Source organism: Paenibacillus sp. FSL R5-0527, from assembly GCF_038008055.1.
GTDB classification, from domain to species: domain Bacteria; phylum Bacillota; class Bacilli; order Paenibacillales; family Paenibacillaceae; genus Fontibacillus; species Fontibacillus macerans.
This window is the reverse complement of the sequence record NZ_JBBOYI010000001.1, coordinates 7,110,756-7,168,426: the sequence shown is the minus strand read 5'-3', so window position 1 is coordinate 7,168,426 and position 57,671 is coordinate 7,110,756. Positions and strand designations below refer to the sequence as shown.

Below are 57,671 nucleotides of genomic sequence, written 5' to 3'. Positions count from 1 at the left end.
GTTGAGCTCAAGCGCAAACAGAAGAACGGCGAGGTCTATCAGCCGCTCAAAGGCAAAACCGTGGGGCTGATTTTCGAAAAATCGTCGACGCGGACGCGGGTGTCTTTTGAAGTGGGCATTTATCAATTGGGCGGGCATGCGTTGTTTTTGAGCAAAAACGACATCCAACTCGGGCGCGGCGAGACGATCGCCGATACGGCCGGGGTGATGTCCCGCTATTTGGACGGCATCATGATTCGTACGTTTGGCCACGACAGAGTGGTCGAGTTGGCCCGCCACGCCGCCGTGCCGGTGATTAACGGCCTCAGTGATGCGGCTCATCCGTGCCAGGTGCTGGCCGACTACCAGACGCTTTACGAGCACAAAGGGAAGCTCCAAGGGCTCAAGCTGGCCTACATCGGCGACGGCAACAACATGGCCCATTCGCTGATGATCGGCGGGGCGAAGCTTGGGGTGCACGTGTCGGTGGCAAGCCCTGAGGGCTACGAGCCGGACCCGCAAATCGTGGCGGACGCGAAGGAAATCGCCAAAGCGACGGGGGCGCGGATTGAAGTGGTCCGCGAGCCGAAAGAGGCTGTGCGGGACGCCGACGCCATTTATACGGACGTGTGGGCCAGCATGGGCTTTGAAGAGGAGCAGAAAATCCGGGAGATCGCTTTTAAGGATTATCAGGTCAACGAAGAGCTGGCGAAATACGCCAAACCGGACTACGTCTTTCTGCACTGTTTGCCGGCGCATCGCGGCGAAGAGGTCAGCGAAGGCGTCATCGACGGCCCGCATTCGATTATTTTTGACGAGGCCGAGAACCGGCTGCATGCCCAAAAAGCGCTGCTGGCGGCTTTGCTCGGATAATTTGGGGGATGCCCGGGGTAGACACGGCCAGCGTCGAATATCTGAGCCGGAGCCCGGGCTTCGCTTTGACAATCAACGAGGAGGATATCAGGATCATGGCAAAAGAAAAAATCGTGCTGGCCTATTCCGGGGGACTGGATACGTCGGTTATTCTGAAATGGTTAAAAGAAACTTATGACGCGGAGATCATTGCGTTCACCGCCGACATCGGCCAGAAGGAAGAGTTGGATGGGCTGGAAGCGAAGGCACTGGCCACCGGCGCTTCGAAGGTATATATCGACGACCTGCGCGAGGAGTTCGCCAAAGACTTTATTTTCCCGATGTTCCAGGCGGGGGCTTTGTATGAAGGACAGTACTTGCTGGGCACCAGCATCGCCCGCCCGCTGATCGCGAAGCGGATGGTGGAAATCGCCCGCGCCGAAGGCGCAACGGCAATTGCTCACGGCGCCACCGGCAAAGGCAACGACCAGGTACGCTTCGAGCTGGCCGCCGCGGCGCTGGCGCCGGAGATCAAGGTGATTGCCCCGTGGCGGCTGAGCGAGTTCCGCGACCGTTTCCCGGGCCGCGCGCAAATGATCGCCTACGCCGAAGCGAACGGCATCCCGGTGACGGCCTCCGCGGCCAAGCCGTATTCGATGGACCGCAATCTGCTGCACATCAGCTACGAGAGCGGCGTGCTGGAGGATCCGTGGTTTGACGCGGCCGCGCCGGAGAACAAGGATATGTACCTGCTCAGCGTGTCGCCGGAGGATGCGCCTGACCAGCCGGAATACTTGGAGCTGGAATTCGAGCAGGGCAACTGCGTGGCGCTGAACGGCGAACGTTTGAACCCGCTGGCCGTGATGGAGAAGCTGAATGAGCTTGGCGGCAAACATGGCATCGGCCGCGTCGACATGGTGGAAAACCGCTTCGTCGGCATGAAAAGCCGCGGGGTGTACGAAACGCCGGGCGGCACGATCCTGTTTACGGCCCACCGCAAAATGGAGTCGCTGACGATGGACCGCGAAGTGATGAACCTGCGCGACAGCCTGATCACGCGCTACAGCACGCTTGTGTACAACGGCTTCTGGTTTGCCCCGGAGCGCTTGGCGCTGCAGGCGCTGGTGACCGAAAGCCAGAAGAACGTGACGGGCACGGTGCGCGTGAAGCTGTACAAAGGCAACATTATCGCCGCCGGCGTTAAGAGCCCGGTCAGCCTGTACAATCCGGACATCGCCACCATGGAGGAGGATCCGACCCAGGCTTACGATCAGGGGGACGCAACGGGCTTTATTCATCTGAACGCGCTGCGGCTTAAAGTAAGCTCCGGCGTGGAACAGAACAAAAGCAAGTAAGCCGTTGAACGAGCTTTATAAGTAAGTTCAAGTTTAAAAAGTCGGCTAAAAGATGACTTTTTAAACTACCTCTATAGCAGATAAGGGAGTGGATCAGGTGAGCAAACTGTGGGGAGGCCGCTTCACGAAGCAGACCAACCGTTTAGTCGAGGAATATACCGCCTCCATCGGGTTTGACAAAGCGCTGGCCGAGGAGGATGTGCAGGGGAGCCTGGCGCATGTGACGATGCTGGGCAAATGCGGAATTTTGTCCGAGGAGGACGTGGACAAGATCAAGGAAGGCCTGCATGCCGTCTTGCACAAAATTCGGCGCGGCGAGCTGGAGTATTCCGTGTCGGATGAAGACATTCATATGAATATCGAAAAACAGCTGATCGAAGAGGTCGGCGGGGTCGGCGGGAAGCTGCATACCGGACGGAGCCGGAACGATCAGGTGGCGACGGACATGCATTTGTACCTGCGCAAACGGGTCGTTGAATTCGTCGCTCTGCTGCAGGATTTGCAGGAGGCGCTGCTGGGGCAAGCCAAAGCGAACCAGGATACGATCGTTCCCGGGTATACCCATCTGCAGCGGGCGCAGCCGATTTTGTTCGCCCATCATTTGCTGGCGTACGTATCGATGTTCCAGCGCGATATCGAACGCCTGCAGGACAGTTACAAGCGCATCAACGTGCTGCCGCTGGGAGCGGGGGCGCTGGCGGGAACGACGTTTCCGATCGACCGCCATTTCGTGGCCGAGCAGCTGCATTTTGACGGCGTTTATGAAAACAGCCTTGACGCAGTCAGCGACCGCGATTTTATACTCGAATTTTTGGCGGACGCTTCGATATTGATGATGCATCTCTCGCGCCTCAGTGAAGAACTGGTGCTGTGGAGCAGCACCGAATTCCGCTTCATTGAGCTGGACGATGCGTTTTGCACGGGCAGCAGCATTATGCCGCAGAAGAAAAACCCGGACGTGCCGGAGCTGGTCCGCGGCAAAACGGGCCGCGTATATGGGAACCTGATGGGCCTGCTCACGGTGCTGAAGTCGCTGCCCTTGGCCTACAACAAAGACATGCAGGAGGACAAGGAAGGCATGTTCGATACGGTCGCTACGCTGCAGGGAGCGCTGCAGCTGTTCGCTCCGATGATCGCCACGATGAAGGTGAACAAGGAGCGGATGCGCGAAGCGGTGAACCAGGACTTTTCCAACGCGACCGACATCGCCGACTTCCTGGCCAACAAAGGCCTGCCGTTCCGCCAGGCGCATGAGGTCATCGGCAAAACGGTGCTGTACTGCATTCAAAACGGCAAATATTTGCTCGACCTTACGCTGGAGGAATTCAAGCAGTTTTCGCCGCTATTTGACGACAGCATCTATCAGGTGCTGCAGCCGGAGAGCGTCGTGAACGCGCGCAACGTATACGGAGGTACGGCTTCGCAGCAGGTAGCCGCGGCGATCGAACGCGCGGAGCGGAAGCTGGAGAGCGGCCGGACATGGGTGCAGGAGTACGCGGAAAAAAGTAAATAAATAGCCGGCCCATCCGGGATGATCCGGTAAAATCACAAGCAGCCATCGTCATTGACGAGCGGCTGCTTTTTTTGTGAGCGAGCGGGGCTCCTAAACCATCCCATTTTTATGTGAAAAAATGAAAGTTAATTATAATATTTTTCATTGAAATTTCAAAAATACTCTATAAAAACTGACATAAATTGTCGAAATATAGATTATGCCGCTTTATGTGAATGATCTTTTACCCCCTCCTCAATCAAATGTCATCCCTATCAACCCAGTTACTTTTAAATTTTACACATACCGCAAAGGAGAGAATTTAATGAAAGCCTTTTGGAACCGTCTGCTTAGTTTAGTGGAAGTCAGGACATTGCGTAACCGGATGCTCCTTATTTTTGCCGTCTTGCTGATCATCCCGAACCTGGTCGTCGCTTATTCCAGCTATACCAGCGCCAGCGGGCAGCTGCGCTCTAAAATGGAAGAAAGCGTCAAATCGAACGTAAACCTCTTGGATGAGACGCTGAATCAAATCATCGAAGCGGAGAGCCGCAACGTCGAACAACTGGTGATGCAAATCAATTCGGCGCAAATCGACGCGAAGTCGACCGAAGTCCAGGAGCTGATGGAATTATTTATGGAGAAACATCCCGAGCTGGAGGTCCTGACCGTCGGGAACCAAAACGGGGCGTGGATGAAAGCGCCGGATCCCGGCAAGCAGGACTATGATCCGCGGGAAAGAGACTGGTACAAAGCCGCGTTGAAGGCTCCGAAAGAAACGGTCATCATCGATCGTCAACAACGGGCCACTACAATTTGTTCATCAGCCGCGCGTTGGCGGATGGACAGGGGGCGATCACGGTTTCCCTTGACCTGGCCCAGCTGAACGAAATGGTGAAAGCGATCCGTTTGGGCAAAAACGGGTACATTTATATCATGGACCGGAACAGCAAGTTTGTGTCGCATCCGACAAACGCCATTGGCGAAGAAGCGGCCGGGAACCAAATCGCCAAAATTCAGGGGACGGAATCGGGATTTATGGAGTATGTCAACCCGAAGACAGATTTGTCGCAGAGCGTATTTTTCACCACGAACAAGCTTACGGGATTCAAGATCGTCGGCGTATTGGAACTACAGGAATTTAGCGAAGCCTCCATGCCGATTTTTTGGACATCCATGATCGTTTTAGCGATTTCACTGGTGGTTGCCGGCATCGTGCTGTTTTTCGTCATCCGCCTTATTACCCGTCCGATCGAACAGTTGAACCATTCGGCACGGCGGGTCAGCGAAGGGTACTTAAACGAGGATGTCGTTGTGAAGCGAAAAGATGAAATCGGACAACTGGCGGAGAACTATAACGGCATGTTGGCTTCTTTGCGCACGATGGTCCAGGAAATGTCGGAAACCGCCAGCCAGCTCGCCGCTTCGAGCGAAGAACTGACGGCCGGAACGGAGCAAAACGCGAAAGCGGTCGAGCATGTCGTCGAGCTGGTGCAAGAGGCTTCGGGTGATGCGGAGAGCCAGGCTGCGTCTTCGGCCGAAAGCGCCAAAACGATGGAAGAAATGTCGATGGGCATCCGCAAAATTGCCGAAGCTTCGTCCACCATTGTCCAGTCGTCTTCGCAAACGGTATCCGACGTGCAGAACGGCAGCGAGAAGGTTGCCCAGGTCGGGCTGCAAATGGAAGAAATTCGCCGCTCTACCCGCGAATCGGCGGAGCTGATGCAGCAGATGAGCGAGCTAAGCGCATTTGTCGCCGAGATGAGCGGCTCGATTTCGGACATCGCCGGGCAGACGAATCTGCTGGCGCTGAACGCGGCGATCGAGGCGGCCCGGGCCGGCGAAGAAGGACGCGGCTTTGCGGTCGTGGCGGGCGAGGTGCGCAAGCTGGCCGAGCAGTCGCGCGTTACGGCGGACCGCATTCAGCAGCATATCGGAGAGATGAACGAGCTTACCGGCAAGGCGTACCAAATGATCAAGCAGGACGTCAACGCGAATGTGGACCGGGGCATGTCCGTGACCGAAGAAGCCCAGCAGGCGTTCCGCGAAATCGAGCGCTCGACGCAGCGCATTTCGGAGCAAATCCATGAAGTGTCGGCCATTACCGAGCAGATGTCGGCCAGCGCGGACGAGATCGCAAATTCGGTGGAACAGATCGCGGCCACCTCGGCGAAAAGCCTGGAAAGCTTCCAAGGCGTAACCGCCGCAACCGAGGAGCAGCTCGCTTCGATGGAGGAAATCTCCTCGGCTTCCGAAGGTTTGGCGCGGATGGCGGCCGATGTCAATGCACAGATCGAACGGTTTAAACTTTAATTAACCTCCTTATAACCTCATACTCTATCGCTGCGTGCGGCCCTGTTCCTGCAAAAGGAAAAGGGCCGCGCGTTTTTTAATCAGCTTCGTTCCAAATTTTTTTAGGTCCGGATGATTTACAACGAAAAAATCACAGTACGGTTAAAAACGGGTGCCGGGCGGCTGCTTGGTCCCGCCCGTGCCGCGGAAATCGTAGGCGCCCGGATCAGCGTCGCCCCGCAAATTTCCTGGGGACTGATGCCCTGGCTGAAGTCGTGGGGAACGCCGGAGCTGCAGGCCAACGTAATCGAAGGCGATGTGATCCGGTTGGAGAATACGGTCTGTGATGTCGTGCGCGGAGGCGATGTAACGATTGGTCCCGGCTGCCGGATCGGGCTCGTGGAATATACGAAACAGTATCATCAGGATCCGGACTCAGAGGTTAAAGAATGCCTGAAAGGCGGAGGCAACGATCATGTGTGATGGAAATAGCCGGCTTGGGTTCGTGGTGGCGGGTTTGCTGCTCGGCATCCTGATGGCGGCGATGGTCAACACGATCGTATCCACCGCCATGGCCACCATTGTAGCCGAACTGGGCGGGTTGGATAGTACGTTTGGGTCACCTCGGCCTATGTGGTTGCGGAAATGGCGGCGATGCCGATTTTCGGCAAGCTGTCCGACATGTATGGGCGCAAACGGTTTTTCGTGTTTGGCATCGCGATCTTTTTGCTCGGTTCGGTGCTGTGCGGCCTGACGGACAATATCGTGCAGCTCAGCATATACCGCGCAATCCAGGGGATCGGCGGCGGAGCGCTGATGCCGATCGCTTTTGCCCTCATGTTCGACGTGTTTCCGATTGAAAAACGCGGGGCGATGGGCGGTTTGTTTGGCGCTGTGTTCGGCATCTCCAGCTTGGCTGGCCCCCTGCTCGGCGCGTTTATTACCGACCACTTGAATTGGCGCTGGAATTTTTACATTAATTTGCCCCTGGGTGTGCTTGCGCTGTTGTTTATCGTCGTTTTTTATCGGGAGTCTCCCGGTTCATGCCAAGCAAAAAATCGACTGGTGGGGTGCTTTAACCTTGATTGGAGCCATCGTTGCGCTGATGTTCGCGCTGGAGCTCGGCGGCCAGCTGTATGCCTGGGACTCCGTAGTGATCCTCGGTTTGTTCGCGGCGTTTGCGCTGCTGTTTATCGTGTTTTTGCTGGCGGAGCGCAGGGCGGGGGAGCCGATCATTTCCTTCGGCATGTTCCGGAAACGGCTGTTTGCCAGCAGCAACGCGGACGATCGGGATCACCCGTATTCGGCATTTTGCAGCGCAACTTTTTCGCCAGCCGCTTAGCGGAATCGCTGGCCGGGACAGAAGGCGCGGCTGGGCTGCCTTCGCTGGACGATCCCCGGACCTTGCTGGCCTCGAAGGCGCGAAAAGCGATCTCCGCCCCGGTGCTGGAGCGGATCGTCAACGATTTGTCTGCCTCGATCACCGATATGTTCCGATGGACGATCGTTCCCGCGGCGCTTGCGCTGATCGCGGTGCTGTTTATGGGGAACGCCAAAATGCTAAGCCACTCCCGCGCCCGTGGAGCCGCCCCCAGCTCCGGACGGGAACCCCGGCCGGCAGCCGACAAGGAATAAGCCGCTCGTGGCAGCACAACAAAAAACTGTCCTGATCAGATCCTGGATCTGGGGACAGTTTTTTAGTACATGAATTAACCGAAACGCGCGCAGTCTGACGAACGATCCCGAACGCTTGTTTGTTCAGCGCGTATCGACAAAACCCTTGCGTCCGGCGGCATACCCGAACAGGGCAGTCAGCACCGAAAACGCGATGATCGCGGCCAGCGGCGCGTTCCACCCTCCGCTGACGTCATGAATATAACCGAACAATGCCGGCCCAAACGCCGCTACCAGATATCCGACCGATTGGGCCATGCCGGACAGTTGTCCGGCTTGCTCCGCCGTACGCGACCGCAGCGAAAAAAAGACGATCACCAGGCTGAACGTGGTACCGCTGGCGATACCGAGCAACACAATGAACAGCGGGGCGAGCGCCGCCGGACCAAGCCAGATTCCCCCGAATCCGATGAAAAACAGGGCCGACGAAGCTGCGGTTAACAACTTTTGGTTATCCGTCCGCGCGGCGATGAGCGGCATCAGGAAGGAGCCGCCCATGCTGACGATCTGCATCAGCGAAAGCATCCAGCCGGCTTTTTCGGGACTCATCCCTTTTACCTGCAAAATATCCGGCAGCCATGAAACGCTCACATAAAACATAATCGACTGTGAGCCCATAAAAATGGTGACGAGCCAGGCTGTTTTGGAACGCCAAATTCCGCCTCGCCGTGCGGGAGCGCTTGCCGCCGCCGGGGAAAGCTGTGCCTTGGCCTCGCCAGAGGCAACGGGACGGCGGCGAAGCAGCGGAACCCACACCAAAGCCGACACCGCCGCCAGCAAGGCCCAGATGCCAAGCGCTCCCCGCCATCCCAGAGCGGTAGCGGCGAGCGGAACGCTAATGCCGGAGGAGATCGCCGCCCAGAGATTGAGGGACGAGGTGTACAGGCTGGTCATCAGCCCTACGCGCTGCTGAAAACTCCGCTTGATCAGCGCCGGAAGCAGCACGTTGCACACGGCGATCCCCACCCCGATCAGCGCGGTTCCCGCAAACAGCGCGGCAACAGAGGGCAGCGAGCGGATGATCACGCCGGCAGTCATGAGCATCATACTATAAAAAAGCGTTCTCTCCATGCCCCACCAAACGGACAATTTGGGGGCGGCGAGCGCAAAAACGGCGAAAGCGATCAGCGGCAGCGTCGTCAGCATCCCCGACAGCGCATGGGACAAGCCGGTGGCAGCCTCGATTTGGCCGATCATGGCGCCGACCCCGGTGATCGGCGAACGCAGCGTGGCGGCGGTTAGCAGCACGGCGGCGACAAGCAGCCCGGCCGAGGCGCTGCGCGCGCCGGCGGCTTGCCCTTCGGCGCTTATGTCTCCGGTGCTTGTGTTTCCGGCAGTTGTGCCTCCGGCGGTCTGGCCCCCAGCGGCTTGTCCTCCGACGCTCTGGCCTCCCGCAGCGCGGCCCCCAGCAGTTTGCCCCCCGGAAACGGTCGTTGTTTTGTGCATTGATGTTGTACCCTCCTTGGAAGAAAAACGAATCATGAAGTCATTTAAGCCGCTAATTGTAGTTTGGATTCTATGCCGTACCTTTGATGCGGTTTTTGTCACATAGACACGCTTACTCCAGTATACTAAAATTAACACACCATGATAAACTTTAAATTAATGGCCCGCCTTAAAGCTCCAGCGAACAACATAAGGGCCAAAAATGCCGTTATTCCGGTGATGTCCGCCCATTTGAGAGAAATAGAGGCAAATTATGTCGCTATTTCCCCTCGTCGCCAGGAAATGCCCATGTTCTGGTGCATTCACAAGAAAATAGGGACAAAAAATGTCACTAATGGGATGAACACGCTGGGGCCCCGGATAATAAGTACATAAAGTGCTGCTATTTTAGAAGGCCGGAGGTTCGCTTCATCGTTTCTGTAGCCGACTGTCAAGCGCCGATTTCCGGGTTGAACCGTAAAAAAAACTGGCGATCCCGCGTTTTCGGTAATCTACTGTTGCGCTTTTTCCGTAATATGGTAAAATACTAATCAAGTTAAATATCCAATTGTTGCTATTATCTAACCCGGATCAGGGACCAGCCGGCAGCAAGCTAGGCCGTGAAGCGCACGCCTTTTGTTTACGAACATTGTCGTAGACGAAAGGCGTTTTATTTTTTTATGGAGGTGTGATCAATGGCATTTGAGGAGCAGTACTCGGAATGGATCGCAAGACACTTGGCGTCGCGTCAAGGCGAGCGGGCAAGAAGGCTTGAGGAGGGGCATGGACATGCGGAAAGTCTGTTTGTGGAAAAAGTATGGTGGCCGTCATTCTGGAGTTTGGATCATCTGCACCCGGAATATGAAGTCAACGATTTTAAGGACGGGTATCGTTATCTCGACTTTGCTTATATTCGTTCCGGTCTGCTGCTGGCTGTGGAGATTGACGGGTATGGACCGCACTTGCGCAACATCAGCCGGCTGCAGTTTTCGGATCACTGCCGTCGGCAGAACGACCTGATCTTGGACGGCTGGATGGTGCTGCGTTTTACCTATGACGATGTGAAGGAGAGTCCGCGTTACTGCCAACAAACGCTGCAGCAGTTTATGGGGAGGTGGCTTGGCGAAGGGAAGCTAGTTCAGGAGATCGACTATGTCGAAAAGGAAATCATCCGCTTGTTTCTGCGGACGGGACGCCCGCTCACCCCAGGGGATATTTGCCGGCATATGAGGGTGGAAAACAAAACGGCAAGAAAGTGGCTCCGCCAAATGGCGGACAAAAATTGGCTTGAGCCAGCCAGAGGCAGCGAGCGGATTCGGTCCTATCAGCTTAGCATGGAGGGGAAGCGATTTGTGATCTAGTCAGGTGTGCCAGGTGTGCCAGGTGTGTCAGGTGTGCGATGTGGCTGAGATGGGAAGAGGGGCTGGTGGCGAGGGACGAGTGGAGTGGAGTGGGACAAGCAAAGGGGAAAAGGCGGAGTGGGACAAGCAGTTGGCTGGTTCCACTGATAAATAGCGCCCTTTTATGTCCCTATTTGACCGAAGGAGACAATTTCCGGGGAAATAACGGTATAAAATGTCTCTATTTTATGGAAACGGGCTATGCAGATGCCTTTTTATGCAGGGAGTAGCAAAATAACGCCATTTATTTCCGCTATTTTTGCTCCAGGGGATGAATTTTTCAAATAACGCCATAAAATTCCGCTATTTTACGGGAATGTCGTGATTGGCCGGAAAGAGGGAGACGGCGCGGCCGACAAGCAGGTATCTATCGGAAATTCGGTCCTTGCACGCCGTCCTCCAGAATTTGCTTGGGTGCGGATTTGTCGGAATTCCCCGCCCCGCCTTTGCTTCCGGACGAGTTATCGGTTCCACCGACGGCAATCACCGCCGGCTGCGCCGGGTAAATGTCTTCGGAGATACGAATCCGCTCTACCGCGCGGCCGTCGACTTTTTTAATCCGGTACGTTTCGACGACATAACCCTGCTTTCCTGGCAAGACCAGTTGCTTGCTTCCCGCAGGGAGCGCACTGTTGACAACGTGTTTTTTCGGCGCGGGAATCTCTTCCGTTGTGCGGGATTCAACGGCGTAGGTGACGTTTTCGGGGATATCGCCAAACAGCTTGACGGTCAGCCGCTTATTTTCGATCTTCGCGCGGATGAGAAGGTGGCGGCCAGACGTATTTTTGAAGCGGAAATTGATGTGGCCTTGGGCAAATGTTGCATCCTGCCCTTTGGGCAAATAGCTGACCGGCACGGAATGGTTGCGGCGCTCCACGATATCGAGCCCGGCGCGCACCGCCGCATTGTAAAGCGTACTGGATACCTGGCAGATGCCGCCTCCCACCCCCGGCACAAGCTTGCCCGCAAAAATGACCGGCGCTTCGCGGAAACCGTACGTTTTCTCGGCGTATTCCACCGCTTTGCCATAATCGAAAATTTCGCCCGGCGCCAGCACCTTGCCGTCAATGCTTCGCGCGGCCGCATCGACATTATGGATTCTTCCCGCGCCGCTGGTCAGCAGCCCGGTGGAAAATTGCACGATTTTGCGGCGGATGCCTTCTTTTTTCAAGATTTCGACCGTAACCTTCGGCTGAACCGTACGCAGCGGGACGCTGAGGCGGATTGGAGCATAAGCGCCGGGAGATCGCCCGGTCGGATTATTTTTGCCGGGGGCATACTCGCCATGGCCTTTCTCACCGGGGACATTTCCGTCTTCCGGACCGGCCCCATCTCCGGACTTTGGCTTCCCCCGTTCAACGAGCCGCCGGTTCCATTCCGTTTCGGCCGCTTTTACCAGGGCTGGCGCTAGCCGCTCCCAATCGACACGCAGCGCCGTTTTTTCCGGCAGGTAGCGGATTTGATCGTCAGGCGTAATCGTTCGGACCGCGTTCACCGGATCGCCGAATTGCGCTTTTTCCCATGAAGGCGGAAAGACCGTCTGCAGCTTTTTTTCATCTAAAGCGATCTTTAGATCCCACTGCTTCGGGAAATTCCTCCGGGCTTGCACCCGTTCCCATAGCGTACCGGCCTCCAACTGCCGGACCGCGGCATGAAAGGAGTGGGTCTCGAAGGAGATTCCGGTTTCCCGCCAGGCCAGCGTTTTTTCGCTTTCGCCCGCCGACAAAATTACTTTTTTCTTCAATACCTGGGCAATCTCTTCATCCAGCAGCCTGAGCGCATCAGCGCTTTGGCGGCCGCCCAGCGGTAGACCGGCGACGATCGTTCCCCGGGGAATCGAGCCCTGCACCGCATATAAATACAGTCCGCCGAGCAACAGCAGGCCGGTAAATATAACCACTCCGATGGAGATCATTGCCAAACGAATTTTTCTCATAATCTGCTCCTTCAATGGTTGATCTTTTTTTGCGCCTGGAAAAATCCTTGTACAACCATATATATGATGGAAAGCAGGAAACTTTCGGGTACTCAAAAAGTAACATCTTTGTTACAATATAAATCGGACTAAAATGAAATTACTCGGGTTTTAAAGGATTTGGCAAGAACATGTCGAATGTAAAATAGGGCTGTCTAAGATATAGAAATCAAGTTTTGGAATCAAGGTTTAGGACGTGATGAAGTGATAGAGATGCAGGATGTCTGGAAGACGTATCCGAACGGAACCCATGCCCTGAAAGGGGTATCGGTCAAAATAGACCGCAATGAATTCGTTTATCTGGTCGGGCCCTCGGGTGCAGGGAAATCGACCTTTATGAAGCTTATATACCGGGAAGAGGTGCCCACCAAAGGGCAAATTTCCGTCAATGGATTTAACATCGGCAAGCTCAAGCCCCGCAAAATTCCGTATGTCCGCCGAAATATCGGCGTCATTTTCCAAGATTTTCGCCTGCTGCCAAAGCTCACGGCTTATGAAAACGTCGCATTTGCTCTGGAGGTTATCGAAGCTCCCAAAAAAGTAATCAAAAAGCGTGTGATGGAAGTGCTCGAATTGGTTGGGCTGAAAAATAAAGCAAACCGCGATCCATCCCAGCTCTCCGGCGGTGAACAACAGCGCGTCGCCATCGCGAGAGCGATCGTCAACAGTCCGTCCGTCATCATTGCGGACGAGCCTACCGGCAACCTGGATCCCGAGACGTCATGGGGGATCATGCAGCTGCTCGATGAGATCAATTTCCGCGGCACGACGATCGTCATGGCCACCCATAACAAAGAAATCGTTAACACCATGCGCAAGCGCGTGATTGCCATCGAACACGGCAACATCGTGCGAGACCAGCTGAGAGGGGAATACGGTTATGACTATTAGCACCTTCTTCCGGCATTTGCGGGAAGGCGCGAAAAACGTGTTCCGCAACGGCTGGATGTCGGTGGCGTCGATCACTTCAATTATCGTTTCGCTGCTGATTCTCGGCGTGTTTATCCTGCTCGTGCTGAATGTCAATTCGTTTGCCGACGAAGCGGACAGCCAGGTCCAGATCAAGGCGTACCTCAATTCCAACGTTACCGAAGCCGTCCGCAATCAGCTTTCCAACGATATCGGTTCGATGCCCGAAGTCAGCCGGGTTACGCTGATCCCCAAAGCGCAAGGGTTGAAGGATTTCAAGGAAAAGCTGGGGGAACAAGGCAAGGAATTGCTGGAGGGCTACGACGAAAAGACGAACCCGATTCCCGATACGTTCCAGGTGGAAGTTGTCGAACCAACGACGATCCCCTATGTGGCGAGCAAGATTCAGGCGCTTAACGACAAATATGACGGAGACCCGGTCTATAAGGTCAATTACGGACAGGGCACGGTCGAAAAATTGTTCAAAATCACGCGTTTAATACGCAACATCGGCTTTGCGTTTGTAGCGGGCCTCGCCTTGATGGCGATGTTTCTCATCTCGAACACGATTCGCGTGACCATTTTGGCCCGCCGCCGCGAGATTGGCATCATGAAGCTGGTCGGCGCGACGAACCGGTTTATCCGCTGGCCGTTTTTCGTGGAGGGCGCGTTGATTGGCCTGATCGGCTCGCTCATTACGGTAGCGATTCTTTACATCAGTTACGATCAACTGGTTCAGTCCGTGAAAGCGGACATTACACTGGCGTTCCGGCTGGTACCGGTCAGTGAAATCGGTCTGGAGCTCGGCGGACTGCTTGTCGGCCTGGGCCTGCTGATCGGCATTTGGGGCAGCACGATGTCGATCCGCAAGTTTTTGAAGGTGTAGTGCGGGAAAACTTCGCGATAAGAAGTTGAAGTTGAATTATAATCCGAGTCAAAAATTCGACTTTTCAGCGCCGAGAAGGTTGGATGAAGCCGGGAGTGAGTAGCGGAGCGTAGGGTAGCCTACGTGAGCAACGGAGCGACCGGCTGAATTCAAGATTCGATGTCGGTCTCACTCCCAGAGTTACTTCGCGATCAAAAGTTGAATTTTTGACAACATCTATAAGAAGGATGGGGAAACGAAGTTGAAGAAATGGGTAACCACGATCGCCGTAGTGTCCTTAGCCGCTTTGATCTTCCAGCCTGCGGAAGGCTCTGCCAAAACGATCAGCCAGATCGACAAAGAACTGAAACAGCTGCAGCGGCAGGCCGCCGAAGCCAAAAAAATGCAGGAAAAAGCCGCCGGGCAAAAGCAGGAAGCGAAGCATTACGTTAACAAAAACAGGAATTACCTCAAACAGCTGCTGGCGCAAATTGAGTCGGTCAGCAACCAGTTGACGAAAATCGCCGTCGAAATTGATCAAACCGAGGAAAACCTGCATGAGACCGCTCAGAAGCTGGAGACAACCAAAGCGCGGATCAAAGAGCGTTCGCATTTGCTCGATACCCGGGTCCGGCTGATGTATACCGATGGAGCCGTTTCCTATTTGGATGTTTTGCTGTCCTCGACGAGCTTTACCGATTTTTTAGAACGCGCCGATTCGCTGCAGGCGATCATCAATCAGGATCATGTTCTGCTGGAAGAGCATAAACGGGACAAGGAACTGATTACGGAGCAGAAGGCGCAGCTTGAGAAGGATTATGCAAAGGTCAAAAAGCTGTATGCCGAAGCCGAAGACCGCAAAAGCCAACTCAAGACCAAAGAAGAAGAGAAGCAGCAATTGATCGCCAAATACAGCGCGGAAATCGAAGAATCCGACGATATCAGCGAAGAGCAGGAACAGCTGCTGGTTGAACTTGCAACCAAGCGGGCTGCGCTCGAAAAGGAGAAAAACAAGCTGAAGGCGGCCCAGGTCTACACTTATAGAAGAAGCTCCTCGGGGTCCGGCGGTTTTAAAGGGAACGGCGGCGCGTTTGGGCTTCCGGTCAACGGTGCCCGGATTTCTTCGGGGTACGGAACGCGAATCCATCCGATTACCGGGGTGAGGAAGAAACATACCGGGGTGGATTTTGCGGCTCCGCAAGGGACGGATATCCATGCCGCCGAAGGCGGCGTTGTCATCGTTGCCGAGTGGTGGAGCGGTTACGGGAACGCGGTGATCATCGACCATGGCGACAACGTGTGGACGCTATATGGACATATTCGCAATGGCGGCATCATGGTTGAAAAAGGGCAGCAGGTCAAAAAAGGCGAAAAAATCGCCGAAGTCGGCAGCACCGGCAATTCGACGGGGCCTCACTGCCACTTTGAGGTGCGGATTAACGGAACACCTGTAGACCCTATGCCGTATTTGTAATAAAATAGCGTTATGATGCGATAGAAAAAACGGATACCGCCCGCTCGGGACGGATTATCCGTTTTTCCGTTGTTCATGCGGGATTGGTAAATATTTATTATGGACAGAACATATACTATGGGACGTTCCATTTTTGGACTTGCTGGGCCTTACCTTGTCGTATGGCCGATCAATCGGAGGCGGTGAATTTATTTATGTTTAAAGGACGTACCGTTACATTGCTGGTCGTGGTGTCCATGCTGGTCAGCTGCTTGCTGACGTTGACTTTGACGGGCGAATGGAGTTTCGCCGGTTCGGCGCCGCTGCGCAGCGGGCTGTTTGCCGACAGCAGCGGGCAGAGCAGCAAAGCCGGCATCGAGAAAATCGAAAAGGCGCTGGCTTTGGTGGAAAAAAATTATGTCGAAGACGTCGACCAGAAGAAGCTAGTGGACGGAGCGATCGACGGTATGATGGGCGCGTTGGGGGACCCATTCTCGTCCTATATGGCGCCGGACACGGCGCAGCAGTTCTCGGAGCAAATCGAAGGCTCTTTTACCGGCATCGGGGCGGAAGTGTCGATGGAAAACGGAAACGTCGTGGTCGTTTCTCCGATCAAAGGCTCTCCGGCCGAAAAAGCCGGGATCCAGCCGAAGGATATTTTGCTGTCGGTTAATGGCGAATCGTTCGAGGGGCTCAGCCTGAATGAAGCGGTCGCCAAAATCCGCGGCCCGAAAGGGACGGAGGCCAAAATCAAAGTGAAGCGGGCCGGCTCGGACACGACGCTGGAGTTTACGATCGTCCGTGACGATATCGCCCTGGAAACGGTATATTCCCGCATGGAGGACGGTGGCGTGGGCGTAATCGAGGTCACCGAGTTTTCGATGAACACGGCGGAACGCTTCAAGGAGGAGTTGGCTTCTCTGGAGAAGAAGGGGATGAAAGGGCTGGTCATCGACGTGCGCAACAACCCGGGAGGCGTGCTGACCGTCGTCGAGGATATGTCCGAACAATTCGTGCCGAAAGGCAAGGTTATCGTGCAGGTTGAAGATAAAAACAAGCGCCGCCAGCAAACCTTATCGGACGGCAGCGGCAAAAAATATCCGATCGTGGTCGTCACGAACAAGGGCAGCGCCAGCGCTTCGGAAATTTTGGCCGGGGCGCTGCAGGAATCGGCCGGAGCGAAGCTGGTCGGCGAGGCGACGTACGGCAAAGGCACGGTTCAATCGAGCTACACGCAGGAAATGGGCGACGGCAGCATGCTTAAGATCACAATCGCCAAGTGGCTGACGCCGAACGGCGAGTGGATTCACAAAAAAGGCATCCAGCCGGACATCGCCGTGTCGCAGCCGGATTATTTTTCGGTAGCGCCGATCAATAAAGAAAAAACGTTCAAATACGATATGCTGGGCGACGACATCAAGAGCGCGCAAACGATGCTGGACGGCTTGGGGCTGGCCCCCGGACGCAAGGACGGATACTTCGACAAGCAGACGGAGAACGCCTTGAAGGAATTCCAAACGGGCCAAAAGATGGAGCCGACCGGCGTGCTGGACGCCAAAACGGCGGAAGCGCTGGAGAGCAGCGTCATCAAGCAAATCCGCGATCCGAAAAACGACCTGCAGTTAAAGCGGGCGGTCGAGGAAATCCGGAAGGAAATCGCTTCGTAAGCGTCGAATCCATAAGAAGGCTGAAACTTGGCCTTCTTTTTTCTTTGTTTGCATGTTGAAAGCAGAAACAAATACACCTAGAAAAGACGCTTCGGAAAACGGTCCGAAGTTGTCCGCTTGTTGCGAAAAGGAGCGTGAACATCCCTTGGATCTCATTCTTGAAGGATTGTGGAGTTTGGCGGAAGCGGCAGCGCAGTTGTTTTTGCAGCCTTTTTATTATATTTCCATCATCATGATCGCGCTGCTTTATCGCCGGCAGGTGCTGCTGGAGCGCAAGCTGTTTCATGCACGTCTGCATAGCTGGGGCGCCCAAACGTGGCGTACCGTGATCGCCGGCCTGCTGGCGGGCATTACGGTATCCGTCCTATTTGCCTTCCTCGGAATGGATCTGACGCTGGAAGGCATCGTCTGCATTTGGGCCGTCACGATTGTGCTGCTGTTGTTTCGCGTGCGGTATCTATGCCTAGCCTACTCGGTCGGGTTGCTGGGGGTCGCACAGTTTGGCCTAAATCTGTTTCCGGGCTTTGCAGGGACGGGATGGGGCGGCGAAATCGTGCGCATTGTAAGGGAGCTTGATATTCCGGCGCTGCTGTGCCTGGTCGGGCTGCTGCATATTGCGGAAGGGCTGCTTGTCCGCTGGCAGGGGGCATCGTTTGCCGGTCCGCTGTTTTATGAAGGCAAGCGGGGCAAGCTGGTCGGCGGCTACCAAATGCAAAGCCTATGGGCGGTGCCGCTGTTTTTGCTGGTCCCGATGGAGACGACGGGAAATGTGCTGCCGTGGACGCCGTTTTTTGGCGGTGACGCCTGGCAGGGCGGTTTCGGCATGATCGGGCTGCCGATCATCATCGGGTTTTCGGAAATGACCATGGGCTTATTGCCGAAGGACAAGGCGCGCGTGTCGTCCAGGCGCTTGCTGGCGTATGGTGCGGCGGTACTGGTGCTGGCGCTGGCCGCGGCGTGGTGGAGTCCGCTGCTGCTGCTGGCGGCGCTGGCGGCGTTCCTGCTGCACGAAGGGCTGGTCTGGTACAGCCGCTACGAGGAGCAGCAGCGCAGCCCGCTGTACGTGAACCCGCAGGGCGGGGTGAGGGTGCTTGCGGTGCTGCCGGGGAGCCCGGCGGACGAGCTTGGCATCCGGGCCGGCGAGACAATCGTCAAAGTGAACGGCGTGCCGGTGCCGACCAAGGAAGATCTGCATGCGGCGCTGCGGATCAACCCGGCTTATTGCAAGCTGGAGGTGCGGAATCTCGCGGGCGAGAGCAAGTTCCTCCAGCGGGCGATTTACGCCGGCGATCATCACCAGCTCGGCGCGATTTTGGCGCCGGACGAGCTGGCGCCGGCGGCGGTACGGCTGCAGCCGTTGTCGCTGCTGCAGCTTGTGCGCCCGCGGCGGAGCGCCCGTGCGGTGCAGGGCGCTCGCGCGAGCGGCGGCGGTGGCGCCGCCGCGGGAGGCACGGGCCCCGCAGGAGCGGGCGGGCCCGGCGCGGGAGCCGCTGCGCCGGCTTCGCGGGCGGCGCAGCGGCAGGGCGGCTCGGCGGCGGACGGCCCGGCCGCCGAGGTGTAGCGCCCGGCGCGGTGCGGGGCGCTCGCGCGAGCGGCGGCGGAGGCGCCGCCGCAGAAGGCGCGTGCCCGGCGGGAGCAGGCGTGTCCGGCGCGGGAGCCGCAGGGCCGGCTTAGCGGGCGGCACAGCACGGGGCTGCTCGACAGCACGCTCGGGCCGCCCCGGCCGCCCCGTTCCCCGAGGTATCGCACTCGCGGCATTGCCGTTGCTGCAGATACAGCGTGCTTTTTTCCTAACACGCGCTATTCTCTGCACGCTTCATAAAAAAAACTCCTGGATAACGTTCCTCCAGGAGGTTTTTTGGGATGCGCTAACGGACTCAGTTGCACTTACTTCACTCAAACTAATGTAAAATCACGTATTTGGCGCCCAATAAGGTCTAACTTTGCGGGATTTGTACAACTATATAGGCTCAACCTAATAATCAGCGCTCGATAAGGAGGGCCGGTAACCGGTCGTGGCAAGAAATATCGGCAGATCAATATCCGCTGTCCGGACGCTTTGCACGATTATCCCATTTGATCCGGAAGCAGAGAGGAAGATAAATTCAGGAGAAGAAAATAGGTTTGGGAGAAGCAGACATGTTCGAGATCGTTAGACAGGTTTGTGGGAAGGCGGTTTAGGAGAAGTGAAGCAGACTTAACGGGAGCAACGGGGCAAGACACCGGGAAAAATGAACGGACCGGAGTAGCCTCTACCCTCCACCCCCTGAACAAGAGGGATAATCGTGCAAAGCAGCCTGCAGGGATACCAAGCCACGAACGCTAAATACAGCCGCCTCAGAGCCAAAGTCATTCTCGGCCAGTTCCAACAAAATGCGTCTGGCTTGACGAACCGGTATTCGCAGATGTTCCGACAACTCGTTGGGCGTGAAGGGCCGCAGCAAACGGCGGGAGAAACGAACCGCTTCCGCCTCCAACCAGGTTAGGTCCGATTGCACGTCGACAGCAACAAATTTTCCGATAAACGAGAGTACCAACTGCTGGCATGCTTGGGTTCGTTCATAATCGACAATTTACGCAATCGAAAAAAATCCAGCCATCAAGTGCCAACGGGCTATGGCGCCAGCATAAGTCCTTAAAGCGTCTTACATCGAGATCCCTTGCATGGGGGCCGTATCCTTGGATATCAATGCCTCTTTTTGCTGTGTCTGGCATATATGCCAGGTAATGTTATTTTCATGTATAGGCAACAGGTGGAGGTAATCCGCTAAAATTGAATTCTAACGAACCACGTGGCTTTGTACCAAAGGGTTTTGGAAACAAATGTATAATACTAATGGTGGGCTATAGTTTAATTCTATCGAGGACGTGCCAGCAAAATGACATCAAAACTATTTAAGTTAACCGAGACCAACGTTTCTGACTATCTGCCTGTGATTTTTCAGTGGGCTGCGGACGAAACCGAAAAAGAGTACCACACTTGCCGTCCGATTCAAGAAATGGATAGTTACGAGGCTTTTAGAAAGAAGGTGACTGCCGGTCTAACCCATGGACATTGCCAATACGTGTTGATCGATGTAGAGGAGAATGAGGTTGTCGGGAAAATAAGTCTTTTTGACTATAATCCGAGGAATCGCAGTGGGGAATTTGGTTATTATGTTCCGCCTTTGCATCGGGGGAAGGGAGTAGGAGGCCGTTTGATTCAGCTATTCCTGGAAGAAGTGTTCCATGATCAACATTTAAATTTACATAAAGTCTATGCCACGACTGCAGCTAACAATAAACCTTCGATCAAGCTATTGGAGCGTTTCAACTTCAAATTCGAGGGCGCTTACAGAGAGCATTACTGGTTTAGCGACGGTTCTGTTTGCGATCAATACCATTATTCTTTATTAAAAAAAGAATTAAGCGTGTAGAGAAACGCGGGGTTGATCGTGGCTGCCGCGCCGAACCTAAACAAAGAGTGAAGGGGTTAATTTCCCGATCACTCCTTGTTTGCGTACATCTATAAACGTTTATTGCTTCCCGCCGTTTCTGGGCACATAAACTCTGCCGTGAAGGGCTTCCTCGGCCCATTTGGCCGATTCGGTTCCCGCTACCGGGCCTTTTAAAATCGGATCGTCCGTGGACGTCATCCAATTTTCCACTTTGCGGCGCAGTTCTTCGGCAACCTCCGCGTAGCCGGGATCATGGATCAGATTCGTATATTCCAGCGGGTCCTTTTCCAGATCGTAAAGCTCCTCCGGTTCGTTGGCGACATAAAACTGCTCCCGCACGTCCGGACCGGAAATACTGCGATGGATGTCCACAGGCATGTAAATTTTCGGACCGTCAATAAAATTTTTGACGTATTTGTACCGGGCCGTACGGATGCCGCGCATCGGGTGATACTTGTCATGCCAGGTCAGCTCGCAGAAAAATTCCTCGCGGACCGGCGCATCATCGCCTCGCAGCAGGGAGGCGAAACTGATGCCGTCGATATCTTCGGGAATTGGCGCTCCCGCCAGCTCGAGCAGCGTCGGCAGCATGTCGATATTGCACAGAAGTTCATCGATAACCCGGCCGTTTCCTTGAATCCACTTGGGCCCGTACATAATCAGGGCCGTTTCCAGTCCGGCGTCCTTCATCGTTCCTTTCGCCCGCGGAAAAGCGATGCCATGATCCGTGGTGTAAATAATCAGCGTATTCTCTAACAGCCCCGTCTCCTTCAGCGCGGCCTTAATCCGGCCTACGGCTTCGTCAAGCACTTTAACGGAACCGTGAAATTGGGCAAAGTCCAAACGGATATTTTCGGTGTCCGGCAAATAAGCAGGTACCTGCACGTTGTCTACGTCGTCTTTGATATCGTCGTATTCATCGAAAGAGCGGTGCGTCTCCCAAAAGCCGATGTTGGCGAAGAACGGCCGGCCTTCCTCGACCGCTGCGGCCTTTTCCCGTAAATATTCGATCGCCGTGTCCGCCACGCCGGGGGCTCTGGAGCCTTCGACTCCCATATACCTGTCATACCCCAGCTTGTAGGTTGAACTGTAGGTCCCCTTTGCGGTTTCGCCGATCGTTTCGTGGCTGAAGCCGATCAGCGCGGTTTCATAACCGGCTTTTTTCAATTCCATTGGTATAGTAGACTCGTCCTCATTGATATGAAAATTTAAGTGGGCCAGCCCGATCAAACCGTTATTGTGCGGATATTTGCCGGTTAAGATGCTGCCCCGGCTGGGGCTGCATTGGGGGGCCGGACAGTAATACTGATCGAAGCGAATCCCCTTTTCGGCCAACTCGTCAAGCTCCGGGGTCGGCACTCGATGGCCGTAACAGCTAAGGTATCGTCCCGTGTCGTGCGAGATCATGAAGATAATGTTTGGTTGGTTCATTGCGGTGACAGCTCCTTTATCATTGGATCATTTCCTCCAGCTCCGTTTTAATCAGGGCGACATGCGGGCCGTAAATAATCTGCACCCCTTTGCCTTTTACAATGACGCCTTTGGAACCGGTCTTTTGCAGCTCTTCTTTGGATACTTGGGTTTCATCCCGGACCGTAACGCGAAGCCGTGTTGCGCAGCAGTCCAAATCTTCAATATTGGTTTTGCCCCCCAGCGCCGACAGGATCGCCGCGGTCTGTTGATCGGCATTTCCGGAACCACCGTCTGCGGCGGACGCCGTGTCGGAAGTGTCTTCATCTTCTCTGCCCGGGGTTTTCAGATTGAGCTTCGTGATCAAAATACGGAACGTGAAATAATAAACGATGAAAAAGCCAATTCCCACCAGCGGCACCAGCATCCAATTCGTTTTGTCGTTGCCCTGCAGGATGCCGAACAGCGTAAAGTCGATCAACCCGGCGGAGAACGTCATGCCGACGGTGATGTTAAGGATGTGAGCCAGCATATAGGCGACTCCCCATAGCGCGGCGTGAATCACAAAAAGCAAAGGCGCCACGAACAAAAAGGCGAATTCCAGCGGCTCGGTGATTCCCGTCAGGAAGGAAGTGATGGCCCCGGTAAGCAGCAGGCCCAACACTTTTTTCTTGTTTTCCGGTTTGGCGGTATGATACATGGCTAGTGCTGCTCCAAGCAGACCGAACATCATCGGGAAATATTTTCCGCTCATAAAGCGGGAGACGCCGACAAAGTACTGCTGGGTGTTATGATCCGCAAGCTGGGCGAAAAATATATTTTGCGCTCCCTGCACCTCAACCCCGTTCACGACCATGCTTCCGCCGAGCGCCGTTTGCCAGAACGGGAGATAGAAAATATGGTGAAGTCCGAGCGGTCCCAGCAATTTTACAATGAATCCGAACATAAAGGAGCCGAAATATCCCGTGCGGTCGACGATGCCGCCCATGCTGGCAATCCCGGATTGCACCGGCGGCCAGACGACAAACATGACCATCCCCAGCAGTACGGCCGAGAAGGAACAAATGATCGGAATAAAGCGGGAGCCGCTGAAAAATCCGAGCCATTGCGGCAGTTTGACTTTGCCGAACTTTTTATGCAGATAGTAGGTCAACAGGCCGACGATGACCCCGCCGAACACGCCCGTTTGCAGCGTTTGAATGCCCAGAATCATCCCTTGGCCTACGTCGGCCAGCTTTTCTTTGGCCAGCTTCCCGGTAACGACCAGAAGCGCGTTAATCGACGCGTTCATCACCAGATAAGCAAGCAGCGCGGCGAGCCCGGCTACGCCTTTGTCCGACTTCGCCAGTCCGACGGCGATTCCGATGGCGAAAATAATCGGCAGGTTGCTGAAAATAATTTGTCCCGCAAAGCTCATAATGGTGAAGATCGCCTGCAGCCACGGCTGGTCAAGAAACGGATAGTTGCCTACCGTGTTGGGGTTGGTGAAGGCTCCCCCGATCCCCAGCAGCAGCCCGGCGGCAGGGAGTACGGCGATCGGCAGCATGATCGCTTTGCCGAAGACCTGGAATTTGCTGAACAAGCTTTTAAGCATCATGATCCCCTCTTTTCTAAGTTGTGAGTGATTCGGGGAAAACAAAAAGACCTAAAACGTTCAAGAGCAAAAAGGCTTTAAGCGCTCTTAAACATTTTAGGTCTTGCCTGCTTTCCAGTAACAATCCCCGATATGAAATTCATTGGATACGGTTACATTGTAGACGGTTAAAATTTTTTCGTCAAGCCTTAAATATTTTCTAGGATACGCTGCAAATGCAGGGCAATATACGCCATTTCCGATTCCGGAAAAGCAACGCCGTATTTTTGCTGAAGAAAAGCTGCGGCACTTTGCGCGGTTTTGTAGCCCTTTTTATATTTTTTCTTGATGATTTTCAGCATGTCGTCGTCCAGCGTATGAAACGGTTTATTCTCGTAAAAGCGGTGGATGGCGTATTCCAGATGCGTCAGCAGCCGATGATAGGAAATGCTGTCGCTGCTGATGCTTACGCCCAGATCCTTAAGCATAAAATCGCTGGCCTCCTGCAGAATCAGCGCTTTTTTGATGGAGTCTTCGATATGGGCGTCGCCCATTTTGGCGGTATGGATATGCAGGGCGATAAAAGCCGCTTCATCCTCGGGAAAGGTGATCCCCAGCTTCTCCTGCACATGGCGGAGCGCCCACTGCCCGATCTTAAATTCTTCGTGGTAAAGAATGCGGATTTCGTTCATCAGCTTGTTCCGGACTTCGATGCCCTGGTTTAAACGCTCGATGGCAAAGGTCAGGTGATCGGTTAAGGAAATATGAATGTGGTCGCTCAATTTCATGCCAAGCTGCCGTTCCGCATAGGAGATAATATCCTCCCCCACAGCAATATGAGCCTCGGGAACGGTGCTGAGAAGCTCCTGGAACTTGTGGCCCTCTTCCTTCAAAACGAAGACCTTCTCGATCTTGCTCTGATCGATGACATCGTTTTTTCCTTTCCGAAACGCGATTCCCGCCCCCATAATTATTTTCTCGCTGTCGCCTTCTTTTACAACAACGGCGTTATTGTTCAGAACACGGCTGATTTTCATGAATCTTGCTCCTAGTCTTTAGTTCGTTTTGGTATAAACAACCATATCCGGGCGTCAATTAAAGCTAATATTCCCGGAGAACAGTCAGTTCATGCCCCCAAAAACGGAATTAGGTATACTATAATCTCGGATTTCCCCAAAAATCAACCCGGTTGCCAGAATTAATTTATTTTAAGTTTTTTTCAAAATGGATTTAAGCTGATATAATAACATTAGCTTAGCAGCGCAGACTAGCTTTAGCAGCGAAGAAAGGAGAGGTAGGACGTGGATCAAGATCATAACAAGGCCGCACCTTCCTGTTGTTCCCCGAAACGTTCAAAACCGGGTGTTGTCCGGTTGGGCAGTGGAGCCGCAGCATTTGCGGCGAACGGCGGTCGTCCTAAAGCGGCGGGAGCGAAGGCGGCGGGAGTGCAAAGCAACATGGTACGCTTGGAAGGCGGGACGTTTTTGATGGGCACGGACGACAAGGAAGGTTTTCCTTCGGATGGCGAAGGGCCGGTAAGGGAAGTCACGGTGTCCCCTTTTTATATCGACGCCTATGCGGTGACCAACCGGCAGTTTTCTGAATTTGTCCGGGTTACAGGCTACCGTACCGATGCGGAGAAATTCGGCAACTCGTTCGTGTTTCATCTGTTTCTGCCTCCGAATGTTCTGGCCGATGCGGCGAATATTGTCATGCAAACTCCATGGTGGCGGATCATCGAAGGAGCCGATTGGCGGCATCCCGAAGGGCCTGGTTCAGGGCTTCAAGGAAGGATGGATCACCCTGCAGTGCACGTCTCCTGGCGCGATGCGGAGGCATACTGCCGTTGGGCAGGCAAACGGCTGCCGACGGAAGCGGAATGGGAATATGCCGCGCGCGGCGGGCTGGTGCAGAAAAAATATCCGTGGGGAGACGAGCTTACCCCCGAAGGCAAACATATGTGCAATATCTGGCAGGGGAAATTTCCCGTGCAGAACGAGAAGTTGGATGGATACGCGGGGACCGCTCCGGTAAATGCGTTCGAGCCTAACGGCTACGGCCTGTACAATATGGCGGGAAACGTCTGGGAATGGTGCGCGGACTGGTTCGATGTGCGTTACCACCGGACCCAAGGCAATGTGAATCCCAAAGGACCGGAGAAGGGCAGTCTGAAATCGATGCGCGGCGGCTCCTACCTGTGTCATCACTCTTATTGCAACCGGTACAGGGTTGCGGCACGAAGCAGAAACACGCCGGACAGCTCGTCCGGAAACCTCGGATTCCGCTGCGCGGCGGATGCCTGATGGCTAAGCGGGTTGCTTTTTTCGGAATCTTGCGGTTTGACAAGAAAAACGCATTCAAGTAAGATAAGTTTGCCAATAAAAGCGCGAGTTCAAAAAGTCAGGTTTTCAGCAAAATGAATTTTTGAACAAGCTCTAAAATATCGGGGTTTGTTACTGTGAGCAGGCAATGCCCAAAACGAGCGATAGAGAGCGATCCTCTTTATTTCGTTTTGGGCTTTTTTATTTTGAATTTTATGAAAACGGAGGATGGGACTATGTTGCCATGGAGTAGAAAAAGCAAAAAACAAGCCGGGGATTTGGTAATAACCACGCCGGTGAACGGACTGGCTGTGCCTCTTGAGCGTGTGCCCGACCCGGCATTTGCCGAACGGATGATGGGCGAGGGAGTTGCGATCGAGCCGGCCGAAGGAAAAGTGTATGCGCCGTTTGATGGAGTTGTCGCGCAACTGATCAAATCCAAACACGCCGTGATCCTTGAACATGAATCCGGGGCTCAGCTCCTGATTCACGTCGGCGTCGATACCGTGTCGTTAAAAGGAGAAGGCTTCACGCCCCGGGTGGAGACCGGTGACCGGGTAAAGGCGGGGCAATTGCTGATGGAGTTTGATATCGCCCGGATTGTTGAAGCCGGCCTGCCGGTCATAACGCCGCTCATCGTTCCCGCGGGCATCGACGCCGTGCTTGAAGTTCACGCCTATGAAGGGGAAGCGGCCGTCGGTAAAAATCCCGTACTCACCGTTAAACTGGCTTGATTTTTAACTACGCCGTTTCGATTGCAGCAACCGGGGAACAGAGGGGATGCATCGGAACGGCGTGTGTTTTTTAAGATTTAGAATTGTCATGGGAAGAAGGATGGCTCGATGGAATCAACTGCAAAAGTGCATTCCATTCTCCGTAAATTTCCATTTTAGAGCGATTGAAATGCAAAAGTGCATCTCTTTTGAGGCTATTCGATAAAAAAGTAGATTTTGGCCGGAAATGAAATGCACTTTTACCTTTGAACCACCGGTTTAGAGGAGCTTCGACAAAAATCGCCTGCACTTTTGCATTTCGTGGGATTTCCCTCTCTTCCTCTTATCGCAAGGTGGTGGGAGTGATCTATAGTTTCCTTCCACGCAAGGTTTCAGCACGTTTAAGTTCCCAAATAGCGGCTTTAAGTCCCGCATTCCAGCGCTGTTAACCATGCTCGGCCTTTCCTAAGTTGGTTTTCTTGCGTTTGTGTGAAGATTATGGGAATAACGGTAAAAAAGGGCCTTATTTTGCGAAAAAAAGGGGGTGCAGTAAAAATAGAGGAATTTTTTACTTCTATTATAAAGATATGGTGGCGAACGGAGGCTTTTTCCAAGCCCAGTCCTCAAATAACGGAAAAAATTCCCCCTATATTTGCGTAGGAGGGGGAAATCTCGAAATAAGGACATAAATTGTCTCTATTTCCGGCAGAGCTTTGTTTTGTCGCATCAAAAGACCGCCGGAGTGAATTCCTTCGGCGGTCTTTGTGCCGGAAGCCCCTCTATCACTGCTGCAGCTGCCGCAGTACGGTGATTTCGACGCGGCGGTTTTTTTGGCGGCCTGCGGCGGTGTCGTTGCCGGCGGCCGGGCGGGTGTCGGCATATCCGGCGTATTGGAAATGCTGCGGATCGAGCGCCTCCTTGTCGACAAAGAAGCGAAGCACCGACAACGCGCGCGCGCCCGACAGCTCCCAGTTGTCCTTGAATTTGGACGACCGGCCGATCGGCTGGCTGTCCGTATGGCCTTCGATGCTGATCACGGTGTCGAGCTGCCCGAACAGGCTGGCCAGCTTGGACAGCGTTTTGGCCGAACCGCTTTTCAAGTCCGCTTTGCCGGTATCGAACAGGAAGCGGTCGCTAAGCGTGATCGAGATACCTTTCGGCAGATCGGCCACATGAATTTGATCCTCGAGGCTGTTTTCCTTAATGTACGCCTCGATCAGCTGCATCAGGTTGCTCAGTTCTTGCTCCTGCTTGCGGAACGCCAGCTCGCGTTCGGTGAGCGGAGCCTGGCCGGAGTTGCCTTGGGCGGGCGCTTGCTGGCCGCCGTTCCCGCTGCTGCCGTCCTGGCCCGCACTGCCGGTTCCTTTGCCGTTCTGAGCGGTGGAGGAAGGAGTTTTGGCGTTGTAGCTGCTTAACGAGCCGGTGATGCCGGCGCCTTTATCGAGAATGGAGTTCCCGTTGCTGAACGTCATTTGCAGGGACTGGGTGACGACTTCGTATTTTTCCGCATCGAGCCGGCTCATGGCGTACATGATCACGAAAAAAATAAGCAGCAGCGTAATCAAATCCGCATATGTAATCATCCAGCGGTCTTTGGCATCCTGTTGTACCGCGCGCCGCTGCCGCCGCTGCCTCCCATGACCCGGAACCTCGGGTTTGTAATTGCCGCTTGGCGATCCCGGGCGACTCATATTTCATTCTCCCGGGAGTCGATGTTAAACCGCGTATTCGGGCTGAGCCCTGCGTCCGTTAACTGACCTGGAGTCCGGTTGTCGGCTGCGTACGATTCCAGCTTGCGGCGCACGAGCAGCGGATGATCCCCGTTTTGAATCGACAAAATCCCTTCGATCATCATCTCCATCCGGTCCACTTCCTCTTCGCTGCGCGCTTTGATTTTGGAGGCGATCGGGAGGAAAATCAGGTTAGCGCTGGCCACCCCATATAGCGTCGCAGTAAAAGCGAGCGCAATCGACGGCCCCAGCGCCGTCGGTTCGCTCAGGCTGCCGAGCACATGAATAAGGCCCATGACCGTGCCGATGATGCCCATCGTCGGCGCGTAGCCGCCGGCCGATTCGAAAACTTTGGCGTAGCTTTCATATTTTTTTTCCAAAGCGTCGATTTCGAGGCTCATGATTTGCTGGACCATGGTGCGTTCGGTTCCGTCCACGACCAGTTGAATCCCTTCGCGCAAAAAAGGATTCGGGTAGTCCGCCGCTTTTTTTTCCAGGGCAAGCACCCCTTCGCGCCGGGCCACCGTAGCCATGCCGACGATGTCTTCGATCAGCTCGCCCGAGTCCTGGTGCCGGGAAGAAAACGCGAGGGCCAGCGCCTTCGGCACCGTGCGCAGCTTGGAGACCGGAAAACTGATCAGCACCGCGGCGATCGTGCCTCCAAACACGATCAGGGCGGAAGTAAGCTGCATAAGTCCCCCAAGCTCGCCGCCTTCCCACAAGAAACCGCCGACCAGGGCGGCCAAACCGATAATGATGCCAAGTAACGTTGCGATATCCATCGAGTGTGTACAACTCCTATTCTTCGACTTACCGTTTGCATCTATAAGATGAAAAAGGTATAATACATGGGAACACGCATTCCTATTTTGTAAATTAAGGAAGGTGTATAGTTTATTCATCGGAATCATGACCGATCCTGTTTAACAAAAGGGCACGATTAGGCAAAAGGTCTCATTTATATATAAGTAAGACTAGGTAGAATTATGGGGTAACTTGTCGGATCCTCCTCTAGTATTTCATTTTAGACGATAGGGTGATGTTGGACAATGAGTGAAATTGTATTTAGCGATAATAAATTCGAGCTTGTCTCCGAGTTCACTCCGCAAGGGGATCAGCCGGAGGCCGTAAGGCAGCTCGTCGAGGGCATTCGCGCCGGGAAAAGACACCAGACGCTGCTTGGCGCGACCGGAACGGGCAAGACGTTTACGATCGCCAATACGATTGCCCAGATAGGCAAGCCGACGCTGATCATCGCCCATAACAAGACGCTGGCGGCGCAGCTGGCCAGTGAGTTTAAAGAATTTTTCCCCAACAACTCGGTAGACTATTTCGTCAGCTATTACGACTATTATCAACCGGAAGCCTACATCCCTTCCTCCGATACCTACATCGAGAAAGACTCCAGTATCAACGAAGAGATCGATAAACTGCGCCACTCCGCGACGAGCTCGCTGTTTGAGCGGCGGGACGTCATCATTGTGGCGAGCGTGTCGTGCATCTACGGCCTCGGTTCGCCGATGGAATACCGCAACCTGGTGCTGTCGCTGCGGGTCGGCATGGAGAAGCCGCGCAACCAGATTTTGAGCCGGCTGGTGGATATCCAGTACCAGCGGAACGACATCAACTTCGTGCGCGGTACGTTTCGGGTGCGCGGGGACGTGCTGGAGATTTTTCCGGCTTCCAAAGGGGAGCACGCCGTACGGGTGGAATTTTTCGGCGATGAAATCGAACGGATCACGGAAATCGACGTGCTGACCGGCGAATTGGTCGGCGAGCGCGAGCATGTGGCGATTTTCCCGGCATCCCACTTCGTTACGCAGGAGGAGACGATGCGGATCGCGCTCGCCAACATCGAGCGTGAGCTGGAGGAGCGGCTGGAAGAGCTTCGTTCCAAAGGAAAGCTGCTGGAGGCCCAGCGGCTGGAGCAGCGGACGCGCTACGACATTGAGATGATGAAGGAAGTCGGCTTTTGCTCCGGGATCGAAAACTATTCCGGGCCGCTGACGTTCCGCGAGCGGGGGGCTACCCCGTATACGCTGCTGGATTATTTTCCCGACGACTTCCTGATCGTGATCGACGAATCCCACCAGACGCTGCCGCAAATCCGGGCGATGTACAACGGCGACCAGGCGCGCAAAACGGTGCTGGTGGAGCACGGCTTCCGCCTGCCTTCGGCGCTGGACAACCGGCCGCTGAGGTTCGAGGAGTTCGAAGCCAAGGCGAAGCAGTTGATTTACGTATCCGCGACGCCGGGACCTTACGAACTGGAGCATTGCGATACGATGGTGCAGCAGATCATCCGGCCGACGGGCCTGTTGGATCCGGTGATCGAAGTGCGGCCAACGAAGGGACAGATCGACGACCTGATCGGCGAAATTCAGAGCCGTATCGACAAGGATGAGCGCGTGCTCGTGACGACCTTGACGAAGAAAATGGCCGAGGATTTGACCGACTATTTAAAAGAGATCGGCATCAAAGTAAGGTACCTTCATTCCGATATCAAAACGCTGGAGCGGATGAGCATTTTGCGCGACTTGCGGCTGGGCACGTTCCATGTGCTGATCGGCATCAACCTGCTGCGCGAAGGGTTGGATTTGCCGGAAGTGTCGCTGGTGGCCATTCTGGACGCCGACAAGGAAGGCTTCCTGCGGTCGGAGCGCTCCCTGATCCAGACGATCGGGCGGGCGGCCCGGAACGCGGACGGCCGGGTGCTGATGTACGCGGACAGCATCACGGAATCGATGGACAAGGCGATTAAGGAAACCGAACGGCGGCGCAGCATCCAGATCGCTTACAACGAGAAGCACGGGATTACGCCGCAGACGATCCGCAAGAAAGTTCGCGACGTGATCGAAGCGACCAAGGTGGCGGAGAGCAAGAGCGAGTATCTGGCCGACGCCGCCAAGGTCAAGATGTCCAAGCGCGACCGCGAAGCGATGATCCGCCGCTTGGAGGCCGAAATGAAGGAAGCGGCCAAAAACCTTCAGTTCGAGCGGGCCGCGGAGCTGCGTGACGCAATCATGGAACTCAAGGCGGAGTAAGCGGCGGCGAATTGGAGTTAAAGCTAAAAGCAGCTTGAGTCAACAGTTCAAAAATCTGTTATTCGGGATTTTTGAACTGCCTCAGTTTTAATATAGATGTTGTTTAAAATCGGCTTTTCGGCACCGAAGCGTATGTTTTGGCGATCCGCGTTTATGCTCAGGCGAAAATATAAGGACAAAAAACGCCGCTATTTCGCCGATATCTCTCATGTTGAGTGAAATAAAGGCATTTAATGCCGCTATTTTCTCCAGCCGCCGGGAAATGGGACGGCTTTTCGTTCCGGCATTGAACAATAAGGACGAAAAATGCCGCTAATGGGGATGAACAAGTTCAAATCCGGAAAATAAGAGCACAATGTGCCGCTATTTTTGGAAAGCAGCCTCAGAAACACGTGCTTGGTCCAGCCGAATTCAAGATTCGACGCCGAATCCGCTTCCCTATTCTTGCTTCGTGATCAAAAGATGATTTTTAAACTACCTTAGTTAGATGGATGTTTAAAAATCAGGTTTTCAGCACCGAGAAGGTTGGATGAAGCTAGGGATTGAGTAGCGGAGCGTACGTTCTGGGTACGTGAGCAACGGAAAGCCCGGCTGAATTCAAGATTCGACGCCGAATCCGCTTCTCTGTTCTTGCTTCGTGATCAAAAGCTGATTTTTAAACTACCTTGATAAAGGGAGATGAAACCGTTGGCTAGTGAGAATATAGTCATCAAAGGCGCCAGAGCGCACAATTTGAAAAATATCAGCATCACGATCCCGCGCGACAAATTTGTGGTGTTGACGGGCTTAAGCGGTTCGGGCAAATCCTCGCTCGCCTTCGATACGATTTACGCTGAAGGGCAGCGCCGTTACGTCGAGTCGCTGTCCGCGTATGCCCGGCAGTTTTTGGGACAGATGGAGAAGCCGGACGTGGACTCGATCGAGGGCTTGTCTCCGGCAATTTCCATCGACCAGAAGACGACGAGCCGCAACCCCCGTTCCACCGTCGGAACGGTGACGGAAATCTATGACTATCTCCGCCTGCTGTTTGCCCGGGTCGGGCATCCGCACTGCCCGGAACACGGCATCGAGATTACGTCCCAGACGGTCGAGCAGATGGTCGACCGCATTATGCAATATCCTGAACGCACGAGATTGCAAATTCTGGCCCCCGTCATTTCCGGGAAAAAAGGCGAGCATAAAAGCTTGTTCAGCGAAATTGCCAAACAAGGCTTTGTTCGGGTGCGGGTTGACGGCGAGCAACGGGATTTGTCGGAGAACATCGAACTGGAGAAAAACAAAAAGCACTCCATCGAAGTCATCGTCGACCGGATCGTGGTTAAGGAGGACGTCCGCAGCCGGTTGGCCGACTCGATCGAAACGGCGCTGAAAATGTCCGGCGGGCAAATTTTGGTCGACATCATCGGCCAGGAAGAGCTGCGGTTCAGCTCCAATTTTGCCTGCCCGATCTGCGGATTCAGCATCGAAGAGCTGTCGCCGCGGATGTTTTCGTTCAACAGCCCGTTTGGCGCTTGTCCGGAATGCGACGGGCTTGGCGTCAAAATGATCATCGACCCCGATCTGCTTATTCCCGATCCGTCGAAGACGATCGAGGACGGCGCGTTTGAAGCGTGGGCCGGAGGCACATCGAATTACTATCCGCAGTTTTTGAAATCCGTTTGCGAGCATTTCGGCATTCCGCAAGATGTGCCGGTGTCCGAGCTGACGAAGGAGCAAATGGACAAGCTGCTGTACGGAACGGGCGATACGAAAATCCGCTTCCGCTACCAAAACGATTTCGGCATGAGCAAAGAAGCTTTGGTAACGTTCGAAGGGATCATCCCGAACCTGGAGCGCCGGTACCGGGAAACCGCTTCGGAAGGCATCCGCGAGTTCATTGAAGAGTTTATGGGCACGAAACCGTGCGGTACCTGCAAAGGCCATCGTCTGAAAAAAGAAAGCCTCGCAGTCACGGTCAACGGGCAAAATATGGCTTATGCGACTTCACTCTCGATCGGTGAGGCGATGGAGTTTTTCGGCGGGCTGGAGCTCAGCGAAAAAGAAAAGCAAATCGCCCACCTAATCCTGAAGGAAATCAACAACCGGCTCGGTTTCCTCGTAAACGTCGGGCTCGATTACCTGACGCTCAGCCGGGCGGCGGGGACGTTGTCCGGCGGGGAAGCGCAGCGGATTCGGCTGGCAACGCAAATCGGCTCAAGCCTGATGGGCGTGCTGTATATTTTGGACGAACCGAGCATCGGTCTGCACCAGCGGGATAACGACCGGTTGATCTCCACGCTGGCGCATATGCGCGACATCGGCAACACGCTGATCGTCGTCGAGCATGACGAAGACACCATGCTGGCGGCCGATTATATCATCGATATCGGACCGGGGGCGGGCATTCACGGCGGCCAGGTAATTTCGCAAGGGACGCCGCAGGAAGTGATGAACGACCCGCGTTCCCTGACCGGCCAATATTTAAGCGGCAAAAAGTTCATTCCGGTGCCTTTGCAGCGGCGCAAACCGGACGGTCGCTGGCTGGAGATCAAGGGAGCGAAGGAGAACAATCTGAAGAACATCAACGTCAAATTCCCGATCGGCGTGTTTACGGCCGTGACCGGGGTATCCGGTTCGGGCAAATCGACGCTGGTGAACGAAATCTTGAAAAAAACGCTGGCCCGCGACTTGAACAGAGCGAGAGTCCGGCCCGGCCAATACAAGGAGATCAAAGGGCTGGAGCACGTCGAGAAGGTCGTGGACATCGACCAGTCGCCGATCGGGCGGACGCCGCGTTCAAACCCGGCCACGTACACCGGCGTGTTCGACGACATCCGCGACCTGTACTCGCAAACGAACGAAGCGAAGGTGCGTGGCTACAAGAAAGGGCGCTTCAGCTTCAACATCAAAGGCGGGCGCTGTGAAGCCTGCCGCGGCGATGGCATTATCAAGATCGAAATGCACTTCCTGCCGGACGTGTATGTGCCTTGCGAAGTGTGCAAAGGCAAGCGCTACAACCGCGAGACGCTGGAAGTCAAATACAAAAACAAAAGCATTGCCGATGTGCTGGAGATGACGGTGGAGGATGCCACGGAATTTTTCCAAAACATCCCGAAAATCCACCGCAAGCTGCAAACGCTGCTTGACGTCGGGCTGGGCTACATCAACCTGGGGCAGCCGGCAACGACGTTGTCCGGCGGGGAGGCCCAACGCGTGAAACTGGCTTCGGAGCTGTACCGCCGCAGTACCGGCAAGACGATCTACATCCTGGACGAACCGACTACCGGGCTGCATGTCCACGATATCGACCGGCTGCTCAAGGTGCTGCATCGTTTGGTCGATTCCGGGGACACCGTGCTGGTCATCGAGCATAACCTGGACGTCATCAAAACGGCCGATTACCTTATCGACCTTGGTCCGGAAGGAGGCAGCGGCGGCGGGACGGTCATCGCCACAGGCACGCCGGAAGAGGTCGTAAAGGAGGAAAACTCTTACACCGGCCGCTACCTGGCTCCGATTCTCGAACGCGACGCGAAACGCACCAAAGAGCTTGAAAACCTGGAAGTGGAGAGCCGGGAAGTGGGTTAAAACTATCCGCAGGGCGTAATGCAGTAATGCAGAGTAATCCGTAAAGAATTGCAGGAAGAAGTATAGAAGAAGTTGTAGAAAAAGTTGTAGAAAAAGTTGTAGAAAAAGTGTTTAAGACAGTCTGCGGCGGTCCCTTGTGATTGCGGGCAGGCTGTTTTCTTTGTCCGATTAAAGTAGTGTTCCATATGACGGGGGAGTGGACTTTTTGGCAAGAGGAAGCTTGAGTTTGTGTGGCGACAAATATAGTGTTAAGACGAAATTAAATGCATTTCCTACATTTGGGATGGCATGTTTGAGTCGGATGAGAGCAACAGTTGTAAAAAGTGCGATTAAATATAGGGTATAGAGGTTGGCCGAAACTAAGTTCTGTTTTATATGCAGGTTATGCAATTAAAACAAAGGATTCAGCCAAATTTCCGAAAGTAATTGTAAGTTTTGCACTTATTCACTACGGGCCTAGTAAATGAGCAAAGGGCTGGCACCAATTACCAGCCCTTTGCGATGCAATATCTGGCTGCCTCACGTTCTTTTACGAAGCAACCCCGGCCTCTAAAATGCCGCTAAGCTTCTCCTGGAAGGCGGGAATGCCAACGCGGCGGACAAAGCCGTGGAACGATTCCCCGGCGGTGCGTTGCTCTTTGTAGAACAGCAGGAGCTGCTCCAGCACCTGGGCCACCTGATCGCCTTTGACGCGGCCTTTCAAAGCCTGGTTAAACTGCGCCTGGGGTCCGTTAGGCCCGCCGCCGAGAGTGCCGCCCACGGCGATGTCGAACGCGTCGACCATGCCTTCCGGCGTTTTCACCAAAGAGCCTTGCAGACCGATGTCGGCGATATGCTTTTGTCCGCAGGCGTTCGGGCAGCCGATGAAATGGATGCGTACTTTTTCGTCCAATTCGACGTGCTGATCCAAATATTCGGCAACCTCGGCGGCGCGGCGTTTCGTTTCCACGATCGCGAGATTGCAGAACTCGTTGCCCGTGCAGGAGACGGTGCGGCTCATAAAATGCTTAGGAAACGGCGTCAGCCGCTGCAGGACGGGAGCTTTCAGCGCTTCCTCCACCTTGTCGTCCGGAATGCCGCTCAGCAAAATGTTCTGGGACATCGTGGTGCGGATTTTTCCTTCCCCGTATTGATCGGCCACATCGGCCAGCTGTACGAGTTCATCCGCATTGAAACGGCCGACGGGAACGTTTAGGCCGATGTAGTTTAAGCCCTTTTGTTTTTGCGGATGGACGCCGTCGAAATAGGCGGCTTGCCAGCCTACCGTTTTGTCTTCGCCGCGCGAAGGCATATCGCCGATCAATTCGATCAGTTTGTCTTTAAATTTTTCCGGGCCCCAATCGGCGACCAGATATTTCAGGCGGGCCTGATGACGTTTCTCGCGGTATCCGTAATCCCGGAAAATCGTCGTTACGCCGACCGCCACCTTCAGCACTTCCTCCGGTCTCACGAAAATATCCAAGGGCTTCGCCAGATGGGGCTTGGCCGAAAGACCGCCGCCAACCAGCGCGTGAAAACCGATTACCTCTTCGCCGCCGATCGTTTTGACGGCCGGAACGAAGGCCAGGTCGTTGATCTCCGCCTGCGCGTTGTTATAAATGTTGGCAGAGATGGACATCTTGTATTTACGCGGAAGATTCGAGAAATCGCGGTTCAGCAGGAAAAAGCGGTTGACTTCTTCCACGATGTCCGCCGTGTCGATCAGCTCATCTTTATCGATGCCGGCAAGCGGGTTGCCGACGATCGTACGCGGGCAGTCGCCGCAGGCTTCAAACGAATAAAGGCCGACTTCTTCCAGCCGCCGAAAAATATCCGGCAAATTCTCCACACGCAGCCAGTGGAATTGAATCGCCTGACGGGTCGTGACGTCCACGAGCCCGCGTCCGTATAATTTGGAAATTTCGGCTAACGCCCGGGCTTGCTTGGTGTTCATAATCCCGGTGTTGATCCGCACACGCATCATGAAATGGCCGTCCTTCGGTTTTTGCTGATATACGCCGGCCCATTTGAAACGGTCCATATCGTCCGCCGGGATGGAGTCATACCCTTTGACCGCGTATTCCTCGATAATGGTGCGGATGACGTCCAGGCCGTCTTTTTCCAGCTTGACGAATTCGAATTTGTTTAATTTCTCCGGTTCTTTTGTCCAAATCGGCTCGTATGCCATGCCTAACCCCTCCTTGTATGATCAAATCTATAATTCCGACAGAATAACTATGATATAAGCAACATAATGGTACCATAGTTATGAAGGAGCGTAAACCGACAGAAGGGCTTTTGGACATAAGACTTCCTTATGGAAAAACAAAGTTCTGGTAATAATGAGGATGTCAATGAACAAATGCGCAAAAGAGATAAAAAACCATGCCTTTAGAGTTATTTTTTTGACGTTTTTTTGTCTTTCCTCTTGCATCCGGCGGGGCGGGAAGATAACATAGAAGGAGATATGTAATTTCGTGGATTTCAAGAGGAGGTTTCGCGATGTTGCTCGCCGCAGCGGGAGAAACGACAACGACGTTTAACGGATTCGATATTTTTATGATTTTGTTCACCGTGATCATTTTGATCGGCGTGGTCCGCTTGTTCAAAGAACGTCCGAAGAAAAATCTGTTCGCCATCGCCTTCGGGATTATCAGCCTGCTCGTGTTTTTGGTGTCCGACGCCATTATGATCAAAGGCTGGTTCGGTTAAGCTTCCGGTACATAACCCTTCATGCAGTGAAATGGTTGGGCATCTTAATCCGGACGGGATGAGGTGCCTTTGAATTTTTTTTAGCGTAAAGTCTTTACGAATCCGCAAAGTGTAATATAATGGAAACAGGTGAAGCACACCTTGATATCGTTCGTCGATAATCGAGGTGTGTTTTTTTATTACCTTAAATGGGTTATTTTCACAAAATAGGGATGTTACGGGAGGTGATGATGGAAAAGGGGCGAATAATTAGAAATAAGGTATTTTATGTGATTGGTGTAAAACAATAGAAGGAAGGATGAGGCAATTCCATGAAAAAATGGCTGTCATTTCTGTTGGCCGGGGCTTTGATAAGCGCTTTTATTCCGTTCGGGTCCCATACGGCCGTCGGCACGGTGAATGCTGCAGCAATCACTTTCAAGGACGTGAAATACGACCACTGGGCGAAAAAGGCGATTGATTCGGCGGTCGCCAAAGGTTACTTCAAAGGCTACGCCGATGGAACCTTTAAGCCGAACGCGACCGTGACCCGGGCCGAATTTGCCGCGCTTTTGGCGCGTGTGGCGAAAGGGGATACCGCTGAAACGGCTTCTTCCGGCCATGAGTTTTCCGATCTGACAGGTCATTGGAGCGAAGCCGAGGTGGAACGCGCCGTGTCCCTCGGATTTGTTCAGCCCGGCGACTATCCGAACGGATTTAAGCCCAATACGCCGATTACCCGCTTTGAAATGTCAAAATGGATGACCTCGGGGCTGGCGGCGGCCGCTGAGGATTACAAACAAGCGTTGGAGGATACGAAGACCACCGTGATCCCGGTAAAGGAATATTTTAATCCCGGCATACCGCAAACTAAGTCCTCTTACATCGCCGTAGCTTTAGGAACGAAATTAATGAGCGGTTACCCGGACGGCTCCTTTGGCCTGGACAAAAACGCAACCCGGGCGGAAGCTTCCACGATCCTGCTGAATCTGGAACAGGTTGGCGGCCAAAAGGCCGACGACTTCCTTGGCCTCAAGGAACTGCGCCAGGTCGGCACGGAACGGACCAATCTGGAGACGATCAGCCCGTTTACAACCGGCAACACCTCTTTAAACGATGTGGCGGAAAAAACACTCACATTCCGAAATAACGCCGGCAGCCTAAAGCTGCACAATTATATCGTGGTCGATACCGAAGATTTCAAAAATATTAAGAGTATCTATGCGCCGTTGTTTGTGGATGAGACGGATTATAACAGTAGAGTAGATGAGAGGGGTGTATACAGAGCATTTATTCAAATTACAATTAACCCAGAGACGAATGATTTTAGCCTTGACCACTATATGAATGGTATACGTGATGGAATTGTAGCGGGAAGCAGGGTTACAAATCAAAATGTTATGCAGAAATATGGATATCTTACTCTTCCGCATATGGATGCGATGGAGTTTTTTCGAAAACATAACAATGGCAACGGGATTACCCTATGGGTCCAGATTTTCTTAGATTCTTCTAAGAAAATCGGAGATCAAGTAACAACAGATGACGGTTCATTTGCAGTCCTAAGTAACAAATGATGGGGAGTGGCGCGATTTGAAAAAGTTGATCACCAGTTATTTGGTGTTAATTCTATCTATCGCCCCCTTTTCGAGCTATTCCTATGCCGCATTCTCAAATGGCTACCCTGTGGAAAAGATAGAAGTTACCCCAAATGGGCCGGCCCAGATGCAGACTATAAAGGTAGAAGTAAAAGGAGAGGATGTGGCTAGGCCGAAGGTTGTCTGGGTTCAAAGCGATACTGATATTTGGACGGCTACATTTGATAACGGAACTCGGGTAGAAACCGGTACTCACAACGGCGGGGCAAATGCTGAGCCATTAAAAAAACGTACAGATTTTGGACTGGATATGACCAATTATGCTCCATCTTCAATGACAGATTCGCTCAATAATACGTTCTCTAAGGCGTACGTTAAGGACTTAGCGATTGAGGATATGAAATGGAGAACCGAACTAAGTTATGAACCTGTTGGCTCCAAACCATTATTTCAATCAGGAAGTACTAAAGCAACCATTAAAGTTTCAACGGGGTATCCATTGGAATACAGTTTAAGATACAAATACTCCACCCGCTACGACGGAGCGGACAAGTTTATGGCCGAATACTACATCCCGATGCTCGTCAATTACAAAGGGTACGTGGTCGAGAAAAAGAAAATGCGCGTGCTGGACAATGCCACGCTGGCGGTGGGTCAGACCAAGGAGATGAAAGCTCAGGTAGCGACACTCGAATATAATATGTCGGATTGGAACGACAATTGGTATGACGTCACAACGGCTTCCGAAACGGTATGGACGTCTGACAATAGTGCGGTGGCTACTGTAGATGGTTCAGGGAAAGTGACCGCCAAGTCCAAAGGAACGGCCACGATCACCGCCCAATGGAAAAAAGGACCGTACTGGCTGTATGGAGCGGCCACGATTACGGTCGGAACTGGCGGGGATCCCGAGGGTCCTGGAGACCCGGAAGAGCCGCCAGGCGTAAAATGTACGAATCCATCACCTGAGCGATCTATGGCCGGTGAGGATTTTAACCCTAACGCGAGCGCAGTCATTAAAGCAGACAGCCGGGGAAGTGAACGATTCGATGTAGCGGATGGCATACCAACCTCGGAAAGTTTGTATGGTAATGTCACAGCAAAAGAATATTTGTATAACTACAAATACAATAAAATGGTAGGGACTTGCACCTTTACCGTGCCTGTAACAAGAGATTTTAATCTGCGTTGGGTAGAATACGTATTCGGTGTTGGCTATAAGCACAGATCTGAAATTGTAACGTTGACTTATGACGTTAAGGTTACGAAGCCCTATGCTTACTGGGCGGTAGATGAATTTCAGATGTATGAGATAGTCAGGGCGACGCTTTTGAACTATGCCTTTGAGGGTGGTGGAATCTCGATTTTGCCAGCGGGATATGATCCGCCCGATTTTGTATTAGCGGCTTACTCTACCCATATCCAACCCCCGCCACAGATTAAAACCATTGTACTGAGGGATAAGGACATCGATGGCGGAACTAAAAGGCCGGATATTGAAAACGATACACGCGAGCGGGGGGAAATGGAAGCAGAAGGCAGTAAACGTGCGCCCAAGCTGTATGTCCGAAATGATTTACTGGAATTTGCAGGTCAAACAATTATGAATGACGGCTGGGTAGAAGGACAAACTGAAATGCCGGGTGAAATTCCGGAAGCGAAAATCGTTAATGACAACGTACTATATAGCCCAGACCATATTATACCAACTAGCAAAACGAACAAGGCGGACCAAGCGAGCAGCGGGAGGATTTACTACGAAATCATGAACGGGAGTACCGATGCGGACGCCAATAAAGACTTTCCAATCTACGGGATCAATTCGGTAACGGTACATACGCCGGTTGTCATCTATCCCAGCGTTTCGGATGATCGGGCCCACAATCAAAAAACGAATCCAGCCCAGGGGCGTTCCGCGATTATTCTTGACCGGCCTTTTACCGTGGAAATGCCAAACAGCGGACAGCATGCGAATTATCTCGGTTATGGGAACCGGAACTACCTCAAATACATAGGCAGCAAGCAGGTGCGTTTCCCGTTTGACGTGTACGCCGGAACGAAATCGGCTTTTTATCCGAAAAATACCTGGATCGAAGTGGACAAAAGTAAGGAGTCGTTTGCGTTTTTCTTACCGGTGTGGGTGGATGAAGGCTTTTACGATGTCGAGTTTCGCACGATCGCGCACAATGCGCCGTCCGGGGCCACGGATCAAACCAATGCCAATCTGGATCTTAAGCATCATATCGCTTATGATACCGTGCCGGTGGATGCGATCGGGCGCGTGTACGATTTTCACGTGACGGACATTGCCGACTATAACTGGGAAAGTGTGTTCCGGACCGAAAAAGGCGGGCGAACGCCGACCGGTGCGTCTTATTGGGTAGGCTTGAACGGGATTGACGGGGCGGCGCGCGGCAACACGAGCAGGTACACACTGCCGATCCGCCCGGGCAGCCATCCGCTGTACAATAACGCTGTGATCAAGACGGGCTACCATTTCAAGTTTGACCTCAAAACGAAAGGGAATATGCTTGGGGCGAAGGATCAGATTGCAATTACGCCGGCGTTTTATTTTATCGATGCGAAAAAAGGCACACGGACGCCCGTCGATTTGTACTACCATACCGGCAGCAAAAGCTACGTTAAAATCGGCTCGCCTTCCGACAAGGTGCAGCGTTATGTCGTTTTGAACGAGCGGCTGCGGAATGTGCCGGCCGAGGAGTTGACCGATACGGCGCTATACAAATACGATCACGACTATACGTTTAATCAGGTGGTCGGGATCGGGCGAAGCCAGTTCGTGCAGAACTTTATCCGTAAAACGGCGAAGCAGCGGACGGCCGCGGGCAGTTTCAGCCTGCTGCGGCTGCCGGAAGGCGTGCGGACGCTGATCGGACCCAAAACCGATCTGCCGCCCAGCGTCGATCCGGCCCGGGCCAATGCCGCGGTGCAAAAATGGTACGGGGAATACAGCTTGCCGTCCGACCTGTACGCGGTGGCGGCGGGTACGAATGTGGCCGAATACGGGCGGACGCACGGCGGGCTGACGGATAAGTCGCCGATATTTTTGAAGGATGGATACATCGTCGTGAACTTTAACATCAAGACGGTGCGGGATGGGAACACGGACAAGCCCCACCTTCAGTATATCGATGCCCCGCTAATGAACCAGTGGTTCGGGCTGGAAGGGTTTAAGCGCAGCGCGGACGATCCGTACGGACGGACCTTTGCGCTGCTGGACGGGGACGTCGTGTTCTATCACGCGGACCAATCGAGCCGGGGCGATTTTCGTTCCATGGTTACGCATTAGAAAAGTTTGGGAAGACTCCTTTCTCCGGTTTTTGGGGAAGGAGTTCTTTTTTGCTCACGGATTTGCAAGTTCTATGCTACAATGTTCTAGTCTATTAACGAGCAAGTGAGTTGCGGGAGGACCCTAGAGTTATGAAACCAAGTCCGTTTATTGCAGTGGAAGGCGCGATTGGGGCCGGCAAGACAACGCTGGCGGCGATGCTCGCTGAGCGGTTTGATTTTCCGCTCCTGAAGGAGATTGTGGAGGAAAATCCGTTCCTGGACAAGTTTTACCAGAACAGCGGGGATTGGAGCTTTCAACTGGAGATGTTCTTTTTGTGCAACCGGTACAAGCAACTGGAGGATACGGCGCTGAAGTTTGTGTCCCGCCGCCGGCCGGTTGTGTCCGATTATCATATTTATAAAAATTTGATTTTTGCCCAGCGCACGCTGAAAGGGGGCCAGCTTGACAAATACCGGCAGATTTATCATCTGCTGACCGACGATTTGCCAAGGCCTAACCTGATCGTGTATATCCGGGCGGATCTGGCGACCCTGCAGCAAAGAATCAAAAAACGCGGCCGGAGCTTTGAGCAGGACATCAATCCCGGTTATCTGGAGCGGTTAATCGAGGATTACGATGAGGCGATGGCCCGCATTAAAGCGAATGAACCTGAAACGGTTGTCATCACGGTGGACGGCAATGCGATGGATTTTGTCGAGCATCCGGAGCATTTTGAACAAATTGTTGCCGAGATAAAGGAGCGCATATAAACGATGAGCCATGATTTTCACATTCCCCAAGACGCTTTGATCACGGTCGCGGGCACCGTAGGCGTCGGTAAGTCCACGCTGACCACCGCCCTTGCGGCCCGGCTCGGCTTCCGCACTTCGATGGAGAAGGTTGATCAGAACCCCTATCTGGAGAAGTTTTATCACGATTTTGAAAGATGGAGCTTTCATCTGCAAATTTATTTTTTGGCCGAACGTTTTAAGGAGCAAAAAGCGATTTTCGAAGCGGGCGGCGGATTTGTACAGGACCGTTCGATTTACGAGGACACCGGTATTTTTGCCAAAATGCATGCCGACCAGGGCACGATGTCCAAAACCGATTACGAAACGTACAGCAGCCTGTTTGAGGCGATGGTGATGACGCCGTATTTTCCGCACCCGGATGTGCTGATCTACTTGGAAGGCAATTTGTCCTCGATTTTGAAGCGGATCCGGCTGCGAGGCCGGGAAATGGAAATCCAGACCGACGTATCCTATTGGGAGCAGATGTATGAGCGATATGCCAAATGGATCGAGGAGTTTGACGCGTGCCCGGTGCTGCGGCTGAACATCGACGAATACGATGCCACGGATGAGGCCTCGCTGGACGAGATCATCCGCCAGGCGGCGGAGATCATTCAAGCGTCGCGGGCGCGGCGAAACAAATAGCATGGTAAAACCTCCGTATCCCGTTATCGGGAGCGGGGGTTTTTTGGCTGAGGGGCAAGGCCCTTTTTCGAGGGTGGAGGATAATGGGGATTATAACTGAATATGTGATTAGCTTTACTATAATGATATTGCAAATCATACACCTAATTTTATATCAAGATGCCCTGTCATTCGTTTCAATTGCATTTCATGCACTTACATTCCCGTTTCATTACCTTTCCTTTAAAAGAAAACAAGGTAATTGCAGGAATTGCACTTCATCAAGCGCTGTGGCAGCTTTTCCGGATAACTAACTGTACATTTTGCAACAACTGCCGGAATTGATTCGCAAAGCGCTGCCAAATCCAGGAAAAGGCTTTCCGCTCTGATTAAGCGTTAGCGTCAGCAGGACGGTGAAATTAATTTCAAAACGCCTGAAGGTCCCCGAAATCAAATAAGTGCTTTTTTCCTTGTGAATGGATGGAAAAGCTAGAGTACGTCGGCAATGTCTGCTAGAATATATAGGTTGACGGATGATTAAATTTTGAACTTTTATTAGGTATGGATATAGATTTAAGACTTTGTGCCGGCTTAAGCCGGTTTTAGGAGGATATACATGAGCAAGGCAGGATTGACGAGGCAGGATGTAGAGCTGCTGGCGCCGGCGGGTGACTGGGACTGCATGCGGGCGGCGGTGGCGAACGGGGCGGATGCGATTTTTTTCGGCGTCGAGAAGTTTAATGCCCGGGCGCGGGCGAACAATTTTCGGATGGACGAGCTGCCGGAGATCATGGCGTTTTTGCACAGCTATGGGGTCAAAGGGTTTCTGACGTTTAACATTCTCGTGTTCGAGGATGAGTTGAAAGAGGCGCGGGAACTGGTGGAGGCGTGCATCGAAAGCGGCGTGGACGCGGTGATCGTGCAGGACCTGGGGCTGGTGAAGCTGATCCGCGAAATATCGCCGGATTTTCCGATTCACGGATCGACGCAGATGACGATTACTTCGCCGGAGGCGGTGGAGTTCGTCAAGCCGTGGAACATGGAGCGGGTCGTTTTGGGACGGGAAAACAACCTGAAGCAGATCAAGGTGATTGGGGAGCAGGCCAAGCTGCCGATGGAGGTGTTTGTGCACGGGGCGCTGTGCGTGTCGTATTCCGGTCAGTGCCTGACCTCGGAAATGTGGGGCGGGCGCTCGGCCAACCGCGGCGAATGCGCGCAGGCGTGCCGGCTGCCATACGACCTCATGGTCGACGGGGAAAAGAAACCGATGGGCGATGTGGCCTATCTGCTGTCGCCGAAGGATTTGGCGGCGATCGACATTATGCCGGAGCTGATCGAGGCGGGCGTGACCTCGTTTAAAATCGAAGGGCGGCTGAAAAGTCCGGAGTACGTGGCGAACGTAGTAAGCAAATACCGCAAGGCGATTGACCGCTATTTTGACGGGGATGATACGAAGCCTTCCAAGGAGGAGATCCGCGAGCTGCAGCAGAGTTTTTCGCGCGGCTTTACGCACGGGTTCCTGGAAGGGACGAACAATAAAAAGCTGGTTGACGGGACGTTCCCGAAAAGCCGGGGCGTATACCTGGGCAGGGTCGAAAAGGTGCTGCGCGACGGCGTTGTCTGCAAGCTGGAAGCACCGCTCAAGCGCGGCGACGGGATCGTGTTTGATGCCGGGGATCCGACGAAAAAAGAAGAAGGCGGACGCGTTTACGACCTGCGCCGCAAAGGCGTGAAGCACGAGGGCGAGGCCGGCGAGGGCTGGATCGTGGACATCGTGCCGGGCCGGAATGACGTGGATTTGCGCCGGCTGCATGTCGGCGACCGCATCTGGAAAACGAGCGATCCGGCGCTCGACAAACGGCTGCGCCAAACGTTTGAGACGGACAAGCCGTACCGCGTGTTTCCGGTGCATGTGCGGGCCGTCGGGCATCCCGGCGGGCTGCTGACCACCTTCTGGACGGATGTGCAGAAGGGCATGATGGTGCGCGTCGACTCGGAGCTGGAGCTCGAGGTCGCGCAAAAACGGCCGATGGACGCAGCGCTGCTCGAAGAGCAGTTCGGGCGTCTCGGCGGCACGGTGTTTCAGCTCGAGAAGCTGGATGCGGAGCTGCATGGCGACGTCATCCTGCCGATTCGAGAGCTGAACGGCATCCGCCGGCGCGCGGTGGAGCTGCTCGCCGCCGAGCGGCCGAAGCCGCCCGTGTGGACGCGGGCGGCGGCGGGGGACGCCCCGCTTGCCGCGGGCGGGGCGTCCGTGGCGGCCCCCGCGCACGGCGGGGGGCCGGGGGCCGTACCCGGCGCGCTGCTTGGCAGCGCCGGAAGCGCGCGCGCAGCGTCCGGCGGAGCCGACGCTGCTGCGCAGGGCGGCGCCGCGGGCGGCCTGGCCGGTGCCGGCCCGCGCCGCGCGCCGCATACGCACGGTGAAGCGCAGCTCACCGCGCTGTGCCGCAGCCTGCCGCAGGTGCAGGCTGCGCTCGAAGCCGGCGTCTCCTTTGTCTACGCCGACTTCGAGTTTATCAAGCAGTTCCCGGCAGCGGTCGAAGCCGTTCATGCCGCCGGTAAGCAAATTGCGCTGGCCACGCCGCGTATCCATATGCCGGGCGAAAACGGCTACCACAACAACATCCTGCGCCTTCAGCCCGACGCGGTGCTGGTGCGCAACACCGGGGCGCTGTACTTTTACCTGCGCCACCGGATGGAGAATCCGTCGGCCGTGCACCCGCGGCTGATCGGCGATTTTTCGCTGAACATCGCCAACCACAAAACGGCCGAGCTGTTCCTGGAGGCCGGCTGCGATATCGTCACGCCGTCCTATGATTTGAACATCCAGCAGATGGTCGACCTGCTGCGGGTCAGTAGGGCGGCCGACATGGAAGTCGTCATCCATCAGCATTTGCCGATGTTCCACACAGAGCATTGCGTGTACTGCACCTTCCTAAGCGAAGGTACCGACTACACCAACTGCGGCCGTCCGTGCGAGCAGCACCGGGCATCGCTGCAGGACCGCATCGGCATGTCCCACCCGGTCCGGGTCGATGAAGGCTGCCGCAACACGGTGTACAACGCGATCGAACAGTCCGGCGCGGAGTATTTGAACCATTTCCTTGAGCTTGGCGTACCGCGCTACCGGGTTGAATTCCTAGAGGAAACCCCGGATCAGGTGCACAAGGTCATCGACCTGTACAACCGCGCCCTGCGCGGTGAAATCAGCGGTACCCAAGTCTGGAAAACGCTAAAAGCTACCAACCAGCTCGGCGTTACCCGCGGACAACTTGTGAAGTAAATACGGAGGGAGTCTACAGCAGTTCTAACTGCTTAGGCTCCCTTTTTGTACGCACAAAATTTTTCGTCATGCAGAGAAATTATCGCATCGCAGAAAATAACGGAACAAAAAGGCGTTATTTTCGCTAGATCCCTGGAATCTAGTGGGATAGAGGCATTTTTTGGCGTTATTTTGCGGGGAAGGCGGTAAAGACGGCAGATATCCAGAGCGCCGGGAGAAGTAAGGCCATAATTTACTGCTATTTTCTCGGTGAAGGAAGAAAGCGCTTCAATAACGCCTAAAAAGTCCTTTATTTGCGCACAGCACCATCGCTCGATCCGGCACGCTTACCACCTCTGGCCAGAAGCCGTACCCAGAAGCCGTACCCAGAAGCCGCAGCCGGAGGCACCGCCTGGAAGCTCGTCTGGGGGGCCGGTTGCCGCTGTCGACTAGAAGCCTGCCCCTCCTAAAAGCGCTGCCCGAAGCAGCATCCGGAAGCCGAGCCAGAGGCACCGCCTGGAAGCTCGGCTAGGGGGCCGGTTACCGCCGTCGACTAGAAGCCTGCCCCTCCTTGAAGCGCTGCCTGCAAGCAGCAATCGGAAGCCCGCAGCCGAAGGCGTCTCCCGAAGACGCGACTAGCGTTCGCGGTTGCCGCCGTCGACTAGAAGCCTGCCCCTCCCAAAAGCGCTGCCCGGAAGCAGCACACGGAAGCCCACAGCCGAAGGCGTCTCCCGAAGACGCGGCTAGCGTCCCCGGTTGCCCCTGCCGGCCAGAATCCCGTACCTCCCGAAAGCGCCTGCCTGAATCGCACCTTTAAGAATTTGATCCTTGGAACCAACTTTATCGGCTCCAAGGCAAATTCCGTGGAGGTGTTTTTTGTATCCGGAGGGTGTTTTTTGGTATTGAACAAATTTAACAATGGATTGACGTCCGGATAATACAGATCGCTTATGATGAAATGCTGGTCCACTAAAGGTACCGGCGATTCTAAGGAGGGAGGGCTGTGATGCGATGAGTTGGCGGCCGACTATACAAAGCACGTTGAAAGCACTGCTATACTTGCTGCCCGCGTTTGCGGTCATCGGGGTGTTTACGGTGTATCCGCTGTTCAAGTCGCTGGAGCTCAGTTTTTTTACGGAGTACGACTATTTCAAGGATATCGTTTATGCCACGGGATGGGGCAATTATGCCGCGGTGCTGCATGATCCCGATTTTTGGCTGGCCATGCGCAACACGCTGTTGTTCGTTGTCGGGGTCGTGCCCGTGTCGGTGGCGCTTTCCCTGCTGATCGCGCTGATGCTGAATGCCAACATCCGGTTTCGCGGCTTGTTCCGGACCGTCTATTTTTTACCGTATGTCACTTCGCTCGTGGCTGTTGCCATTGTTTGGCAGTGGATTTACCACCGGGATTACGGCATTCTCAACTATTTTCTCGGCTGGTTGGGCATGGACCCCGTTTCTTGGCTGAACACGCCCCAGCTATCGATCCCGGCGCTTGTGCTGATGTCCATCTGGAAAAGCCTCGGCTACAACATCATCATCTTTCTGGCGGGGCTGCAAACGATCGACAAGCAATACGAGCAGGCCGCCAGCGTCGACGGGGCGAATTACGGGCGCAGGCTGTGGCGTATCGTTCTGCCGCTGCTTTCGCCGACTACTTTTTTTGTCACCGTTGTTGCGGCGATTTCATCGTTTAAGGTGTTTGACGAGGTGTACGCCCTGTTCGGCGGCGGAGGCGGGAAGGCGGGGCCGTCCGACAGCGCGCTGACGATCGTGTTTTACGTATTCCGCAAGTTTTACGCTGAATGGGATTTTGGCACGGCTGCCGCGGCCTCCTATTTGATGTTTATCGTCATAGCTCTCATTACGGCGCTGCAATTTTATATCGGCAAAAAGAAGGTGCATTACTGATGGCCCCAAAAACGCATTTTCTCCAGCAAAGGGTGATCCGCGCGGCCGGGCGTGCGTTGATCTATGCGGTACTGATCGTGGGCGGTCTGACGATGATTTTGCCCTTTTACTGGATGATCACGACGTCTCTCAAGACGCCGGATGAGGTGGTGATGATGCCGCCCCAATGGATTCCGGTGAGTTGGAAGTGGGACAATTACCGGATCGCCTGGGAAGCGGCCCCCTTTGGCCGTTATTTGCTTAACAGTGTCATCGTGACGCTGCTGAGCACCCTTGGTGAACTGATCACGTCGATCCTGGCTGCCTTTGCTTTCGCGCGGCTTCGCTTTTACGGCCGGGAACTGCTGTTTTTTCTGCTGCTTGCGACCATGATGATTCCCGGTGAAATCCTGCTGGCGCCGAATTTCGTGACATTGACCGAACTTGGCTGGATCGACCGTTACGAAGCGCTGATCGTTCCCTGGACGGCAAATGCGTTTGCCATCTTTTTGTTCAGGCAGTATTTTCTCGGCATTCCGGACGAATTGTATGCGGCGGCCCGGATCGACGGCAGCGGCGATTTCCGTTATTTATGGCGCATCATGGTGCCGCTGTCCACGCCGGTGATCATCACCAGCGCGCTGATCAAAGTGATCGGCAGCTGGAACGCGTTCCTGTGGCCGCTGATCGTCACGAACTCGGCGGAAATGCGCACCCTGCCGGTCGGCTTAACCGCGTTTGTCTACGATACCGGCAAAAACTACGAGCTGCTGATGGCCGCCTCGTCGATGATCATCCTGCCGATGATCGCGCTGTATCTGGTGATGCAGAAACATGTGGTTGAAGGCATTGCCCGCACCGGAATCAAGGGCTGACACGATGATTATTAAATGAGAGTTCAAAAAGTCAAGTTTTCAGCACCGAGAAGGTTGGATGAAGCTAGGGACTGAGTAGCGGAGCGTACGTTTTGGGTACGTGAGCAACGGAAGGCCCGGCTGAATTCAAGATTCGCTGCCGATTAAGCTCCATGATTCTACTTCGTGATCAAAAGATGACTTTTTGAACTACCTCTTAAAGGTGGTGATGGCCGGGAACAGTTCGCAATGAGATTACCAGGTGACGATGTTGGAACCAACGCTGTTAATCGTTCAAAAAAAGAAAGCGAGGGAAACGTATGTTGCGAAAAAAGGGAATTGTAGTCCTCATGCTTTGTTTGATCATGATTGCCGTTACGGCCTGTGGAGGGGGAGCCAGCCAGGCGAATACAGGCAATGCCGCGGGAAATCGGAACGCTGGCGCCGCCAATGCCGGAGCTGGCGGGAATGCGGCAAGCGGGACGGAGGGGAGCGCTGAAGCCGGTCCCGGTTCCGTTACGATTGACCAGCCGGTAACAATCGAGTTCTGGCATGCGATGTCCGGGCATCTGGAAGAGGTGCTGCAGCAGTTGGCCGACGAATTCCACAACCAGAACCCGAATATTACGGTCAAGCTGGTGGCCCAGGGCAGCTATGACGATCTGTCGCAGAAACTGATGGCCGCGGCGAAAGCGAAAACTTCGCCCACCATGTCTCAAGCTTATTCCAATTGGCAGACCGAATATGTGGCGAACGATCTGATTGAAGACCTGACGCCATATATCAATGATGCCAAAGTAGGCCTGAGCGCCGAGGACCAGGCCGATATCGTCAAAGCTTTTATGGACGACAACACCTGGGACGGGAAAACATACGGCCTGCCTTTTAACAAAAGTACGGAAGTGCTGTACTACAATCAGGACTATTTGGACAAATTCGGGCTTGGCGCTCCGGCAACCTGGGATGAGCTGAAAACGGCGGCGGCCAAGCTGACGACCGACATCAACGGTAAAAAAGTCGTCGGCATCGGTTTTGAAAACTCGGTATCCGGCAATTTGGCCACTTATGTAAAACAGGCGGGCGGCGAGTACGTGACCGAGGACGGTAAAGTCGCATTCAATTCGCCGGAAGGCGAGAAGGCGCTCGGTTTTCTGTACGACTTGACCGTTACGACCAAAACGGGGCGTTTGGCCGGAGAAGACGGTTATATGTCCGATCCGTTTGGGCGCGGGGACGTAGCGATGTATATCGGTTCTTCCGCTGGCGCCTCTTTTGTCGACAGCGCGGTGAGCGGCAAATTCAAATGGTCGACCGCGCCGCTGCCCAAAGATAAAGCTGCCGCTTCCCCGTTTCAAGGCACGAACGTGATTGTTTTCCAAAGCGCCACGCCGGAGCAGAAACTCGCGGCCTGGGAGTTCGGAAAATTTCTGATTTCCAAGGAAGCGACGATCCAGTGGGCCAAGGAGACCGGATATGTGCCGGTACGTAAATCGGCGCTGGAAGACAGCGAGTGGTCGGCGTTCATCGCGGAGCATCCTGAGCAAAAAGCGGCATCACAGCAATTTGACTCCGCCTTTGGCGAACCGCATCTGAACGGCTACAACAAATTGCGCACCGATGTATCGAAGCAAATCGACGAGGTGCTGCACGGACAGAAATCGGTAAAAGAAGGCTTGGCGAGCGCCGAGCAAGCCGCATTGAACAGCTTGAAGCCGTAATGGAGGTGTTTTGTCATGGGGGAACCAAATACGCGCATCCGTTTTTGGTCCGGTTTGCGGACGATTGGCGGAACGATCGTCACGGTGGAGCACGGTCAAAGCCGCATCGTATTCGATTTCGGCCGCTGTTTCAGTCCGGCGGGGAATATGTTGGAGCGCGGCATTGCCGAGCTGACCGACCCGGTGGCTGACTTTTTGCGGTTGGGGCTGCTGCCGCCGCTGGACGGGCTGTACGGCGAAAAGTCGCTGCTCGCAGCAGGGAGCGGTCTTCGCCCGGCAGGTGACGGCCATTTGCGGCAGGCGGTTTTTATCTCGCATCTGCATCTGGATCATATGGCGCTGATGGGAATGATCGATCCGTCGGTGCCAGTCCTGATGTCTGAGGAGAGCCTGCGCCTGCACGAAGCACTGGAGGCGATCGGCGAAGGCGTGCCGCTCGCTTCCGGCCGTATGTTTGACTCTTTTGCCTATGATCAGCCGGTTGTTTGCGGCGAGATCAGCGTCACACCGCTGCGGGTGGACCATGATGTGGCCGGCGCCTGCGCTTTTCTGGTGGAGACACCGGACGTCCGGCTGCTGTATACGGGCGATTTCCGTTTGCACGGCAAACATCCCGAGTGGACGCTTGGGATGGCGGAGGCGGCGAAGCGCCGGCAAGTCCACGCGCTGATCATCGAGGGCACAACGCTTGGCCTGCCGCAAGATGGGGAGGCTGACGGCGATCCTGCCAGCGGCGGGGGGCCGGCCACGGAAGCCAGTGTGGCGGAGCGCGCAGCGGCGGCGATGCGGGAAACGTCCGGCCTGGCGGTCATCAATATGTACCATCGGCACATCGAGCGGGTAGAGGCTTTGTGCGAAGCGGCAATCGCGGCTGGCAGGAAGCCGGTGCTGGAGCCGGACACGGCTTTCCTGCTGCGTTCGCTCACCGGACGGGAGGGCCTGGCCGTGCTTTCGGAAACTCCGCTCGAAGGCTTTGTTCCGGTTTCGCTCGCCGACATCAACGCAGCCCCGGAACGGTTCGCGCTGCAGAACAGCTTCGCCCGGTCATTGGAGTTGCTGCGACTGCGGACGGAAGGAGGAGTGTATATCCACTCCAACGGAGCACCGCTCGGTGCCTACGATCCCGACTACGCTGCACTGCGGGACCTGCTGCGGCGGATCGGCCTGAATTATCGCTATATCGGCGCTTCCGGCCACGCGGCTCCCGAGCACCTGCGGCTCATCGGCGATCAGATCGGGGCCGGTTGGTTTATTCCGCTGCACAGCCTGCATCCGGAACAATTGGAGCTGTCGTCAGGAATTCGTCTGCTTCCCGAATACGGGAAAACCTACTGTTTTGAAAATGGAGAGCTTATCGGGCAAAGAGGACGGGAAGAATGACGGAGAAGTGTCACGCGGTTGTCATGATCTTAAATTCCATACTTTTACAAGAGTGATATAATACGAAGTAAGCAATAGAATAGGCTTGTAAGGGCGGTCGGCTACCTCTCATAGAAGGGAGGGATGCCAGGTGGAAGTTTATCAAGCATTAACGCTAATGATCTCATTTGCGACATTAATTGTCCTGATACTTTCCTTCCATAAACACAAATAGACCGCCCTCGGCAAAGGAACCGGTCTATTTGTGCCGCTATTCCAATACAGCCTGCCGCCCTTAAAAGCGGCTATTGCCCGGGGCCGTGCGCTGCAAGCATGGCTCCTTAATAAGTACTTTCATTGTATCACAACTAAACTGAAATTTACACGTTCGTGAAAATTTTTAGGGAGAGCCCGTAGCTGCCAGAATGGTTGTGGGCTCTCCTTGTTCTTTATAGAATTCAGCAAACGCCTTCCTTGCGAAATTATGGGCCAGGCGATACATTACGTTTCCTTTTTGTTCCTGGTTATTTAAGTAGCGAATGGAAATAACGCCTTTCTTTTCTTCAATCGCTCTTGCTAACTCTCCAAGCTCCCCCAAGCTAAAAAGATAAAGATCGTAAGGGATATCCGTAAAAACAAATGCTTTCTTAAACTGCCATTTTTCAACCGAAAACCGTTGTATCGCTTCTTCGATGGCCAACAGTTCAAGCTTGTGGGTTTGATTGGGCGTCTCTTGAATAATCTTCGTATAAATCTGAATACCCGCTATGGGGCCTCCGATAACCACATTGCATATGCCATAATAAGGAGAATCATGTTGTGTAGTAATATCGCAAAAGCAATACATGCGGTCCGGCCTAAATGTAAGCTTAAGAATGGAGGGATCGGGATTTTCGATCGTATCCATAATTTTGCCGGAATGACCTTGATAGATCGGTAAAGCGTATAGAATGTTGCCGGTAGGCACTTTTTGCTTTTGTTGAAAAAAGCGATTATGTTTGTGACAAACGGCTCTCATATTGGCGGGGGTTTTTAAACCGCCTTCCGGTTTAGTGAGGATGGTATTTACAAATTCAGCGTATTCACCGCATAGGTAACATCGATGCTGATCTCGTTCGAATATAAACTGCCGCAATTGATCACGGTTATATTTTAAGTAAATGATATTCGGAGTTTCTTTATAAAAATAAGCCGCCTTTTCATCCAGGTAACGTTTGGCCAGTTCATACGTAATCGGTTTGGAAACACGATACTTATTCTTTAGCGTGTACATGCACTCTTCATTAAGCAGCGACGAGTCCGTTATCTTCTCAAAAACCTCGGAATTTTTATAATCCTGAATCTTCTTTGATATCTCTTCTAAGCCAAATTGCTCTCTGCATTCATGACAATACAAGGCTCTTTTAAATTTTCTGCCGTTTTTTACTTTGCGAACAAATTCCTTGGTTGGTTTGGTTTGTCCACAAAAGATACAAGTGGTAAAAACAGGGCAACTGGTTTCCGCAAACTCGGTCCAATTCATAAAATAATACCACCCAACTTCCTTCCGAACCTGGTACTTTACTTTAATTACCTCATAATTAACACCCTCGTGAAAATGACTTTTCTATCAGAGCGAAGGCTGATCAATTGAATATTTCTAGTATATGAGGATTAAAAAGGAAGGGGCTATGGCCTATGCCTTGGATGAAGGGGATCATTATCGAAGGTATATTTGCAGAGTAAAGATTTGTAGTATGACAACGAAAGTTCGGGCGTTCACTGTGACATCAAATTCCATACTTTTACAAGAGTGATATAATACGAAGTAAGCAATAGAATAGAATAGGCTTGCAAGGGCGGTCGGCTACCTCTCATAGAAGGGAGGGATGCCAGAGTGGAAGTTTATCAAGCATTAACGCTAATGATTTTATTTGCGACTTTAAGAGGTTGTTCAAAAAATCATCTTTCCATGACGAAGTCGTTCATGAAGCGGATTCGACGTCGATTCTTGAATTCAGCCGGGCCTTCCGTTGCTCACGTAGATCTGTCTACGCTCCGCTACTCAGTCCCTAACTTCATCCAACCTTCTTGGTCCTGAAAACCTGACTTTTTGAACTCGTACTTGAATTTGTTCTGATACTTTCTTTCCATAAACGCAAATAGACCGCCCTAGGCAAAGGAACCGGTCTATTTGTGTCGGTATGCCATTAAAAGTCTGCCGCCCTTAAAAGCGGCTATTGCCCGGGGCCGTGCCCTGCAAGCACGGCTCCTTAATAATAAAGACTTTTAAAGCCTTTAAAAGTACTTTCATTGTACCACAACTTAACTGAAATTCACACGTTCGAGAAAATTTTTAAGGGGAGCCTGCAGCCGTTCTATGGCTGTGAGCTCCCCTGCGTATTAACCTGTGAGATTTAGCAACCTAAAAAATCGCCCGATACAACTCCTCAATCTCGGCCACCGACGTTTCCCGCGGATTGCCGCCCGTACATACATCTTCGAACGCGGAGCGGGCGAGGGCGGGGATGTCCTCTTCCCGCACACCGACTTCACGGAGACAGGACGGGATGCCGACGTCCTCCGACAGCTGGCGAACAGCGGCAACCGCGGCGCTGCGCGCTTCCTGGATGCTCATTTGTTCGGTTCCCGGCACGCCCATCGCTTTGGCGATGTCGCGGTATTTTTCCCCGGTGTAATCGGCGTTGTAGGCCATAATGGACGGGAGCAAAATAGCGTTGGCCACCCCATGCGGCGTATCGTAAAAAGCTCCCAACGGATGGGCCATCCCGTGTACCAGCCCCAGGCCCACATTAGAAAAGCCCATGCCGGCGATATACTGCCCCAGTGCCATTCCTTCGCGGCCTTGCGGGTCATTGTTTACGGCACCGCGCAGGGACCGGGCGATAATTTCCACCGCTTTTAGATGCAGCGCATCGGTCAATTCCCAGGCTGCTTTGGTAATGTATCCTTCGATCGCATGGGTTAGAGCGTCCATGCCGGTGGCGGCGGTGAGTCCTTTGGGCATGGAGCTCATCATATCCGGGTCGACGATGGCGACGACGGGAATGTCATGGGGATCAACACAGACAAATTTCCGTTTGTTTTGCGTATCCGTGATCACATAGTTAATCGTGACCTCCGCCGCTGTCCCGGCCGTTGTCGGAACGGCGATGATCGGCACCGATTTGTGGGCCGTCGCCACCGCTCCTTCCAAACTGCGAACGTCGGCGTATTCCGGATTGTTGCTGATGATGCCGATCGCTTTGGCCGTATCCATCGGCGATCCGCCGCCAATCGCGATGATATAATCGGCCCCGGCCGCTTTAAAGGCGGCCAATCCTTGTTGCACGACTTCAATGGTAGGATTCGCTACCGTTTCATCAAATACGGAATAAGGCAACTGGTGGAGGTCAAGCAGACCGGTTATTTTGGACACGACATTATGCTTCACAAGCTCCTTGTCGGTTACGATCAATGCCTTAACAAAACGGCGCTGCTTCACTTCATTGACGATATCGGCAATCGCCCCGGCCCCGAAATACGAGGTTTCGTTCAAAATCATACGTTGGCTCATGGCCAAACCCTCCCTTTTTGTGAAACTGTTCACTTGAACAAGTGCATAGAACTTTCAAGCCTTGCGCTATCTGACTCCATCATAAATATGATTTGTTGGAAAATCAACATAAAACAACATTAATTTGTGGTTTTTATTTGAATTTTTGGACATAAAAAATCCGCTCCATTAAGAGCGGACTTTGATACCAGTAATACGTTCAAATCCCTTATCAGCTTCTATTCTTCGTTGCGAAGCAGCACCTTTGTCATAAGAGATCATCTCCTTAACTTATATGTGTCCTGATACTTTCCTTTCATAAGCACAAATAGACCGCTTTTATTTTTCTTCTTCGGACAAAAGCAGTTTCAGCCCCAGCCGGATCGCGTCAGTTACAGTGAGATTGTGCTTGGTACAATAATCGGTCACAGCGCTGTACATCTCTTCATTGAGACGAGCTTTGATATTGTATTTCTTGGGGTTTTCTGCCTTTGGCCGACCTGTTCGTGGACTCAGTGTACTCACCTCTCTTTCTGTCCCACACAAATAAATTTTACTGAAGTGTCCCACATAAAGTCAATTTAAAAATTCCAGTTTTTGACGTAAAAATACTCCTCTCAACAGAAAATTCTTCTTTTCTCCATATATGAACTTGAAGTTATATAACTATTGGGTTATGTTAATGATAAAGGAAGGGGGCGATAAGTTTGCCGGATACCTTTGCCGTCATTGCCGAGCCTTCCCGCCGGCGGATTTTGGACCTGCTGCTCCAGTCGGAATCCAACGTAACGGATCTGGCCCAGGCGTTGGGGCTGTCGCAGCCCTTGGTATCCAAGCATTTGCGGACGCTGCGCCAAAGCGGTCTGGTCAAGGTCCGGATCAAGTCCCAGCAGCACATCTATTCGCTGGAAGCCGAGCCGCTGGTAGAGATCGACGAATGGCTGA

40 protein-coding genes and 2 pseudogenes (2 of these 42 cut by a window edge) are annotated in these 57,671 nt (G+C 53.7%); 31 read left to right on the top strand and 11 right to left on the bottom strand.

Going from position 1 to position 57,671, the window contains the following annotated elements:
- From argF to NYE69_RS33865, 8 genes and pseudogenes are all read left to right on the top strand, one after another.
- Positions 1 to 852, top strand: partial view of an ornithine carbamoyltransferase gene (gene argF / locus NYE69_RS32375; RefSeq protein ID WP_124333353.1) — the 3' portion only. 111 nt of this gene lie to the left of the window's left edge; only the last 852 of its 963 coding nucleotides appear in the window; its start codon lies beyond the left edge, outside the window; it ends in the stop codon at positions 850 to 852.
- Positions 853 to 947: 95 nt separating this feature from the next.
- Entirely contained in the window at positions 948 to 2,186 is a 1,239-nt protein-coding gene (locus NYE69_RS32370) for an argininosuccinate synthase (protein ID WP_036627455.1), read from the top strand.
- Positions 2,187 to 2,283: 97 nt separating this feature from the next.
- Positions 2,284 to 3,699: an argininosuccinate lyase gene (gene argH, locus NYE69_RS32365; protein ID WP_036619373.1), complete on the top strand. Its 1,416-nt coding sequence runs from the start codon at positions 2,284 to 2,286 to the stop codon at positions 3,697 to 3,699.
- 304 nt (positions 3,700 to 4,003) lie between these two features.
- Positions 4,004 to 4,564, top strand: a complete 561-nt coding sequence (locus NYE69_RS32360; protein ID WP_240534087.1) for a hypothetical protein — start codon at positions 4,004 to 4,006, stop codon at positions 4,562 to 4,564.
- Positions 4,495 to 5,991, top strand: coding sequence for a methyl-accepting chemotaxis protein (locus NYE69_RS32355; protein ID WP_240534089.1), 1,497 nt, complete (start codon positions 4,495 to 4,497; stop codon positions 5,989 to 5,991). Before NYE69_RS32360 ends, NYE69_RS32355 begins: the two co-directional genes overlap by 70 nt.
- 111 nt (positions 5,992 to 6,102) lie before the next feature.
- A complete protein-coding gene (locus NYE69_RS32350) occupies positions 6,103 to 6,453 on the top strand; it encodes a hypothetical protein (protein ID WP_051985227.1) in 351 nt (116 codons plus the stop codon).
- Positions 6,446 to 7,246: pseudogene (locus tag NYE69_RS32345) on the top strand (MFS transporter); the annotation flags it as partial. The gene NYE69_RS32350 and the pseudogene NYE69_RS32345, both read left to right, overlap by 8 nt.
- A 35-nt stretch (positions 7,247 to 7,281) precedes the next feature.
- Positions 7,282 to 7,605, top strand: a complete 324-nt coding sequence (locus NYE69_RS33865; RefSeq protein ID WP_051985230.1) for a hypothetical protein — start codon at positions 7,282 to 7,284, stop codon at positions 7,603 to 7,605.
- Positions 7,606 to 7,728: 123 nt separating this feature from the next.
- Here the strand turns inward: NYE69_RS33865 and NYE69_RS32340 are convergent, their stop codons facing one another.
- A complete protein-coding gene (locus tag NYE69_RS32340; protein ID WP_082207645.1) occupies positions 7,729 to 9,090 on the bottom strand; it encodes a CynX/NimT family MFS transporter in 1,362 nt (453 codons plus the stop codon).
- 674 nt (positions 9,091 to 9,764) lie between these two features.
- Here NYE69_RS32340 and NYE69_RS32335 point away from each other — a divergent pair.
- The gene (locus tag NYE69_RS32335; protein ID WP_036619374.1) at positions 9,765 to 10,430 is read left to right on the top strand and encodes a hypothetical protein; all 666 of its coding nucleotides are present in this window, start codon (positions 9,765 to 9,767) and stop codon (positions 10,428 to 10,430) included.
- A 406-nt stretch (positions 10,431 to 10,836) separates the two neighbouring features.
- On the opposite strand, the gene NYE69_RS32330 is transcribed toward NYE69_RS32335, so the two are convergent.
- Entirely contained in the window at positions 10,837 to 12,405 is a 1,569-nt protein-coding gene (locus NYE69_RS32330) for a VanW family protein (RefSeq protein WP_340930137.1), read from the bottom strand.
- 243 nt (positions 12,406 to 12,648) lie between these two features.
- Here NYE69_RS32330 and ftsE point away from each other — a divergent pair, with 243 nt between their 5' ends.
- The 5 genes from ftsE to NYE69_RS32305 all read left to right on the top strand — a co-directional run bounded on the left by ftsE (position 12,649) and on the right by NYE69_RS32305 (position 18,899).
- Positions 12,649 to 13,335 carry a cell division ATP-binding protein FtsE gene (gene ftsE / locus NYE69_RS32325; RefSeq protein WP_036619379.1) on the top strand — a complete coding sequence of 229 codons (687 nt, stop codon included), beginning with the start codon at positions 12,649 to 12,651 and terminating at the stop codon, positions 13,333 to 13,335.
- The gene (gene ftsX / locus NYE69_RS32320; protein ID WP_213509741.1) at positions 13,325 to 14,239 is read left to right on the top strand and encodes a permease-like cell division protein FtsX; all 915 of its coding nucleotides are present in this window, start codon (positions 13,325 to 13,327) and stop codon (positions 14,237 to 14,239) included. Before ftsE ends, ftsX begins: the two co-directional genes overlap by 11 nt.
- A gap of 241 nt (positions 14,240 to 14,480) precedes the next feature.
- On the top strand, positions 14,481 to 15,692 hold the full coding sequence (locus tag NYE69_RS32315) for a murein hydrolase activator EnvC family protein (protein ID WP_213509742.1): 1,212 nt from the start codon (positions 14,481 to 14,483) through the stop codon (positions 15,690 to 15,692).
- A 194-nt stretch (positions 15,693 to 15,886) separates the two neighbouring features.
- Positions 15,887 to 17,338, top strand: a complete 1,452-nt coding sequence (locus tag NYE69_RS32310) for a S41 family peptidase (RefSeq protein WP_240752128.1) — start codon at positions 15,887 to 15,889, stop codon at positions 17,336 to 17,338.
- A gap of 145 nt (positions 17,339 to 17,483) precedes the next feature.
- Complete coding sequence (locus NYE69_RS32305; protein ID WP_340930134.1) at positions 17,484 to 18,899, top strand: PDZ domain-containing protein; 1,416 nt, start codon at positions 17,484 to 17,486, stop codon at positions 18,897 to 18,899.
- A 691-nt stretch (positions 18,900 to 19,590) separates the two neighbouring features.
- Here the strand turns inward: NYE69_RS32305 and NYE69_RS32300 are convergent.
- Positions 19,591 to 20,062, bottom strand: a pseudogene (locus NYE69_RS32300) (hypothetical protein); the annotation flags it as partial.
- Between the two features lie 155 nt (positions 20,063 to 20,217).
- Between NYE69_RS32300 and NYE69_RS32295 the strand changes: the two are divergent.
- Positions 20,218 to 20,754: a GNAT family N-acetyltransferase gene (locus NYE69_RS32295; protein WP_051985231.1), complete on the top strand. Its 537-nt coding sequence runs from the start codon at positions 20,218 to 20,220 to the stop codon at positions 20,752 to 20,754.
- Between the two features lie 99 nt (positions 20,755 to 20,853).
- Here the strand turns inward: NYE69_RS32295 and NYE69_RS32290 are convergent, their stop codons facing one another.
- The 3 genes from NYE69_RS32290 to NYE69_RS32280 form a co-directional block, all read right to left on the bottom strand.
- The gene (locus tag NYE69_RS32290; RefSeq protein ID WP_340930133.1) at positions 20,854 to 22,206 is read right to left on the bottom strand and encodes a sulfatase family protein; all 1,353 of its coding nucleotides are present in this window, start codon (positions 22,204 to 22,206) and stop codon (positions 20,854 to 20,856) included.
- Between the two features lie 19 nt (positions 22,207 to 22,225).
- Positions 22,226 to 23,779 carry a PTS transporter subunit EIIC gene (locus tag NYE69_RS32285; protein WP_340930596.1) on the bottom strand — a complete coding sequence of 518 codons (1,554 nt, stop codon included), beginning with the start codon at positions 23,777 to 23,779 and terminating at the stop codon, positions 22,226 to 22,228.
- A 188-nt stretch (positions 23,780 to 23,967) separates the two neighbouring features.
- Positions 23,968 to 24,795, bottom strand: coding sequence for a PRD domain-containing protein (locus NYE69_RS32280; protein ID WP_340930132.1), 828 nt, complete (start codon positions 24,793 to 24,795; stop codon positions 23,968 to 23,970).
- A gap of 264 nt (positions 24,796 to 25,059) precedes the next feature.
- Between NYE69_RS32280 and NYE69_RS32275 the strand changes: the two genes are divergently transcribed.
- Together NYE69_RS32275 and NYE69_RS32270 are read left to right on the top strand one after the other, a co-directional pair.
- Entirely contained in the window at positions 25,060 to 26,061 is a 1,002-nt protein-coding gene (locus tag NYE69_RS32275; protein ID WP_340930130.1) for a formylglycine-generating enzyme family protein, read from the top strand.
- A gap of 254 nt (positions 26,062 to 26,315) precedes the next feature.
- Complete coding sequence (locus tag NYE69_RS32270; RefSeq protein ID WP_340930129.1) at positions 26,316 to 26,813, top strand: PTS sugar transporter subunit IIA; 498 nt, start codon at positions 26,316 to 26,318, stop codon at positions 26,811 to 26,813.
- A gap of 761 nt (positions 26,814 to 27,574) precedes the next feature.
- Here the strand turns inward: NYE69_RS32270 and NYE69_RS32265 are convergent.
- Positions 27,575 to 28,483 carry an OmpA/MotB family protein gene (locus NYE69_RS32265; protein ID WP_340930127.1) on the bottom strand — a complete coding sequence of 303 codons (909 nt, stop codon included), beginning with the start codon at positions 28,481 to 28,483 and terminating at the stop codon, positions 27,575 to 27,577.
- On the bottom strand, positions 28,480 to 29,304 hold the full coding sequence (locus tag NYE69_RS32260) for a flagellar motor protein (protein ID WP_155620295.1): 825 nt from the start codon (positions 29,302 to 29,304) through the stop codon (positions 28,480 to 28,482). The genes NYE69_RS32265 and NYE69_RS32260 overlap by 4 nt, the downstream gene beginning before the upstream one ends.
- Positions 29,305 to 29,571: 267 nt before the next feature.
- On the opposite strand from NYE69_RS32260, the gene uvrB reads away from it, so the two are divergent.
- A complete protein-coding gene (gene uvrB, locus NYE69_RS32255; protein ID WP_155620296.1) occupies positions 29,572 to 31,566 on the top strand; it encodes an excinuclease ABC subunit UvrB in 1,995 nt (664 codons plus the stop codon).
- Positions 31,567 to 32,253: 687 nt separating this feature from the next.
- On the top strand, positions 32,254 to 35,133 hold the full coding sequence (gene uvrA / locus NYE69_RS32250; protein WP_340930125.1) for an excinuclease ABC subunit UvrA: 2,880 nt from the start codon (positions 32,254 to 32,256) through the stop codon (positions 35,131 to 35,133).
- A gap of 529 nt (positions 35,134 to 35,662) precedes the next feature.
- On the opposite strand, the gene NYE69_RS32245 is transcribed toward uvrA, so the two are convergent.
- Positions 35,663 to 37,300, bottom strand: a complete 1,638-nt coding sequence (locus tag NYE69_RS32245; protein ID WP_340930123.1) for a nitrite/sulfite reductase — start codon at positions 37,298 to 37,300, stop codon at positions 35,663 to 35,665.
- Between the two features lie 314 nt (positions 37,301 to 37,614).
- Here NYE69_RS32245 and NYE69_RS32240 point away from each other — a divergent pair, with 314 nt between their 5' ends.
- From NYE69_RS32240 to NYE69_RS33860, 11 genes are all read left to right on the top strand, one after another.
- Entirely contained in the window at positions 37,615 to 37,824 is a 210-nt protein-coding gene (locus tag NYE69_RS32240) for a hypothetical protein (protein ID WP_036619413.1), read from the top strand.
- Positions 37,825 to 38,135: 311 nt separating this feature from the next.
- The gene (locus tag NYE69_RS32235) at positions 38,136 to 39,380 is read left to right on the top strand and encodes an S-layer homology domain-containing protein (protein ID WP_340930120.1); all 1,245 of its coding nucleotides are present in this window, start codon (positions 38,136 to 38,138) and stop codon (positions 39,378 to 39,380) included.
- Between the two features lie 520 nt (positions 39,381 to 39,900).
- Positions 39,901 to 42,711 (top strand): DUF5704 domain-containing protein, encoded by a 2,811-nt coding sequence (locus NYE69_RS32230; protein ID WP_340930119.1) that lies wholly within the window; start codon positions 39,901 to 39,903, stop codon positions 42,709 to 42,711.
- Between the two features lie 131 nt (positions 42,712 to 42,842).
- A complete protein-coding gene (locus tag NYE69_RS32225; protein WP_340930117.1) occupies positions 42,843 to 43,463 on the top strand; it encodes a deoxynucleoside kinase in 621 nt (206 codons plus the stop codon).
- Between the two features lie 3 nt (positions 43,464 to 43,466).
- On the top strand, positions 43,467 to 44,129 hold the full coding sequence (locus NYE69_RS32220) for a deoxynucleoside kinase (RefSeq protein ID WP_340930115.1): 663 nt from the start codon (positions 43,467 to 43,469) through the stop codon (positions 44,127 to 44,129).
- A gap of 595 nt (positions 44,130 to 44,724) precedes the next feature.
- A complete protein-coding gene (locus tag NYE69_RS32215; protein ID WP_340930113.1) occupies positions 44,725 to 47,391 on the top strand; it encodes a U32 family peptidase in 2,667 nt (888 codons plus the stop codon).
- Between the two features lie 990 nt (positions 47,392 to 48,381).
- Positions 48,382 to 49,281 (top strand): carbohydrate ABC transporter permease, encoded by a 900-nt coding sequence (locus NYE69_RS32210; RefSeq protein ID WP_316561483.1) that lies wholly within the window; start codon positions 48,382 to 48,384, stop codon positions 49,279 to 49,281.
- Complete coding sequence (locus NYE69_RS32205) at positions 49,281 to 50,135, top strand: carbohydrate ABC transporter permease (protein WP_316561484.1); 855 nt, start codon at positions 49,281 to 49,283, stop codon at positions 50,133 to 50,135. Before NYE69_RS32210 ends, NYE69_RS32205 begins: the two co-directional genes overlap by 1 nt.
- Before the next feature lie 299 nt (positions 50,136 to 50,434).
- The gene (locus tag NYE69_RS32200) at positions 50,435 to 51,832 is read left to right on the top strand and encodes an ABC transporter substrate-binding protein (RefSeq protein WP_316560665.1); all 1,398 of its coding nucleotides are present in this window, start codon (positions 50,435 to 50,437) and stop codon (positions 51,830 to 51,832) included.
- Positions 51,833 to 51,847: 15 nt separating this feature from the next.
- Positions 51,848 to 53,212 (top strand): MBL fold metallo-hydrolase, encoded by a 1,365-nt coding sequence (locus tag NYE69_RS32195; RefSeq protein ID WP_316560664.1) that lies wholly within the window; start codon positions 51,848 to 51,850, stop codon positions 53,210 to 53,212.
- A 130-nt stretch (positions 53,213 to 53,342) separates the two neighbouring features.
- Entirely contained in the window at positions 53,343 to 53,426 is an 84-nt protein-coding gene (locus NYE69_RS33860; RefSeq protein ID WP_227872954.1) for a putative holin-like toxin, read from the top strand.
- A 165-nt stretch (positions 53,427 to 53,591) separates the two neighbouring features.
- Here the strand turns inward: NYE69_RS33860 and NYE69_RS32190 are convergent, their stop codons facing one another.
- Complete coding sequence (locus NYE69_RS32190; protein WP_316560663.1) at positions 53,592 to 54,713, bottom strand: HNH endonuclease; 1,122 nt, start codon at positions 54,711 to 54,713, stop codon at positions 53,592 to 53,594.
- A gap of 882 nt (positions 54,714 to 55,595) precedes the next feature.
- On the bottom strand, positions 55,596 to 56,747 hold the full coding sequence (gene fucO, locus NYE69_RS32185; RefSeq protein WP_213509749.1) for a lactaldehyde reductase: 1,152 nt from the start codon (positions 56,745 to 56,747) through the stop codon (positions 55,596 to 55,598).
- 686 nt (positions 56,748 to 57,433) lie between these two features.
- On the opposite strand from fucO, the gene NYE69_RS32180 reads away from it, so the two are divergent.
- Positions 57,434 to 57,671: the 5' portion of an ArsR/SmtB family transcription factor gene (locus tag NYE69_RS32180; protein ID WP_340930111.1), read on the top strand. The gene runs 74 nt beyond the window's last position; only the first 238 of its 312 coding nucleotides appear in the window; it begins with the start codon at positions 57,434 to 57,436; its stop codon lies beyond the right edge, outside the window.

What these genes read in the sequence shown, in the direction of transcription:
- NYE69_RS32370 (WP_036627455.1), top strand. Translation starts at nt 948, where the DNA reads ATGGCAAAAGAAAAAATCGTGCTGGCCTATTCCGGGGGACTGGATACG.
- NYE69_RS32360 (WP_240534087.1), top strand. Translation starts at nt 4,004, where the DNA reads ATGAAAGCCTTTTGGAACCGTCTGCTTAGTTTAGTGGAAGTCAGGACA.
- NYE69_RS32350 (WP_051985227.1), top strand. Translation starts at nt 6,103, where the DNA reads ATGATTTACAACGAAAAAATCACAGTACGGTTAAAAACGGGTGCCGGG.
- NYE69_RS32340 (WP_082207645.1), bottom strand. Translation starts at nt 9,090, where the DNA reads ATGCACAAAACAACGACCGTTTCCGGGGGGCAAACTGCTGGGGGCCGC.
- NYE69_RS32335 (WP_036619374.1), top strand. Translation starts at nt 9,765, where the DNA reads ATGGCATTTGAGGAGCAGTACTCGGAATGGATCGCAAGACACTTGGCG.
- NYE69_RS32330 (WP_340930137.1), bottom strand. Translation starts at nt 12,405, where the DNA reads ATGAGAAAAATTCGTTTGGCAATGATCTCCATCGGAGTGGTTATATTT.
- ftsX (WP_213509741.1), top strand. Translation starts at nt 13,325, where the DNA reads ATGACTATTAGCACCTTCTTCCGGCATTTGCGGGAAGGCGCGAAAAAC.
- NYE69_RS32310 (WP_240752128.1), top strand. Translation starts at nt 15,887, where the DNA reads ATGTTTAAAGGACGTACCGTTACATTGCTGGTCGTGGTGTCCATGCTG.
- NYE69_RS32295 (WP_051985231.1), top strand. Translation starts at nt 20,218, where the DNA reads ATGACATCAAAACTATTTAAGTTAACCGAGACCAACGTTTCTGACTAT.
- NYE69_RS32290 (WP_340930133.1), bottom strand. Translation starts at nt 22,206, where the DNA reads ATGAACCAACCAAACATTATCTTCATGATCTCGCACGACACGGGACGA.
- NYE69_RS32285 (WP_340930596.1), bottom strand. Translation starts at nt 23,779, where the DNA reads ATGCTTAAAAGCTTGTTCAGCAAATTCCAGGTCTTCGGCAAAGCGATC.
- NYE69_RS32280 (WP_340930132.1), bottom strand. Translation starts at nt 24,795, where the DNA reads ATGAAAATCAGCCGTGTTCTGAACAATAACGCCGTTGTTGTAAAAGAA.
- NYE69_RS32270 (WP_340930129.1), top strand. Translation starts at nt 26,316, where the DNA reads ATGTTGCCATGGAGTAGAAAAAGCAAAAAACAAGCCGGGGATTTGGTA.
- NYE69_RS32265 (WP_340930127.1), bottom strand. Translation starts at nt 28,483, where the DNA reads ATGAGTCGCCCGGGATCGCCAAGCGGCAATTACAAACCCGAGGTTCCG.
- NYE69_RS32260 (WP_155620295.1), bottom strand. Translation starts at nt 29,304, where the DNA reads ATGGATATCGCAACGTTACTTGGCATCATTATCGGTTTGGCCGCCCTG.
- uvrB (WP_155620296.1), top strand. Translation starts at nt 29,572, where the DNA reads ATGAGTGAAATTGTATTTAGCGATAATAAATTCGAGCTTGTCTCCGAG.
- NYE69_RS32245 (WP_340930123.1), bottom strand. Translation starts at nt 37,300, where the DNA reads ATGGCATACGAGCCGATTTGGACAAAAGAACCGGAGAAATTAAACAAA.
- NYE69_RS32240 (WP_036619413.1), top strand. Translation starts at nt 37,615, where the DNA reads ATGTTGCTCGCCGCAGCGGGAGAAACGACAACGACGTTTAACGGATTC.
- NYE69_RS32235 (WP_340930120.1), top strand. Translation starts at nt 38,136, where the DNA reads ATGAAAAAATGGCTGTCATTTCTGTTGGCCGGGGCTTTGATAAGCGCT.
- NYE69_RS32225 (WP_340930117.1), top strand. Translation starts at nt 42,843, where the DNA reads ATGAAACCAAGTCCGTTTATTGCAGTGGAAGGCGCGATTGGGGCCGGC.
- NYE69_RS32220 (WP_340930115.1), top strand. Translation starts at nt 43,467, where the DNA reads ATGAGCCATGATTTTCACATTCCCCAAGACGCTTTGATCACGGTCGCG.
- NYE69_RS32215 (WP_340930113.1), top strand. Translation starts at nt 44,725, where the DNA reads ATGAGCAAGGCAGGATTGACGAGGCAGGATGTAGAGCTGCTGGCGCCG.
- NYE69_RS32210 (WP_316561483.1), top strand. Translation starts at nt 48,382, where the DNA reads ATGAGTTGGCGGCCGACTATACAAAGCACGTTGAAAGCACTGCTATAC.
- NYE69_RS32205 (WP_316561484.1), top strand. Translation starts at nt 49,281, where the DNA reads ATGGCCCCAAAAACGCATTTTCTCCAGCAAAGGGTGATCCGCGCGGCC.
- NYE69_RS32200 (WP_316560665.1), top strand. Translation starts at nt 50,435, where the DNA reads ATGTTGCGAAAAAAGGGAATTGTAGTCCTCATGCTTTGTTTGATCATG.
- NYE69_RS32195 (WP_316560664.1), top strand. Translation starts at nt 51,848, where the DNA reads ATGGGGGAACCAAATACGCGCATCCGTTTTTGGTCCGGTTTGCGGACG.
- NYE69_RS32190 (WP_316560663.1), bottom strand. Translation starts at nt 54,713, where the DNA reads ATGAATTGGACCGAGTTTGCGGAAACCAGTTGCCCTGTTTTTACCACT.
- fucO (WP_213509749.1), bottom strand. Translation starts at nt 56,747, where the DNA reads ATGAGCCAACGTATGATTTTGAACGAAACCTCGTATTTCGGGGCCGGG.